This is a genomic window from Flavobacterium algoris, assembly GCF_048158525.1.
Classification (GTDB): domain Bacteria; phylum Bacteroidota; class Bacteroidia; order Flavobacteriales; family Flavobacteriaceae; genus Flavobacterium; species Flavobacterium algoris.
In genome coordinates this window covers 115,343-173,013 of sequence record NZ_JBLNKT010000005.1, presented here as the reverse complement: position 1 = coordinate 173,013, position 57,671 = coordinate 115,343, and the positions used below count along the sequence as shown (strand labels likewise).

Sequence of the window (57,671 nt, the reverse complement as noted above, 5' to 3'; positions counted from 1 at the left end):
TTTGACGCCAATACAAAATCTCTAAACGTATTATTGATAAAACGCTATTTAGAATCAAAGGAAAATAACAAACCTTTGGTCGACGATTATGTTCTTACCGGCTATCATACATTCGAAAATGAAACTATAGACGAAACCGCCGCCAGAGTTTTGAAAGAGTTAACGGGACTTGATAATGTTTATAAAAAACAATTTAAAGTTTTTGGAGACCCAAATCGATTGATGAATGAAAAAGATGTTATTTGGGCCAAAAATGAAAATTTTAACCAACGGACGATAACCATAGCCTATTATTTTTTATTAAAAACGCAAGAAGTTACTTTAGAAAATAATCAACATAATCCGCAATGGTTTCCGGTAAATGATTTGCCGGAATTAGGATTTGATCACAAAGATATTATCAATGAAGCCTACGCTGATTTAAAGGAAAAAGCATTGTACAAACCTATTATTTTTGAACTTTTACCTGATAAATTTACTTTTAAAGAATTGCAGAATACCTATGAATCCATTCTAGGGAATGAAATTGATAATCGGAATTTTAGAAGAAAATTGCTAACCAAGAAATACATAATTGAATTAGATGAAAAACAAGTGGGGGTTTCAAAAAGACCTTCACAGCTTTTTATGTTTAGTAAAGATGTGTATCAAAAAATATATAAGGAAACCTTTTTAATCCATATTTAGATTGCTGTTCTTATTATCTAAATAGATATAAATAGCAAAAAAAAAACTATAAATCCTTCAAATCGGATAAGATTAAATGCGTTGTAGGCTCTCCATAAACTAAAAGCCGATCGATAAATTGTTGCAAGTGCAGTTGATCAATTAAAACAACTTTCATGAAAATATTATGAGTTCCCGTAATTCTATAGATTTCATGAATTTCAGGAAATTCATCCAAATGATCACTAAAAACTATAAGTTTTCCACTAAACAACTTGAACATAATAAAAACTTCTAAGCCAAAACCAAGTTTTTTATTATTGAGTTGAAGATTATAACCTTTAATAACCTCAGTGTCTTCTAATTTTTGAATGCGCTCTCTTACTGACGATGGAGAAAGCCCTATTTTTTTACCAATTTCTACAAATGAAGTTCTTGAATTAATTTTAAGACTTTCTATTATTTTTAAATCAAGTGTATCTACCATAAATAAAATTTTAATATAGGCAAAATTACATTTATATTGTGGAATAACAACATTAAATCCGTTGATTGCGTTTTAGTTTGACCGCGTGTTATTCTAATTTTGCAATATGGATATGATGTTATTATTGCTTACAATAGGAATTTTTACTGGTTTTTTTGTTCAAACTATTACTGGTTTTGCAGGTGCTTTAATCGCTTTGCCTTTTTTACTATTAGTTATGCCATTGTCAGATGCCATTGCCTATTTATCTATATTTTATTTTATATCAACTCCTATTCATGTATATAAAGAATGGAAATATATAGATAAACCACTTCTTAAAAAAATAGCTTTGTCTTCATTTATTGGTCTTATCGTAGGAATTGTAGTTTTAACGTACGGAAAACCGATGATTTTAAAAAAAGCCTTAGGTATTTTTATTATTTTATTTGTTTTAAACAGTTTAAGAACTAAAAAAGAAATACAATTAATATCAAAAATGAAATTTATATTAGGATTTTTAGGTGGGTTTTTCTCGGGTGTTTTTTCAACAGGAGGCCCACTATATGTTGTTCTTGTAAATAACGAAACTTCTGATGTAAAGACATTACGAGCCACTATGTTTGGTATTTTGGGTTTAGTGACATTGATGAGAATACCTGTTTTGGCATTTGAAGGTATTCTAACTTTAAATCAATTATGCAATGCTCTTTATGTTCTGCCCTTTTTTATATTGGCACTGGTATTGGGTAAAAAAGTATATTTAAAACTAAATGATGCTCTTTTAAAGAAAATTATGTTAGGGTTGCTTTTTCTGTCCGGAATTATGTTATTAATTAAAAATTAATTTGCTTCATTTCATGCAATCTTTTTTTGGAACAGTTTAAATTTATTGGATCTAACATTTGATTCGGCTCTTAATTATTTACCTTTGCAAAAAATTCAATTTTCATGACTAATTCCGAAATGACAAAAAAAAAATACATCAAATTAATATTAATTTTAGGTTCATTAACTGCACTTGGCCCATTTTCAATTGATATGTATTTGCCAGGTTTTGCCGGAATTGCAAAGGATTTGAATACTTCTGTAGCTAATGTTTCCATGACATTATCGAGTTATTTCATTGGGATTTCTGCGGGTCAATTGCTTTACGGACCATTATTAGACCGTTTTGGTAGAAAAAAACCTTTATTTATAGGATTGTTAGTTTACATTTTAGCTTCATTAGGTTGTGTATTTGTAACAGATATTGATACTTTCATTGGCTTACGTTTTATTCAGGCAATTGGCAGTTGTGCAGCGACTGTAGCTTCGGTTTCAATGGTTCGGGATTTATTTCCTGTGAAAGACATTCCTAAAGTATTCTCTTTATTGATGTTGGTTGTGGGGCTTTCACCAATGTTAGCGCCTACAGTTGGTGGTTATATCACAGAAGATTATGGTTGGCATACGGTCTTTTTTATATTAATGTGTATGGGTGTTTTGATTCTTTTGGCAGCTCAAATAGGCTTGCCAAACACCTTTAAACCCGACACTTCAATTTCATTAAAACCAAAACCTATTATTACAAATTTCATCAGTATTGTAAAAGAACCCCAGTTTTATACCTATGCTTTTACGGGAGCTATCGCTTTCTCCGGATTGTTTACGTATGTCGCCGCTTCCCCTATTTTATTTATGGATATTTTCAAAGTCGATGCTAAAACCTACGGATGGATTTTTGCTTTTATGTCGTTAAGTTTTATAGGTGCCAGTCAACTTAATTCATTATTATTAAGGAAATTCACCAGTGAGAAAATGATTTATGGGGCATTGATTACGCAATCAATTGTTAGTGTTTTATTCCTTATTTTGGCAATGAATGATCTTTTAGGTTTATATGAAACCATTGCTATGCTATTCTTATTTTTAGGTTGTTTAGGAATATCAAATCCAAATACAGCAGGGCTTACGCTTGCTCCTTTCTCCAGAAATGCAGGAAGTGCTTCGGCTTTAATGGGTGCTATTCAGTTAGGATTGGGAGCTTTGGCATCTTTTGCAGTGGGTGTTTTTGTAAAAGACTCTATGTTGCCTATGGTGGTGATTATGACTGTTACCACAATTCTGGCATTGATCATCTTGATTTTTGGAAAACGAACCATAAAAAAAACTATTGCAACTTCTCACGATGAAGGAATTGCAATAGTTCATTAATTATAGGTTTAATTTATTCTTTTTTTTCTGATTTTACTTTCTTATCCGGTCTGATAATCATACGTAAAGATTGATCTTTTGCAAAATAAGCAATCATCCAATTGAAGAATGTTTTTATCCTGTTGCGATACGTTATCAATGAAATGAGGTGAATAAATAACCATATCGCCCAAGCAAAAAATCCTTTAAAATGCATTTTGGGTTTAGGTAAATCAACGACTGCCTTGTTTTTTCCAATGATAGCCATAGATCCTTTATCATTATATTTAAAGGGTTTTAATGGCTTGCTCTGGTTCATTAACTTAAAGTTATTTGCCAAATTGATCCCTTGTTGAATGGCAACTTGCGCCACTTGCGGATGTCCATTTGGGAAATCGACATCTGTAAGTTGAATGCAAGTATCGCCTATAGCGTAGATATTTTCTGTGCCGTTAACTTTATTAAAAGCATCAGTGGCCATTCTTTTTCCGCGACCATAACTTTCAGCAGGAATTCCTTCGAAAATTTTTGCCGAAACTCCTGCAGCCCAAATTAAATTTTTGGTTTGAATTGTTTCCCCGTTACCAAAATATACCGTATCATCAATATAATCCACCACTGTAGTATTTAGTTTTACTACAACGCCTAATTTGGTTAGCGCTTCCAGTGTGTCTTCCTGTGAAGCTTTGCTCATTGGGGATAATACCGCATTAGCACCGTCAACGAGATAAATATTACTTGCTGTAGTACTTAATTCCGGATATTCTTTTAGCAAAATAGTTTTACGCATTTCAGCAAACATGCCCGAAACTTCAACACCTGTAGGACCACCTCCGGCAACTACAATGGTTAACAATTTTCTGCGTTCGCGAATGTCTTTGCAAATGGCTGCTTTTTCTAAGTTTTTCAACAAAGTATTGCGCATCACAATGGCGTCATTCAGCGTTTTCATCGGAATGGCATTTTTCTTTACGTTTTCCATTCCAAAATAGCTGGTTTCAGCTCCTGTTGCAAAAACCAAGTAATCGTATTCTAATTCCCCATTGTTGAGAATAATTTTATTTTCTGAAGGGTTTACTTTTAATAAGTTTCCCAGACGAAATTGCAGATTTTTTTTACCTGAAAAAAATTTTCGGAACGGATAACTGATACTGGAAGGTTCTAAAAAAGCGGTAGCAACCTGATAAATAAGCGGTGGAAAGAAATTATAATTGTTTTTATCAACGAGCGTTACATTAATTCCTTTTTCATTTACTAGTTCTTTAGCAAGATTTAATCCAGCAAATCCTCCTCCGATAATAACAATTTCCATATAATAATTTTGATATAGTTTTTATAAAAATAATTATTACAAAATTACATAAATTATAGAGGAGACTCGAATAATTAGTATTAAAAAAGGATTAAAAAAAAGCTATTTCACTAGTGTTTTCTGGTTTTTTCTATTTTATCCTCAACGAAAACGATAGCGTTGAAAAAGCTTGATAGTGTCTATTTTGTTTTTGTTAAACAGAAGTATTTTGTATTTTAAATATAAAATTTTCAAAACAGAATTTTTATAAAAAAACCATTGTATTACTTTTAAAGTGATTTCAATGGTTTTATAAATTGTCTATAGAAAAAAATAAATACTAGTTCTTTTTTAGTTTTTTAACAGGCTTTTCTAAAGGTTCGTTTTTGTTTTGAAGGATATAATTAGCCAATAATTTTTCAATTAATTCATCTTTAGTCAAATGATGAAAAACCGTTTTTATCTTTTCTTTTAATTCCGGGGCAACATCGTGATTGGGCTTGGTTTTAAAGATTTGTTTCGCCCACAATAAGGTATTATTTTCTTCGATGCTGGCAACAGTTGGTTTTTTAAATTCAATAAATTTTATTCCTAATTCTTTTTCGAAATCAGCAATTTCCAAGACTTCTTCGGGTTGTAAAACCGTTAACGAAAGTCCCTTTGCTCCTGCTCTTGCTGTTCTTCCGCTACGGTGAACGTACGCTTCGTAAACATCCGGTAAATGATAATTGACGACATAAGAAATTTCCTTTACGTCAATTCCTCTTGCGGCTAAATCAGTAGCGACTAGTATATTGATATGTCCTTCACGGAATTGCTCCATGATTCTATCCCGAATTCCTTGAGATAAACTGCCGTGTAATGCTCCAGATGAAAACCTGTTGATGGCTAAGTTTTTGGCTAATTTATTGACAGCGGCTTTGGTTTTACAAAAAATAATTCCGCGTTCGCCCTCTTTAGTATTTAAGAAATGCATCAAAACATCGAGTTTCTCAATTGGATCCACTACAATATATTCATGGTCAATACCTTGATTTCCTACTGTTTCCATGTTGGCACTAACTTGTACCACATTTTTGTTCAAGTAGTTCTGAATCAATTGTTTTATAGTTCCGGGCATCGTTGCCGAGAATAAAAAAGTTTTATGCGCTGGAGGTAATTCTGCTACAATTTCGTCTAAACCTTCTTTTAATATGGTCACCATTTCATCGGCTTCATCAAGTACGAGGAATTTGGTTTCCTTTAAGTTTATCGCTTTGCGCTGAATCAAATCAATTAGACGTCCGGGTGTTGCCACCACAATATGTGTAGGCAATGAAAGTCGTTCTATTTGTGGTTTGATTGGAATTCCACCGCAAGTTGCTGCAATAGAAACTTCGGGAAGGAATTTAGCAAACGATTCTAAATTCTTAAATATTTGTTGTCCCAATTCTCTCGTAGGAACAAGAATTACTGCTTGTATAACAGCTAAATTGGTGTCTATTAATTGTAAAATGGGTAATCCAAATGCCGCTGTTTTTCCAGTACCTGTTTTGGCAAGTCCAACCAAATCCGTTGCATTTGAAAGAAGCAACGGAATTGTTTTTTGCTGAATCTCTGTCGGTACAGCAAATTTCAATTCATTTATGGCTTTTAGTATTGGTGCTGAAATTCCTAAATCAGAGAATTGCTTTGGCATTTTTTTGGATTTTATAATTTTATAAAAAATTGTTTGGTAAACGTAATTTTTAGCCCCGATGGAAACGGTATCCTGTTGTGGCGGGGTTCGCCACAACAGATATAGTGTACAGCGGGATTAGCTCCTTAAAAAGAAAATTTTATTCTTCATCCGGTTCGTTCATGATTTTCTCCCGATATTTTTTCCCGGTTAACAAAACCAGTTTTAATTTGTAATCATCAACAAGCCACTCGCGGTAATTTTTACTGCATTGACTCAAACATTTAGAATAGCGCTTGATGCGACAATCAATATCATCATCTAACTGTTTTCCTAATGCCTTCGCTTCTTGCAAAGTCTCTGAATTATCCACACACATGGCGGCGTGCTGCTCTAACGATTTTTCCAGTACTTCTTTGGAACGCAAATTTAGTTTGATGATGAGTTTATGTTCTTCATCGACATCAAAAGTCACGACTTCAGTTTTACTGAATTTAGCGCGTAATTCCGGCGGCATATTGTATTTGAAATACAATTCAATTTCCGTATCATCACGTAAATTTTCAAGATAAAATTCAGGCGATTTAAAGATGTGTTGCCAGTTTACCGGTTCACTCCACAAGCCAAATCGTGCGGCATTATTTCCTAAATCGATTACATTAAAAATATCTTTATTAGGAAGTTTCCTGGAACCACGACCAATCATTTGATAATAAAGCGTCAATGATTTTGTCGCTCTATTTAGAATAATGGTTTCCACGGTAGGTTCATCAAAACCGGTGGTAAGAATCCCAACCGATGTTAAAATAGCATCAGGCGTATGTTTAAACCAATGTAAAATGTCTTTTCTTTCCTCGTTATTACTGGTATTGTCCAAGTGACGAATCGCATAACCGGCTTCTCTAAAAGTTTCATATACATATAAAGAGGTATTGATCCCATTGTTGAAAATCAAGGTTTTCTTGCCTAAAGATTTCTCGGTATAGGCATGCAATAATTTTTCTTGCATCGCCATATTCGTGTATAAATCATCCGATGATTTAACAGTATAATCCCCATTGATACCTACTTTTAAGGAAGTCAAACCTACATCATAACTATAGGTAATTGCTTTGGCCAAAAAGCCATTTGCAATCAAAGAACTAATAGTGTCTCCTACGATCAATTCATCGTAGCTTTCATGCATTGGCAACTTAATATTCGAACTTAAAGGCGTTGCGGTAACTCCTAATATAAAGGCATTTTTGAATGAGCTTAATAATTTTCTAAAGGAATTGTAATGCGCCTCATCGATGATTACCAATCCTACATTATCTAAATGTAATTTTTCGTCATTTATACGGTTTTTCAAAGTTTCCACCATGGCAACAAAACAAGAATAATCGTTTTGATCCGGAAGTTCTTTTACTTTACTGTTGATGATTTTGTTTTTTACGTCAAAACCCTTCAACATTTTTGAAGTTTGCTTACACAACTCAATTCGGTGGGTTAAAACAACCACTTTTTTATCGTGTTGGGATAAATAACGACGCACGATTTCCGAAAACACTACTGTTTTCCCACCACCAGTAGGCAATTGGTATAACAAATGGTGTTGCGGCGGAGCATTATCTATGCGTTCAAAGATGGCGTCAATATCACCTTTTTGATACGCATAAAGTTCTTTTTTGTCTTCGATTTCTATTTCTAAAGTGTTTTGGGACATTGCTTATTGTTGGATTTTTGCAAAAATACGCCTAAAAAACAGTTTAATTGTCAATTTTTAATTAAAAAAAAACGATTGTTTAAATAAAATTGAATTATGCAGCAAACTTAGTATTCAAATCGCTCTACAATTGCATTGAATTCGGGTTCATTGTACCATTTCTGTGTTATGGTTTCGTTATGAATTCCTATTATCCTTGCTTTGAAGTTATTTAATATTCCATTTGCAATCAAGAAAATGACTGCTTGTTCGAAGGAATTAAACATACTTTTGAAAAACAAGTCTTGTTTTATAATGTGTTCCGAGGAGAATGTTTGGGCAATTTCAATATTGTAGAGCATCACATCCCCAATTATAAAGGGATCCACTCCCAAAAGCGTGAAATGCTTGATGTATTTTTGGGCAACAGAACGTCTCATTTTTGGTTTGCTTCGTCTTCCTGCCTTTTTTAAAGGGTAATATTCATTTGAAATTTTGAGTTTGCATTCCTGCAAAAGTGTTTCTTCTTTTGGATTGAAAACAAAATTATAATAGACTTTTACGGGACTAAATTTCTCGTACAATTCGATAATCTGTTCTTCGAGTTGTTCTTTATTAAGTTCAGCTAAATATTTTTTTAAATCGCGTTTGCTCATTATCAAAGTTTAAGAATACAAAAGTAAATTACTTTAGGAACGAATACATCGTGAATCAATGATAATACTTAATTTTGGCATAAATAAATGGTTAAATCAGTTTTTCAAAACCTATTTTTTTACTTTTATACTCTAATTTAATTTTTATGCTTAGATTTTTTAAGATTGTTGCCATTCTCGAAGGGGTTTCTTATTTGGTTTTATTTTCAAATATGCTTATTGTAAAACCTACCAATTTAGTGCTATACAAAACACTGTTATTTCCAATAGGAATGGCTCACGGAGTGTTATTTATTACCTACATTATATTAGCAGTACTATTGAAATTTAAAGAAAATTGGGACTTTAAAAAATTTGGTATTATCGGTCTGGCATCAATAATTCCTTTTGGGACTTTTTACATGGAAAAGAAATACTTGAAAAATGTATAAATTCATAGAAAAAATATTCACTTTTCTATATCCTATATTACGGAAAATAGGATTTGGGAGTAGTTTTTCAAGCTACCTAAGTTTGGTTATAAATATTGCTATATTATGCGCAATTGCTTATGGTATATACATCGTTTTTAGACTTATTTTGGTCACCTTAATGATCGTTGTTGCCAAGAAAACAAAAACTAAGTTTGATGATTTATTGGTAACCAACAAAACGGCAAAATACATCGCCCATTTAATTCCGTTGCTATTTATTTACAAATCAGTTCCTATAATTTTAGACCGATTTGAATATTGGGAAGTATTTTTCGGGAAATTAGTTGGAATCTATATTGTCATATTAGTTTTATGGATTATCCGTACTGTTTTTAATGCGTTGAGAGATTATCTAAAACTAAAACCAAGATACAGCGACAAGCCCATCGATAGCTTTATTCAGGTTATCATGATTGTGCTTTGGATCGTTGGAATCACGGTTATAATTTCGAAGCTATTTGATATTGATCAAAAAGAACTACTGACCATTTTAGGAGCGGTTTCAGCGGTAATTATTTTGATTTTTAGAGATACAATTTTAGGATTTGTTTCGAGTGTCCAAGTATCTATAAATGACATGGTTCGCATTGGCGATTGGATTACAATGGATAAATTTGGAGCAGATGGTGATGTTATTGAAATTAATCTGGCTACTGTAAAAGTTCGAAATTTCGACAATACTACAACCACAATTCCTACGTATAGTTTAAGTTCGGATTCGTTTCAAAACTGGCGCGGCATGCTGAATTCTGATGGGAGACGCATCAAAAGACACATTCTTATCAAAGCAAGCGGTATTCGGTTTTTAGAAGAAGCAGAATTAAACGAATTAAAAAAAATCCAACTCATTTCGGATTATATTGATACTAGAAAATTAGAAATTGACACTTTTAATTCGAATAATAAAATCGACAAATCATTAGCCATAAATGGTCGAAATTTGACTAATTTAGGGCTGTTTAGAAAATACATTACTCAATATCTGCATCACTATCCAGGATTAAATAAAGACATGTTAATGCTTTGTCGCCAATTGCAATCTACTTCTCATGGCGTTCCCCTTGAAATTTATGCTTTTTCACATGACAAACGATTTGAAAATTATGAATACATCATGTCTGACATATTTGATCATATCATTGCTTCTGTAAAATATTTCGATTTGGAAATTTTTGAATCTAGCTATGAAAATGATTCCGCGGTTTAATAGTAATCTACAACCGATCCTTTACAAATTCAATTTCAGTTTTCCCGTGTGCTTTTGGTTTTCCATCAGCGCCCAAACTTACCATTGTAGTATGGTCAATCGTAATAATTGTTTCTCTTGTCATCATGTTTCTGGCCTCACATTTTAATGTAAGCGAAGAATTTCCAAATTTGACAACATCAATACCAATTTCTATAATATCACCTTGTTTTGCTGAACTTCTAAAGTTGATTTCAGACATATGTTTAGTAACAATTTTTGTGTTTTCTAATTGGATGATAGTGTACAAAGCTAATTCTTCATCAATCCAAGCTAATAATTTACCTCCAAATAAGGTTCCGTTTGGGTTTAAATCTTCTGGTTTTACCCATTTTCTAGTGTGAAATCTCATAATTTTTCTTTAATATTTACAAAAATAAACTTTTCTTATGGCTATTTTCTTTATTTTTAAAGAAAAAACCATGAACGAACGCGATACTTTTTTAAAAGAATTCCGAGGACAAACAATAGGTTCCGTAACTACCCAATCTTCCACAGAGGAATCATTTCAAAATGAAGTGCTTAGGCCTATTTTGAAATTGCAAAATGATTTATTTATAGCGTCATTCCAGAATTATGTGGCAAAAAATAAAGCTGATTTTTATGGTTATACTACTGAAAAAAAAATATCGGTTATAGAAAATGCTATTCAAAAAGACATCAAATTTAGAAATGCTTTAAAAGGAATGATAATAGCATTGTTTACTGCCGACGAATATGCGGAGTATATAAAAAATTCCTCTAATATCAACAAAAGGATGATGAGTATGCTTATTGAAAGATTAAAAAGCCAAGTTCAATTGTTTGACATCAATTAAAACACATAATCCGATTTATTTTTAGTTCATTCAAAACACTATTTAGAAATGGCGATATGTTAAATCGACTGAATTTGTTGTCTATAATTTAAAAAATAGACGCTTATTGATGTAAATATTAGCATTTAATTATGATTTAATAATCGCAATGTTTTTTATAATAAATATTAGTTAAGTAAAATTATTTATGCTAATCGCTTGGATTTTTTCATTATAATTGTTAAAAATAAAGTTATGAAGGAAGAATATTTCAAATGGCATTCACCCAATCTGGGCAGAGATATTGAAATGCTGGTTTTTGGACATGCGGGATACCCTGTAATCTTATTTCCTACTTCTATGGGCAGTTACCATGAAAATAAAGATATGGGATTGATTGATTCTGCAAAATGGTATATTGAACAAGGTTTAATCCAAATATTTTGTCCAGACAGTATCGATAACGACAGTTTTTACAATAAGCAAATTCACCCTGTACATCGCATAGAAAATCATGTTAGATATGACAAAATGATTTGTCATGAAATCGTTGAAAAAGTAAAAAACAATACATCTTCCGGTAAAGTTGTTGTTGCGGGTTGTAGTTTTGGCGGGTATCATGCCGCTAATTTTGCTTTTCGACATCCGGGTTATGTGAGTCATATGTTTTCCATGAGTGGTGCTTTTAATATCAAGAGTTTTTTGGATGGTTTTCATAATGATGATGTTTTTTATAACAGTCCTGAAGATTATTTATATGGACTAGATGATCATGAATTGTGGAATATGGATATCGTTCTTGGAACTTCAAATTGGGATATTTGTTTTGATGCAAATCTAAAATTAAGTAAAGTTTTAAGTGACCGAAACATCCATCATTGGCTAGATATTCGCCAAGAACGAAAACACGATTGGCCTGTTTGGCAAGAAATGTTTCCGCATTATTTATCAAGAATTAATTTTTTTTAAAGCAATAAACGTATCAAGATGAAAAAAATAGGGATTTTATTTGGAATGGAAGATACCTTTCCGCAAGCATTTATCGAGCGTGTAAATTCAAAAAATGAAAATGGAATTATTGCCGAAGCAGTTGCCATTGATAAAGTAGTGCAAAATCAAGACGGAGAATACGCTGTAATTATTGACCGAATTTCACAAGATGTCCCTTTTTATCGTGCTTATTTAAAAAATGCTGCCTTGACGGGAACAAATGTCATTAATAACCCTTTTTGGTGGAGCGCTGATGATAAGTTTTTCAATAACGCTTTGGCAGATACTCTTGGAGTTCCGCTTCCTAATACAGTGATTCTTCCATCAGCGGAACATCCTACCGATACGACCGGGAAATCTTTTAGAAACCTAAAATACCCAATGGATTGGGAAGGAATCTTTGAATACATTGGATTTCCTGCGTATATGAAACCTTATGCCGGCGGTGGTTGGAAAAACGTATACCGATTGGAAAACAAAGAAGAGTTTTGGGAGAAACATCAGGAAACGGGGCAATTAGTGATGATGTTGCAAGAAGAAATTGTCTTTACGGAATATTTCAGAGTGTATTGTTTGGGCTGTAAAGCGGTTCGAATTATGCAATATGAACCACGAAATCCACATCATTTGCGTTACGTGATTGATGGGCCGCCGGTTGACAAAAAATTATTGGCAACTATAAAAGACTACACTTTACGCCTTTGTAAAGGATTGGGATATGATTTCAATACAGTTGAGTTTGCCGTTCGTGACGGAATTCCGTATGCCATTGATTTTGGAAATCCTGCGCCTGATGCTGAATTGACTTCGGTAGGTGCCGAAAATTTTGAATGGGTGGTTGAAGAAGCTGCAAAAATGGCTATCGCTGCCGCAAAAAAACAAAAGCCGGGGAAGATCAATCTGACTTGGGGAACTTTTATTAAAGACGCCGTAGCTGTAAAATAAAAATCATAGATAAACGGAATTTCCTAGCCCCGATTGTAGCGAAAATCCTTTCTATTCCTGATTTTTTTCAGGAATAGAAAGATGGAAACGAAAATCAGGAAATAAAAAAAATAATAATGAAAAAATTACCCGTTTTCACACTTGGTGTAGAAGAAGAATATCAAATTATTGATCCTGAAACAAGGGATCTGCGTTCCCATTTATCCAAAATTGTGGATGGTGCCAAAATAATTTTGAATGAGCAAGTGAAAGCCGAAATGCATCAATCAGTGGTGGAAGTAGGTACTAATATTTGCAATAGCGTCACTGATGCCAAAAATGAAATTAAATTTTTGCGCTCCAAAATTGTTGAATTAGCCGATAAACAAGATTTGATTGTGGGCGGTGCAGGAACACATCCTTTTTCGAAATGGCAAGATCAGCCTATTACCGATGATCCTCGTTATCATGATATTGTAAATGAATTGCAAGATGCGGCACGTTCTAATTTAATTTTTGGGATGCATTGTCATGTGGGGATTGAAAACCGTGAAATTGGCTTGCAATTGATGAATCAGGCGACCTATTTCTTGCCGCATATTTTTGCGCTTTCTACAAATTCCCCGTTTTGGGAAGGAAGACAAACGGGCTATAAATCCTTTAGAACTAAAGTTTTTGATAAATTTCCAAGAACTGGCTTGCCGGAATATTTTGATTCCGTGGGATCGTATGAGAATTATTTAGAGACATTGGTAAAGACCAATTGTATTGATAATCCGAAGAAAATTTGGTGGGATTTACGGTTGCATCCGTTTTATAATACAATAGAATTTAGGATTTGTGACATGTGTTTAACCGTTGATGAAACAATTTGTATTGTTGCCATTATTCAGGCACTTGTAGCTAAACTCTACAAGTTGAATATGAACAATACCAGTTTTAACATTTATCGATTGGCATTGATTAAAGAAAATAAATTTCGTGCGGCCCGTTATGGAATTGATAATAATATGATTGATTTTGGATTGCAAAAAGAAGTGCAAACCAAGATGCTTCTTCTGGAATTGCTTGATTTCATTGATGACGTAGTCGATGAATTGGGAAGTCGTGAGGATATTAATTATGTACATGAAATTTTGAAAAACGGAACTGGAGCAGATAAACAATTGGCTGTTTTTGAAGAAACGGGAGACCTTTGCAGCGTTGTTGATTTTATAACTGGTGAATTTACCAAGGGATTGTAAAATATAAATTACCTTTGTACCTTGTTTTTTAAAAATAGTTTATGCCCAATAAAATTATAAAAATAGCGATTTTGGATATGTACAACGGTGAACCTAACCAAGGTATGCGTTGTATAATTGATGTAGTGAATCGGTTTAGTCCAGTTATGAGTTTTGAAATATTCGATGTTCGGGTAAAATGTGAATTGCCGGATATTCACAAGTTCGATATTTATATTTCAACTGGAGGACCTGGAAATCCATTAATAGGTGATGGAAATTGGGATGTGAAATATTATGAATTTATTGATTCATTGAACAAATGGAACAATGAAAATTCAATTAAAAAACATGTACTATTTATTTGTCACTCTTTTCAAATGGCATGTTTGCATTTTGGTTTAGCTACAGTGACTAAAAGAAACGATACTTCTTTTGGTGTTATGACTATTCATAAAACAAAAGAAGGACTTGTTGATCCTCTTTTCGAAGGATTATCTGATCCGTTCTATGCAATTGATTCCAGAGACTATCAAGTTGTACAACCTAAGCTAAGTATTTTTACAAAAAAAGGGGCTAAAATTATTTCTTTAGAAAAAATTAGGGACCATGTACAATATGAACGTGCAATTATGGCAGTTCGTTTTACTGACTATTTTGTAGGTACTCAATTTCACCCAGAAGCAGATCCTATTAGTTTTGTTTCCCATTTGAGAAATAAAGAAGCAAAAGAGAAAATCAGAGCTATGAAAGGGAAAAGAAAGTTTAGAAATATGCTGGAAGATTTATTGGATGATGATAAAATATACAGAACCAATGAAACTTTGATTCCAAATTTCCTTCGAATAGCCATTAATGACTTGATGAAAACAAAGAAAATGCTTTCTAATTAATACAATCCATTCCAAATGATTTCAAAATATCGGGAGTTATTTAATGCTCAATTTACAGAAAAAAAATATCAAGAACTTAAAGATGATATTGCTTCCGATTTTAATTATATGCCTACTTTTCGAATAGGTGAAACTCCTTTTTTCATTTCAAATGAACTAAAATCGCAATTGATTGAAGGTAGCAATGAAGTTATAGCTTTAATTCAGGATAAATCATTTAAGTTACTTACAGATAAGTCATTAGAATTAAATCATAAAGTTCCAAATGAAGATGAGCACACTACTTTTTTAGCTATTGATTTTGGAATTTGCGAAGAAGATGGAGTGATTATCCCTAAACTGATTGAAGTACAAGGATTCCCTTCTTTGTATAATTATCAAATTAATTTATATAAAAAATTTAAGAATCAGTATCCTTTTCTTAGCGAATTAACTCCTTTTATCAATAATATTGAACCACAGGAATATATAGATATACTTCAAGAAGCGATTTGTAACAATCATCCCAAAGAAAATGTTATTCTTCTTGAAATAGAACCAGAAAAACAAAACACAAAAATCGATTTTTATTACTGTCACAGAGACATTGGAATCCCAATAGTTTGTGTTACTGAACTTATAAAAAAAGGGAAACAACTATTTTATAAAAACGAAAAAGGAGACGAAATTCTTGTAAAACGAATTTATAATCGGGTCATTTTTGATGAATTGGATTTACGCACTGATTTAAAATTGAATTTTCATTTCTCAGATGAGCTTGATGTAGAATGGGCAGGCCATCCCAACTGGTTTTTTAGAATCAGTAAATTTATTTTGCCTTTCTTAAAAGGAAAATATTTTATAGAAACTACATTATTGAGTGAACTCAAAGAAATCCCCGAGGATTTAGAAAATTATGTTTTAAAACCTTTATTTTCTTTTTCAGGAACGGGTGTTGTTTTTCATGTAAAAAAAGAAGACATAGAAGCGGTAGTTGAAAAAGAACTTTATATTCTCCAAAAAAAGGTAAACTACATTCCAATTGTTCAATCTCCTGATGGGAAAGTAAAAGCTGAAGTACGTATGCTTTGTATTTGGAAAAAAGAAGATACGGCTCCTACTGTACTTTGCAACTTAGTCCGATTGAGTCGTGGTGAAATGATAGGTGTGAAATTCAATAAAGATAAAGATTGGGTTGGTGGTACTTTGGGGTTATTTGAACGCTGATTTTTTTAAATAGTATTTCGACAACAAAAACGTCATTTTAACGCATTGACATTTAAATAAAACGTTTTAGTTAATCTATGTGTAATTTAAAACTTACAAAAAAATCAAGTTTTCCCTTTTTTAGAAAAAAAAATGTCTCTACTTAGTCTGAAAAAAATCAATTTTTTATAATTTTTGTTGATTAGAGATAGTATTTGATGATTTTTTTAAATCTATTTCCTTAATAATTTGCAAATTATTGAATTCTATCAATAATTTAACATTAAAAAAATGAATCTGTCTTATTTTTATTTATTATTGTATTGTTATAATAAATGCATAATATTCAACAAATAGTAATACTTTTAATAATTTAGTAAATGGATAGACGTAGAGCAATCAAAAACTTGGCATTGGTGCTGGGAGGTGTTATCTCAGCAACAACAGTTGGAATTTTAATTAAAGATTATGTAATTCCTGACAATGAGAATAGTAAAGTATCATTTTCACCTACAGATGAAGCTCTTTTAGCTGAATTTGCAGATATAATCATTCCTACTACAAAAGCAGCTCCCGGAGCTAAAGCGGCTGGTTTAGGTGCTTTTATTCCTATGATGATTAATGAATGTTATCCTGCTGATTTACAACAAACTTTTGCTTCTGGAATGAAAGCGATGGAAGAGAAATGTCAAAAAGAATACAGCAAAAATTTCATCTCTCTTTCTCCTGAAGAGCGTGTTAAAATAATGGAGCATTTAAGAACGGAATCACTTGTGGATGTTAAAAAACCTTCATTTTTCATTATTGCTAGAGACTTAACAATTTTAGGATATTTTTCATCAGAAATTGGTTGTACTCAAGCACGTGAATATATTGCAGTTCCTGGTAGATATGATGGGAGTGCAGATTACAAACCAGGTCAAAAAGCTTGGGCTACATAGAAATCAATTGGTAAAATAAAATCCTTTTTTATAAATGTTTTAGGATTTTATAATATTAATTTTTTCGAAATATTATCTTCAAATTAACCTAATAGAACTCCTCTAGAATGAATATAAATTCAAATTTAAAAGAAGAAAATACTTATGACGCAATTGTTATAGGTTCAGGAATAAGTGGTGGTTGGGCCGCAAAAGAACTAACTGAAAAAGGATTAAGAGTCTTGATGTTGGAACGCGGAATGAACATCGAACACATAAAAGATTACGATTCGGCCATGAAAAATCCATGGGAATTTAAGCATGCCGGAAAAATGACCGAAGAGCAAAAAAGAACGCACCCAGTTCAAACAAGAGATTACCCATATAGTGAAGCAAATGAAAAATGGTGGGTAAATGATTTAGAATGCCCGTATACCGAAGATAAACGTTTTGACTGGTATAGAGGTTTTCATGTTGGTGGAAAATCCTTAATGTGGGGACGTCAAAGTTACCGTTTAAGTGATCATAACTTTGAAGATAATGCTAAAGATGGTCATGGTAATGACTGGCCTATTCGTTATAAAGATATTTCCCCTTGGTATGATTATGCAGAAAAATTTGCAGGAATAAGCGGGCAAGCAGAAAATTGGCCTCTTTTACCTGATGGTATATTTTTACCACCAATGGATTTGAACTGTGTTGAGAAATCCGTTAAGGAAAGAATGGAAAAGCATTATAAAGGAACACGTATTCTTACCATTGGACGTACAGCAAACTTGACTGTTCCTCATAATGGTCGTGGGAATTGCCAATATAGAAATTTATGCAGCCGTGGTTGTCCGTTTGGTGCTTATTTCAGCACACAATCAGCTACCCTTCCTGCAGCTATGGCAACTAAAAGATTAACGGTAAGACCCTACTCTATTGTGAATCATATCATTTATGATAAAGATACCAAGAAAGCAAAAGGGGTTATGGTAATTGATGCAGAAACTAATGAAACAATGGAGTTTTATGCTAAAATTGTTTTTGTAAATGGCTCTACTTTAGGCTCAACATTTATTTTATTAAATTCAACTTCAGAAGCACATCCGGAAGGATTAGGTAATGCCAGTGGTCAATTAGGGCATAACTTGATGGATCATCATTTCCGTTGTGGTGCTTCAGGAAAAGCTGAAGGTTTTGAAGATAAATATACTTATGGCCGAAGAGCTAATGGTATTTATGTTCCTAGATATCAAAATATCGGAAATGATAAAAGAGACTATTTAAGAGGTTTTGGTTATCAAGGTGGGGCCAGTAGAAATCCTTGGCATGAAGAAGTTGCAGAATTAGCTTTTGGTGGAGATTTTAAAGACAAAATGAGTCTTCCAGCTGATACTTGGAATATGGGATTAGGTGGTTTTGGTGAAATGTTGCCTTATTATGAAAATAAAGTGTATATCAATCATGATAAAAAAGACAAATGGGGTCAACCGGTATTAGCTATTGATTGCGAATACAAAGAAAATGAGAAAAAAATGCGTATTGACATGATGAATGATGCAGCAGAAATGCTTGAAGCATCAGGAATTAAAAATGTAGAAACGTATGATAATGAATGTTATCCTGGAATGGCCATTCACGAAATGGGAACTGCCAGAATGGGTAACGACCCTAAAACTTCTGTTTTGAACAAATGGAATCAAATGCACGAAGTTAATAATGTATTTGTAACAGATGGTTCTTGTATGCCATCCATTGCTTGCCAAAACCCATCATTGACCTTTATGGCATTAACGGCTAGAGCTTGTGATTATGCAGTAAAAGAACTAAAAAAAGGGAATATTTAGTATACAAAAGATGAATAGAAAATTAAAAATGGGTATGGTCGGTGGTGGCCAAGATGCTTTTATAGGTGCCATTCACCGCTTAGCCGCCAATATGGATGGACTTATAGAATTAAGTTGTGGTGCATTGAGTATAAAACCAGAAACTGCAATTGCATCAGGAAAAGCCTTGTTTCTTCCAGAATCAAGAACATACCTAACTTATGAAGAAATGTTTAAAGCTGAAGCAGCATTACCTGCTAATGAACGAATGGATTTTGTAACTATTGTTACTCCCAATTTTGCCCATTTTGCACCTGCTATGATGGCTTTAGATTATGGTTTTAATGTCGTAATCGAAAAACCAATCACTTTTTCATTAGAAGAAGCCAAACTTTTAGAACAAAAAATAAAAGAAACAGGATTAATCCTTTGTTTGACACATACTTATTCCGGTTACCCAATGGTAAAGCAGGCAAAGGCTATGGTACGAGAGGGAAAACTTGGAAAGATTAGAAAAGTTTGGGTAGAATACCCTCAAGGATGGCTTAGTAAATTATCTGAAAGAGAAGGAAATACACAAGCTGCTTGGAGAACAGACCCAACAAAAGCAGGGAAAAGTTCTGTAATGGGAGACATTGGTACTCATGCAGCTCATTTAGCAGAATATATTACAGGATCTAAGATTACAGATGTCTGTGCGGAATTAAATACATTAGTTGAAGGACGTGTAATGGATGATGACGGAGCCGTAATGTTAAAATTTGATAATGGTGCTAAAGGTGTTTTAATGGCTTCTCAAGTTGCTGCAGGAGAAGAAAATGCTTTAAGAATAAGAGTTTATGGTGAAAAAGGTGGAATAGAATGGTTGCAACATGACCCTAATACTTTAATCGTAAGATGGTTAGATGAACCCGCACAAATTCTAAGAGCCGGTAGCAATTATGGACATTTATCCTCATTTGCTACTCATAATTGTCGTACTCCTGGAGGGCATCCAGAGGGATATTTAGAAGCATTTGCTAATATATATCGCAATTTTGCATTAACACTTGGTTGTAAACTAGATGGCAATGAGCCTACTCCAGAAATGTTAGATTTCCCTTCTGTTGAAGATGGATTAAGAGGTATGGCATTTATTGATAACGTTGTAGTTTCAGCACATTCAGATAAAAAATGGACTCCTTACGTTTTGTAGTAAAAGGGTATTCATAAAAAAAATAAAATAAATAAATGACAACAATACAAGGTCCTGCTGTATTTTTAGCCCAGTTTATTGGTGATGAAGCCCCTTTTAATTCCTTAGATGGAATTTGTAAATGGGCTGCGGATTTAGGTTTTAAAGGCATTCAAATGCCTACATTAGATACTCGATTCATCGATTTACAAAAAGTAGCTGAAAGTAAAACCTATGCTGACGAATTAAAAGGTACCATTGCTTCTTACGGATTAGAAATCACTGAATTATCAACGCATTTACAAGGTCAATTAGTGGCGGTTCATCCTGCTTATGATGATTTTTTTGATGCTTTTGCACCTAAAAATGTGCACGGTAATTCAAAAGCAAGACAAGAATGGGCTGTTCAACAGTTGAAATACGCTGCGAAAGCATCTCATAATTTAGGTTTAAATGCACATGCTACTTTCAGTGGTTCATTGCTTTGGCAGTATTTTCATCCATGGCCACAACGTCCACCAGGTTTAGTGGAAGATGGATTTGCTGAATTAGCAAAACGCTGGTTGCCTATCTTAAATGAATTTGATCAAAACGGTGTTGATCTTTGTTATGAAATTCATCCCGGAGAAGATTTATTTGACGGTGAAACGTATGAAATGTTCTTAAAAGCTGTAAATAATCACTCCAGAGCTTGTATTTTATATGATCCCTCCCATTTTGTTTTACAACAATTAGATTACATTCAATATATCGATTTTTATCACGAACGAATAAAAGCATTTCATGTTAAGGATGCTGAATTTAACCCAACAGGAAAACAAGGCACTTTCGGAGGTTACCAAAGTTGGGCAAATCGTGCAGGACGCTATCGTTCCCCTGGAGATGGACAAATTGACTTTAAAACCATTTTTAGCAAATTAGCGCAATACGATTATAAAGGTTGGGCAGTTATGGAATGGGAATGCTGTATTAAAAATCAAGAAGATGGAGCCCGTGAAGGTGCAGAATTTATAAAAAAGCATATTATAAAAGTAACTGATAAAGCTTTTGATGATTTTGCTGCAGTAGAAACAAATAAAGCATTTAACATGAAAAATTTAGGATTGTAAAACAATCCAAAATGGAGTCAAATTTGGTAATAATTCGAGGACCTATAGACTTTCTGTATTTCATAATAAAAACAAACATCTTATAATGGATATTAAAAAAGAAGACGATAAAGAGAACAAAATCATAACAAACCGTCGTGATTTTATAAAAACTAGTGCTATAGCTGCTGCAGCATTTATGATTGTTCCCAGACATGTTTTGGGAAGAGGGTTTGTAGCTCCAAGCGATCGTTTATTAATTGCCAGTATAGGTGTGGGTGGAAAAGGACAATCTGATATTGCTATGTTTGATAAAAGTGGAAAAGCAAATATTTCTTTTCTATGTGATGTTGATGATCGAAGAGCTGCTAAGAGTGTTGCAGCATTTCCTAAAGCCAAATATTATAAAGATTGGCGAGAAATGTTTGATAAAGAACATAAAAATTTTGATGCTGTTTCAGTAGCAACACCAGATCATAATCATGCAATACAAACCCTTGCAGCGATGCAATTAGGTAAGCATGTTTATGTTCAAAAACCATTAACGCATGACATTTATGAAGCTCGGATTTTAACTCAAGCTGCAAAAAAATACAAAGTGGTAACCCAAATGGGGAATCAAGGGGCGTCAAATGATGGAACCCGAATAATGAAGGAATGGTATGAAGCCGATTTAATTGGAGATGTTCATACTGTATATGCTTGGACTGATCGTCCAGTTTGGCCACAAGGAATCCCCTGGCCTACTACAAAAGCAGAAATTCCAAAAGAATTAGATTGGGATTTATGGTTAGGAACTGCACCACAAAGAGATTATGTAGATAAATTAGTTCCTTTCAACTGGCGTGGATGGTGGGATTATGGTACTGGCGCATTAGGAGATATGGGTTGTCACTTGATTGAAGCTCCTTTTAGCGTGTTAAACTTAAAATATGCTAAGGATGTGCAATGTAGCGTTGGATCTGTCTATGTTGATGAATTTAAAAGAGGTTACTTTCCACAAAGTTGTCCCCCTTCAAGCCATGTGACGTTAACCTTTCCTAAAACTAATAAAACGAATGGTGATGTAACTTTGCATTGGATGGATGGAGGAATTCAACCTGAAAGACCTTTGGAATTAGAACCAAATGAAATTTTTGGAGATGGTGGAAACGGTACTTTATTTGTTGGTACAAAAGGAAAAATGATGTGTGACACATATGGAATGAACCCTCGTTTGCTCCCTTTGACAAAAAATCAAAATATAAACGTTGCCCAAAAATACGCTAGAGTAAGCGGTGGAGCAGATGGACATTATAAACAATGGGTTGAAGCTTCGATTGCGGGTCCTGGGAAACAAGAATTAAGTTCTCCTTTTGAAATCGCTGGTCCTTTAACCGAGGCATTATTAATGGCTAATTTGGCTATCAGAGGATATGATATTCAAAAAGAAACAATTGGTAAAACGAAATATCCAGGTCGTTCAGTAAAATTACTGTGGGATAATGATGCTATGAAAATTACAAATTTTGATGATGTTAATCAATTTGTAAAACGAGAATATCGTCAGGGTTGGAATAATTTAACTTTATAAAAGTACTTAAAGCAATCATCATGATAAAAAAAATCCTAAGTTTATTAACATTAATAGTTATGGTACAAATAACAAATGCCCAAAATGAGTTTAAACCACTTTTTGATGGAAAAACCACCAAAGGCTGGCATACTTATGGTAAAAACACAGTAGGTACCGCTTGGAAAGTTGATGATGGTACATTGCATTTTGACCCATCTGCAACTACAAATAATCAGGGAGGAGATATTGTAACAGATAAGGAATATACTAATTTTTATTTAAAATTGGAATGGAAAGTAGCACCAAAATCAAATAGCGGAATCATATTCTACATTCATGAAGATCCTGAAAAATACAAAAATACTTACGAAACAGGTTTAGAAATGCAAGTTTTAGACAATGACGGACATCCTGATGGAAAAATAAGTAAGCATAGAGCTGGCAATTTATACGATCTGATAAAAAGTGACATTGAGCCCGTTAAACCAGTTGGAGAATGGAATACAGCTGAAATAATTAGTAATAATGGTCAGCTTACTTTAAAATTGAATGGAGTTATTGTTGTTGAAACAACACTTTGGAATGACAATTGGAAATCACTTATTGCTGGAAGTAAATTTGCTTCTTGGAAAAATTTTGGAACCTTTAAAACTGGAAAAATAGCCCTGCAAGATCATGGTGAAAATGTTTGGTATAGAAATATTGTAATTAAAGAGCTATAATTCTAAGAGATAATTTTCACAAATTAACATTAAAATAAAATTATAAACGATTTATATTAACTAACCTAAAACCAATGAATACCACAATCCGAATTAAATTATCTGCAATGATGTTCCTAGAATTTTTTATCTGGGGTGCATGGTTTGTAACACTAGGCACTTTTCTGGCAAGTAATTTACATGCTTCAGGTTCAGAAACTGCTGCTGTTTTTTCAACACAATCCTGGGGCGCAATTATTGCTCCTTTTATTATTGGTTTGATTGCCGATCGTTATTTTAATGCAGAGAAAATTTTAGGTATTCTTCATCTCATTGGAGCATTTTTGATGTATCAAATGTATGTTTCAGATGATGTTACTGCTTTTTATTCATATGTTTTAGGATATATGATTTTATATATGCCAACATTGGCACTAGTAAATTCAGTTGCTTTTAATCAAATGAAAGATCCTGAAAAAGAATTTGCAAATATTAGAGTTTGGGGAACCATAGGTTGGATTTTAGCTGGCTTATCCATTAGTTTCCTGTTTCATTGGGATTCAGCTGAAGGCGTTGGTCAGGGATTATTAAAAAACACTTTTCTTTTAGCAGGAATAGCCGCTTTTATTTTAGGAATATTTAGTTTTTCATTACCAAAAACACCACCGAAAGTAAGTGACGAAAAAATTAAAATTGGAGATATTATTGGTCTTGATGCTTTAAAACTTTTAAAAGATAAAAACTTTGCAATATTTTTCATATCATCAATTCTTATTTGTATTCCATTAGCTTTTTACTATCAAAACGCACATCCATTTTTAACTGAAGCTGGAGTTCAAAATCCAACAGGAAAAATGGCTATAGGTCAAATATCGGAAGCATTATTCTTATTATTAATTCCAGTATTTTTCAGCCGTTTTGGTTTTAAGAAAACTATTTTAGTAGGAATGTTAGCTTGGGCTATTCGTTATGTTTTGTTTGCTTATGGTAATGGAGGTGATTTGAGCTTTATGCTAATCATTGGTATTGCTTTACATGGTATTTGTTATGATTTCTTTTTTGTATCAGGTCAAATATACACCAACTCAAAAGCGGGTGAAAAATATAAAAGTGCAGCACAAGGTTTAATAACATTAGCTACATATGGTGTAGGTATGTTGATAGGTTTTGCAGTTGCGGGCTGGATAACGGATAATTACAAAATGCTTGATGGAACTATTGATTGGAAAATGGTATGGATTATTCCAGCAGGTATAGCATTAGGTGTATTTTTACTTTTTGCCCTTTTATTCAATGATAAAAGTAAAACGGAAAATGAAATTACAGCAGCATAAAAACAAAATATATGAGTACTAATTTAAATAGAAGATCGGTTATAAAAGGAATTCTTGCCGGGACTGCCGCAATGAGTATTCCAACTGGTTTTTCTGCTTTGGCTATGCCCAAAAATGAAACTGATATGGCGTCTAATTTTTTAAAGGGAAACATAAATCATTCTGTTGCGAGATGGTGTTTTAATGATTTTGACATAGAAAATCTTTGCATTGAAGTCAAAAAAATAGGAATCACAGGTATTGATTTGGTTGGGCCTAAAGATTGGCCTACATTGAAAAAATATGATTTAGTATCTACTATGTGTAATGGAGCTGAAATTAATTTAGTTGATGGCTTCAACGATGTCAAATTTCATGAAACACTAATAAAAAATTATACGGAAATGATTCCGCTAGTGGCGAAAGCAGGGTATAAAAATCTAATTTGTTTTAGCGGAAGCAGAAGAGGAATAACAGATGAAGAAGGTTGGAATAATTGTGTAATTGGTTTGCAAAAACTAATCCCTTTGGCAGAAAAGCATAATGTAACGCTGGTAATGGAGCTGTTAAACAGTAAAATCGACCATAAAGACTATCAATGTGATAAAACATATTGGGGAGTTGAATTGGCAAAACGTTTGAATTCTGAAAATTTCAAGTTGCTATATGATATATACCACATGCAAATTGATGAAGGTGATGTTATTAGAAACATAAATGAAAACCATCATTATATTGCCCATTTTCATACTGCAGGGGTTCCGGGTAGAAATGAAATAGACGAAACACAGGAACTAAATTACCCGGCAATAATGAGAGCTATTGCCAAAACAGGTTACAAAGGATTTGTAGGTCAAGAGTTTATTCCTAAAAATCCAAACAAATTAGTCTCCTTAAAACAGGCTATTACAATATGTGATATTTAATAAATAAAAAAATACTGATGATAAAAAGAAGAGATTTTTTAATAAATAGCGGTTTGGCATTGGGAGCATTAGCTATTGCTCCTTCATTTGCATTTGCTTCAAAAAAGAGACCGATTGGAATTCAATTATGGACTCTAAGAGACACTTTGCCTAAAGATGTAAAAGGTGTATTAGCCCAAGTTGGAAAAGTTGGATTTAATGAAGTAGAAACTTTTGGTTATTCCCCAAGTAATGGTTTTTTTGGTACTTCTGTAAAGGATTTTAAATCGATGCTGTGTGATAATGGTTTAAAGGCTACTAGTAATCATTTTGATTTCAATGGATATATAGAAAATGGCTCAACAGAATCTCTTAAGTCTTATGTAGAGACTGCTAATATTTTAGAAAGTGACTACATTACGATACCTTATATAGTACAAAATTTAAGAGGAAAAAGTAGTGATGATTATAAAAAATTAGCATCAAAAATAAATCAGGTTGCTGAAATTTGTAAGGCTTCAGGTTTAAAATTAGCGTATCACAATCATGATTTCGAATTTCAAAAATTTGAAGCTACTACGGGTTATGAGATTTTATTAAATAATACAGATAAAAACTTAGTTGACTTTGAAATGGATTTATACTGGGTAGTTCGTTCCGGAAATAATCCTTTACAATTATTCAAGGAACATCCAGGACGTTTTAAAATGTGGCATGTGAAAGATATGGATAAAATTAATCCAGATTTTAATGCCGAAATTGGAACTGGTTCGATAGATTTTAAAGCTATTTTTGCTGAAGCTGAGCTTTCAGGGATGAAACGTTTCTTTTTGGAACATGAATCTAATTACAAACCCAATCCAATAGAATCTGCAGCAGTAAGTTACAATTACATCAAAAATAACTTAATATAATATTCTAAAGAAATATAGTTATATAAAAAAAGGGATACTAAGTATCCCTTTTTTATTACCATTTTGTTACTCCTAATAATTTTTCGCCCAATTCACTCAGTTTAGCCGTTTCATATTTAGTTTGTTCCCAATTACGAGGATCTCCAGGAAATGCATATCCTTCTGGCGCTATCCTATTTTTCCACGAATTAATTCGCCATTGACGTAATTCTTCATTATCCTCTTCAGCGGGCATCATAGAAATGTATTGTGCCATTCTTACTTTATCTTTTGTAATATTTGGACGTATCCCATGAGGTTGCGTACTATTGAAAATTAATAAATCACCCGCTTCCATTTTTACTTTTACAAATTTATCTTCCAGTCCAGTAACATCTGGTTTGAAACGATTTCTATCTTCGGGTTGCGTTAATTTCCAAGTATCATAATTTCGATATAAATCAGGAATACATTGAAAACCTCCCATGTTTTCATCGGTTTGATCTGCTAAAGCAAGAACTCCTTGAACGTTTTGTGGTTTTGTTTCCGGGTCATAATCCCAATGTATGAATCCTTTGAAATCATAACCGGGTTTAATTGGCAAATTGAGATTGGCTCTATCTATTGTAACCCATAATTTTTCCGTTCCCCAAATGTCTACAAATGCATCATACACTTTTTGCATTTGTCGGTTATCCCATTGGTATTGATGATTGTATACTTCAACCATACCGCTATTAGTAAGTTCTTTCATTTGCATTTCGGCTCTGGGTGGAGCGTACCAAGTTTCAGGATCATTTTGATTTTTTTCTTCAAATTCCCATAAAAAATCTGCCATCTTTTTAGCATTTTCTTTTGGTACAGCGTTTTTTATTACAATGTATCCATTCTCGATCCAAAATTTCCAATCTTCTTCTGTTAGTAAACGTAATGGTTTCCCATTTGAACGATCATTTAATTTAGATGTACTGGATTTTGCTGTTGATGGATTCCCAGGAATATCTTTGTGAGCATTATTTGGTGCCATTGTAGGAGTCATAGTTGGTGTCATTGATTTATCATTCTTTTCCATTGTTCTGATATCTAGTGTTATTATTAATTCAAAATTAGAAAAAGTGAAGGCTAAATACTTTCACTAAATTTACTGCTATTTGTACAATATTGATTTATTTAGTATCTTTAATTAGAGATATGTATATTTTAAGCAATTATAGAGTTTATCAAGGTATGAAAATAGTTTTTGAAGATATAAAAAGATTAGCTGGAAGTTCATTTAGAATCTTAGTTAATCCAAAACTTAATGATTTTTACTACTGGCATTTTCATCCCGAATTTGAATTGACTTTTATTGTTGCGCCAAAAGGAACCCGACGTGTGGGAAATCATGTGAGTGATTTTGAAGGAAGTGATTTGGTTTTTATAGGTTCCAATATTCCTCATTTGAATTTTGATTACGGAATTAAAACAGAATATGAAAAAGTAGTTTTACAGATAAAAGAAGATTTTTTCAAAAATGATTTTAGTACAACTCCTGAATTAGCTTCCATTTATCAATTATTTGAAAATTCAAAAAAGGTAGTTAGTTTTCATGGAGACATAAAGAATAAAATTGGAAAAAGACTTCAAAAAATTCACCTTTTATCTCATTTTGAACAATTTATAGAAGTATTGTCTTTGTTTCAAATTTTAGCAACATCGAGTGAAATGACTCTTTTACATGATAGGCCATTTGAAAACCTATATAATAATAAAGAGCAATTACGACTAAAAGTGGTCTATAAATTTATAGAAAATAACTATCAAAGGGCTGTTTCCATTGAAGAAATTGCAAAGCTGACTCATTTATCAAAAGCTGCTTTTTGTCGTTATTTTAAGAAAATGACACGCTTGACGTTTACTGAATTTCTGAATCAATATCGAATTGAACAAGCAAAAAGACTTTTGCAAAGTGATAAAAATGTAACTGAAACTTGTTACGAATGCGGTTTTGAAAGCCTGTCTTATTTTAATAGAATTTTCAAAAAAGTAGTAGGTGAAAATCCAATTCAGTTTAAGAAAAGATAATAAGGATATGTTTCCAATTATATTTGAAAAACACATCCTTTTATTTATTTTTATTCCGTTATATTAAATCCTGCAACATAAAAATTTTTGTCAATTTCTAATTTTGGATTGTCAGTTTCAGCTGGAATATTTTTCCATTTCGTTTCAGGTTTCAGCAATTCTTCTTTTCCATTGAGAGTTACTTTTACTGGCATATTGAAATCCGGAACACAATTTGTCCAACGATACCCAAGATGATTATCCTTGAAAAAATATTCTAATGTCGGAATTCTGATATCTCTCAAATATTGGTTGAAGAATGGATTTAAGTCTATACCTACTTGTTGACTTAAGTACTCTTCGATTTGTTTGGTGGTAACCGTTTGATGGTAAAAACTACTATTCAATCCTCTTAAAATAGTTCTCCATTTGGCATCATCATTTATAATTTGGCGTAAAGTGTGTAGCATATTCGCCCCTTTATAATACATGTCACTGGAGCCTTCATTGTTGACATCATAGGTTCCAATTATTGGTTTGTCATTTGCAATATTTTTTCTAATCCCCCTTACGTAAGTATATCCCGCTTCCTTGCCATAATAATATTCAAGGAAAAGACTTTCAGAATAATCCGTAAAACTTTCATGTATCCACATGTCAGCAATATCTTTATAAGTAATATTATTAGCAAACCACTCATGTCCTGATTCATGAATAATGATGTAATCAAACTTTAACCCCCAACCCGTTCCACTTAAATCTCTTCCTAAATATCCATTTTGGAAACCATTTCCATACGTTACACTACTTTGATGTTCCATTCCTAAATACGGAGCTTCAACTAGCTTGTAACTGTCTTCATAAAATGGATACGGTCCAAACCAATGCTCGAAAGCTTTCAGCATTCGGGGCACATCTTGAAATTGTTTTTTTGCTTTGGTAAGATTATCTCTCAAAACATAATAAGTGCAATCCAAATCTCCTTTTTCTCCTTTAAATTTTTCCGAAAAAGTAACGTAATCACCTATATTGATATTTACGCCATAATTATTAATGGGATTTGATACCAACCAATTGTATGTTTTCGTTCCGTCTTTCATTTGTTTGACGCTTTGCAAACGACCATTGGAAACATCTGTCAAACCTTTTGGAACATTCACGCTAATAAGCATATTCTCAACTTCATCATACATATGGTCTTTGTTCGGCCACCAAACGCTGGCACCTAATCCTTGACAAGAAGAAGCTATAAAAGGATTCCCATTACTGTCTTTCTTCCAGGTTATGCCACCATCCCAAGGTGGATTTACGGCAACTTTAGGTTTTCCGCCGTAAAAGACCGTAAGTTCTTTTGTTGAACCAATTTTTTGAGGAGCTATCAATTCAATAAAAAAAGCATTTCCTTCTCTTTTGTATTTTAAAGCAATACCATCCTGAATGACTTTGTAAATCATCATAGGATTCTGCAAATCAATTTGCATAATATTGTAATCTTTTAATACTAAATATTTTATGGTATTCGAACCAGTAATAGTGCTGTCGGCAGGATTTACTTTAACATCCAAGTGATAATATTTCACATCCCACCAAGCTCTTTCTTTTGTGATACTACCTCGTAATGAATCTTGGTGGGTAAAAACTTGTCCTTTTTGTCCAAGAAGCCCTTGTGCATTAGCACTATTAGAAACAAAAAATAAAAAACAAATGAGACTTAAATATCTTTTCATGAACTTAAAATAAATATAAATGTTTAACAAATAAATGAATTAATGCAATTTTGAAAGCGATTTTTGTTCTACTATCGCTGTAAAATCAGTAGCTAATCGATTTCCATACTCTTCTAATAATTCTAAAACTCTTTCTTGTTTATCTGATTTTACAATAAGTCCCGCATGATATTCTAACGGAACTCGGAAGCACACTTCAGGATCTGAAAACGATGATAAATCCGGATGCTGGAATTTAGATAAAGTCAAAACAATTCCGGCATATCCCTTTTTTACTTTTGGCAGAGCATATTTGGTCTGTTTTACCAACGCATTTTCAATTGCTGCCCACTCTTTCCATAAATTAATGTTGGAAGCTTCGGCAACCATTTCCGCCAGATGCGCACCTCCTACTCGGGATGATGTTTCCAGAAAATAGATTTGTCCATCTTCCTTGCATTTTATAAATTCAGTATGAGCGGCACCATGTTTCAATCCAAAGCCTTTCAATACGTGTTCATTTATTTTTTTGATGGCTATATCATCTTCAGAATCATAAGGAATATTGGCAGAACGAAAAACACCTCCGTCTTGTGAAATTTCCATTGGCGTAGCCAAATATTTTGAAGTCAAACTAAAGATTACTTTACTATCCGAAATCAAACTATCGCAATGATACACATCGCCAGGTTTGAATTGCTCTAATAAATACTTGAATCTATTATTCCCCATTTCGTTTATGTGAATCCATAAACTCTCTTTGTCATATACTTTTATAATCCCGGACGCAGAAGCTTCGGAACGCGGTTTCAAAACCCATGGAGCTGGAATCGTATCAGCAAAAGTATTGATGTCATGATCATTAAACAAGGAACAAAAAGCAGGAATTGAAATACCGCAACTCTTCGCTCTCATGCGCATGGCAAGTTTATCTCTAAAATAGCGACCGGTAGTTTGTCCCATTCCGTCAATACGAAGATTTTCCCTGAGATAAGTTGCTTTTTCTACATCATAATCATCCAAAGCTACAATGGAATCAATTTTTGTAGACTTCATGAAATTTCCAACACCTAATAATAAATGCTCTAAATTCCAATCGACATCTTGCCCTTCCATATAAAAAATTTCATCAATAAATTGATGTGGCCATGGTTTGTCTCTCAGTTTTTCACTCGTCACTAAATAGACTTTGTTGCCTAACCTTTTTAAATTAATTAAAAAATCAGCACCCTTAAAATAATTTGAAATACAAAGAAAGGTTTTAGAGTTTTCCATACGTTATAAATTTTCTATGAACTTAGTTAATAAATGAACTCCATACCCTGTTGCATGTTTACTTTTAGCAAATTCATCATCGCCAAATGCTACGCCCGCAACGTCAAGATGTGCCCAAGCTTTGTGTTCTTGGGTAAAATATTCTAAAAATTTAGCTGCGCTTATTGCTCCGGCAACTGGTTTTCCACTATAATTTTTGACATCGGCAATATCGCTTTCAATGTCTGATTTATAAACATCCCAAAGTGGTAAAGGCCACAAACGCTCTCCAATTGCATCTCCGTTTTCTTGCAGTTTCTTTGACATTTCCTCATTATTGGTAAACAAGGCACCACATTCATACCCAAAAGTACCAACGCTACTCCCTGTAAGTGTGGCAATATCAACAATATATTCCGGATTGAAATTTTTAATTAAATACGATAAACCATCGGCTAAAACGAGTCGGCCTTCAGCATCAGTATCAATTATTTCTATGGAATGTCCACTGTAACTGTGAATCACATCACTAGGTAAAAAGGATTTGCTGTCAACTGAATTTTCGGCACAAGGAACAATAGCAGTAACTTTTACGGGCAATTGCAAATCGGCAATCAGTTGCATAGCCCCTAATACTGCACCACCGCCAGCCATATCGCATTTCATGTGGACCATTCCTGCCGTTTTTATATTTAACCCACCGGTGTCAAAGGTTATTCCTTTTCCCACCAATCCAACATGTTTTATGTTTTCCACTTCCGCAGCGGGAGTGTAATTCATAATGATAAATTGTGGTTCATTTTCACTTCCTTTTCCTACCGCCAAAAATGCGCCAAGACCTGCAATTTTAGAAGCTTCATAACCGAGAACTTCAACATCAAAGCCATATTTTTCTCCAGTCTCCATAGCCCATTTCGACAAGTATTTTGGATTAATGGTATTCGGTGGTAAATCAACTAAATTATAGGTTGCTAATTGTGCTTTGGCAATTTTAATTCCTTTTTTGGCTGTAGCCAAATAATCCTTTTCAGAAACCAAAATCAATGTAAATTCAGGATCTAAAAAAGGATGTTCCTTTTTGTCTGTTTTAAAATGTCCTAAATCGTAAGTTCCTAAAAGTAACCCCGAAATCATGGCTTCAACCTGATCCTGAGTAAATTGTTCGGGTATAACTAAAGCAACATTCGAACTGAAACTATCTTTTTGTTTCGATGAAATCCGACGAAAAATAGTTTTCAATGATTTATAGTCTATTGCTTTTCCTAAACCAATAAAAATATATGCATTGTTATCCTTTTCGGCTAAATAATGGGTGTCTTTTTTTCCAAAAAAAACTTTAGAAGTAATTTCCAATCCATTAAACGCAATGGGAACAATACTTTTTGAGTACGTTTCAAAAGCTGGAATTAAAATCGTTCCTGAAAAATTATCTAAGTTTACTACTGTATTTGTTTTCATTTGTTCTTTTAATTTTTTTTTGCTTATTGATTTAGGATACTTTAAATCAAGTACCTAAGTTTTTTTTGTATTAAAAAACAACCATTCAATTGCTTTAGGAAATTCATCACTCCAATAGGTTTCGCTATGTTTCCCTTGTCTATTGATACTTAAATTAATCTTTGATTTATCTTTTACAAATTCGCTTGAAATCAAATCCTTTTGAAACTTTTTTACGTGTTCAATCATTGTTGCACTTTCATCTCCACCAGCATACAAATAGATTTTTGTTCCTGCTGAATTAGCTTTTTCAGCATTGATTTTTAGTTCCGGAACAACCCAAAGTGATGGCGAGAATATCATTAACTTCCCATAAACTTCGGGGTTTCGCAATCCACTAAAAATACTGATTAATCCTCCCATAGAACTTCCTCCTATTCCCGTAAATTCCCGTTCTTTTTTGGTTCGAAAATTACTGTCCACATACGGTTTTAAAGTATCTGTTACAAATCGAATGTATTTTTTACCTTGACCTTTTCCCAATACCGTTTTCCCAACATTATATTCTTTTATCCGATCTTCTTCGGCATGTTCTATAGCAATAATTATAATTTTTCCAATTTTATATTCTGACATAACGGCCAGTTTTTTATCAATTTCCCAATTACCAAATTCGGCTGATTCATTGAATAAATTTTGGGCATCCTGCAAATACATAACCGGATAACTTTCACTGGAATGATCATAATCATGAGGCAACAAAGCCCAAATTTTCCTAGTTTTGTTCAGCTGAGGAATTATAAATTCATCTGAAATCAATTGCACTTGTGGCAAAAAAGATTGCTTAAACGGCAACCAGTTTTTTCTCCATCGGGCGACATGCTCTTTTTGAATACCAGTATAATTATTTGTTGAACGGTTTTCGGTACGATTTCCGCGACTGTCAATTTCTACTGCACTCCAATCCCCTTTCGTAAATTTATACAAAAGCGGTGCTGGATATTCAAAATCATGTGAAAATTTGTAATGATATAAACCAGTACCCATTTTCTCCATTATGAATTCTTTGTCCTGAGTACGCCAATTATTAAAATTACCAGAAATATAAACGGGCCTAGAATCATCTTCATCAGTTGTAAGGATAATATGTAGCCCGGTATTTATTGGATTTAATTCTTTGGTAAATGTGGTATTATTTGAATTCATCACTTGTATTGTACTGCTTATATTTTAAAAATAAATAGTAAATATAGTGGATTGCGATTTGAAATAAAAGAAAAAAGAAAACCCAATAGCAAATGAATTTCCTATTGGGTTTGTATTGGTAAAAAATAGTTAAGCTATTTTACTTTTGACGGCTCTTCAAAACTTCAACAACATCATTTAGTTTAAATCCTTTGGCTTGTAACAATATAAGGTAATGAAAGAGCAAGTCAGCACTTTCACTCAAAAACAAATCATCGTTATCATCTTTGGCTTCAATAACGACTTCAATTGCTTCTTCCCCTACTTTTTGGGCAATTTTGTTCATGCCTAATTTAAACAATGAAGCAACATAACTTTTTTCAGAATCCGCATTTTCTTTTCGAAGTTGGATTGTATCTTCTAAATTCGAAATAAAGCCATAATCTGCTTTGTTTTCGTCAGCCCAACACGTAGCTGTACCTTTATGGCATGTTGGTCCTTCTGCTTTTACCTGAATCAATAAAGTATCATTATCACAGTCGTTTTTGATATCAATCAGATTCAGAAAATTGCCACTTTCTTCGCCTTTTGTCCAAAGCCTTTGTTTAGTACGACTATAAAATGTTACTTTTTTAGTGTCAACCGTTTTTTGATACGCTTCGGCATTCATGAAACCCAACATCAAAACCGTTTTGGTTTCACTATCTTGAATTATGGCAGGAATTAATCCGTCTGTGTTTTTTGAGAAATCTATGTTCATGTTTTTAATTTAAAGATTGAAAAATTAAAGATTGAAAGATTATCTAATCTGATTTTCTTTTCTCTTTATTCTATTATCTGTTTCTATATTCTAACTTCAATATTGTTATTTTTAAGAGCTGCCTTCAACGTTTTGATTTCAATTTCTTTAAAATGAAATACACTTGCGGCCAATGCTGCGTCTGCTTTCCCTTCCAGAAAAGTGTCTACAAAATGTTGTATGTTTCCCGCGCCACCAGAAGCAATTATAGGAATATTAACTAATTCCGAAAGTGTAGCCAAAGCTTCATTGGCAAACCCATTTTTAGTTCCGTCATTGTCCATCGAGGTAAACAGAATTTCACCTGCGCCTCTTTGCTCCACTTCTTTGGCCCAATCAAATAAATTCAATTCGGTAGGTACTTTTCCGCCTACCAAATGAACAATCCATTGTCCATCAATTTGCTTGGCATCAATCGCAACAACGACACATTGGCTTCCAAATTTTTGTGCCAAATCATTAATCAGCTGCGGATTTTTCACAGCCGATGAATTAATGGAAACTTTGTCTGCTCCGTTTTGCAACAATACTTCAACATCACTAACTGATGAAATTCCACCACCAACAGTAAACGGAATATTAATAGTTGAAGCGACTTTTCGGACCAAATCCACTAAGGTTTTTCTCCGTTCTTCCGTTGCCGAAATATCCAAAAAAACCAATTCATCAGCACCTTCATCCGAATATATTTTGGCTAATTCCACCGGATCTCCTGCATCACGCAAGTCCACAAAATTAACACCTTTTACGGTTCTTCCGTTTTTAATGTCGAGACAGGGAATAATTCTTTTTGTAAGCATTTTATTAGTTGTTAAAATCTTTTTTATTCAAATACTGGACGCAAAAACGTTCGTTCATAACTTAATATACATCTTGAATCTTCTGCAATTTTAAATGCTTCTATACACTCTTGATCTTCTAAAATTAGTCTTCTGTAATTTTCATATTCTGATAAGCTTTGAAACGAAAACATTGCAAATGCTATGTTATTTGCACCTTCAGATGGCAGAAAATAACCATGATGCTGACCTCCAAAACGGTTAACTAATTTAATCCATCTTTTACCATACTCCTCAAAAACGTTCAATTGAAAAGGGTCAATAATATATTTTAAGTAACAAGTTATCATATTTTATACTTTGAGTTTAACTAGTTGCTAATTATATAGTGTTCCAGTTGTTTCAATGAAATTCGTCCTTCATAAATTGCTTTTCCAATTATCGTTCCTTCACAACCCATTTCGGCTAGTTTTGGTAATTCATCAAAAGTAGAAATTCCTCCCGAAGCAATCAATTTTATCCCGTTGGCTTCCGCCAAAATTTTAGCATATAAATCAAAAGAAGGTCCTTCAAGCATGCCGTCTTTGGCAATATCGGTACAAATTACATACTGAATTCCTTTGCCTTGGTAATCTTGTATAAAAGGAATCAGATCTTCGTTTGAATCTTCTAACCAACCCGAAACAGCCACTTTTTCATTGTTGGCATCTGCTCCCAAAATAATTTTATCAGAACCATACTCCGCAATCCATTTTTCGAACAGTGCTCTGTTTTTTACGGCAATACTTCCTCCGGTAATTTGATTTGCTCCACTTTCAAAAGCAATTTTTAAATCGGAATCCGATTTTAATCCACCCCCAAAATCAATTTTTAATTTAGTTTTCGAGGCAATTTGTTCCAATATTTTATAATTGACAATTTGGCTTGACTTTGCACCGTCTAAATCCACCAAATGTAAGTATTCGATTCCGTGTGCTTCAAATGATTTGGCCACCTCAAGCGGGTTTTCATTGTAAATAATTTTGGTATTGTAATCACCTTTTGACAAGCGAACACATTTTCCATCTATAATATCTATTGCGGGTATTATTCTCATTTTAATTAGTCTTAAAGTTTGAAAGTCGAATGTCTTAAAGACTCAACTTAAAGGTTTAAAAAATTCGCCAAAATTTGTTCTCCAATATCGCCACTTTTCTCCGGGTGAAATTGTGTTCCATAGAAATTATTCTTCTGCAAAGCAGAGGCATATTCTACTTCATACTCAGTTGTAGCAATGGCTTCGGGACAGGTGGGAGCATAAAAACTATGTACTAAATACATGTATTCGTTTTCATTAATCCCTTCAAATAAAGGTGATTTCAAATTATAAATTTGGTTCCATCCCATTTGTGGCACTTTTACTTTTGGCGTAAATTTAATCACATCAACATCAAAAATTCCCAAACCTTTTGTATTCCCTTCCTCCGATTTGTTGCACATCAATTGCATGCCCAGACAAATTCCCAAAACGGGTTGTTTCAAGGTTGGAATCAAAGTCTCTAAACCACTTTCTAAAAGCATTTTCATTGCTGAACTCGCTTCTCCAACGCCCGGAAAGATCACTTTATCAGCTGCTTTAATTTCATCCGGATTATTACTCAAAACGGCTTTGAATCCCAATCTTTCGATGGCAAACATAATGCTTTGAATATTTCCTGCTCCGTAATTTATGATTACTATTTTCATGTTTTTTAGTACTCCAAACTCAATTTCAAAATCGTGTTAGTTTGTCAATTTTATTATTTCTATAGGTATTCCGAAAAAAATCGTTCTTTACTATTTTCCCAGTCTTCTTTTATAATGCTGTAATAAACATCATCCTTACTTTTTCCCAAAGAATCAATATAATTATTTCTAAAAATTCCTTCTTGGATAGCACCCAGTTTTTCTATGGCTTTTTGGGATTTGATATTTTCTAAATCGGCACTAAATTGAATTCTTCTTAAACCAATTTGCTCAAATCCATATTTAAGCAGCTCAAATTTACACGCTTTATTCAAACCCGTTCCTTGAAATTTTTTGCCATACCATGTCCAACCGATTTCAAGTTTTTGACTGTTGAAATTTATATTGCCAAAACTAGTGCTTCCAGCAATTTCATTGGTCAATTTGTCAATAATCAAAAAAGAATACGCTGTTTTAGAATGTTTTTCAAGCATATCTTTGATGTAATCATTAAAATCCTTTTCAGTTTTAACATACATTCCCATATATTGCCAAACTTCATTATCAAAAATTATACTTTTTAATTCTTCTGCTTTTTGATTCGAAAACGGAATTAAAAGTACCCTGTTATTTTCTAGTTGAATTTGTTTATTCAAAAAATCTTTCATTCTCTAAATCAATTTAAATTTTTAAAGCATTCCTTTTGTTGATGGCAAAATCATTTTCTCCGTATCCCGTTTTACGGCTACTTTTATTGCTTTTGCAAAAGCTTTAAAAATAGCTTCAATCTTGTGATGTTCATTCGTACCTTCTGCTTTGATGTTAATGTTTGCTTTAGCACCATCCGAGAACGATTTAAAGAAATGATAAAACATCTCTGTTGGCATTTTTCCTACCATTTCGCGTTTAAATTCGGTTTCCCAAATCAACCAGTTTCTACCTCCAAAATCAATCGCAACTTGTGCCAAACAATCATCCATTGGCAAACAAAAACCGTAACGCTCTATTCCTAATTTATTTCCTAATGCTTTTGCAAAAACTTCACCAAGTGCAATCGCAGTGTCTTCAATCGTGTGGTGTTCATCGACTTCTAAATCTCCTTTTACAAGAATTTCTAAATCCATTTGTCCGTGACGGGCAATTTGGTCCAGCATGTGATCAAAAAAAGCAATTCCTGTTTCGATCTTGCTTTTCCCGGTTCCGTCAAGGTTTAATTTGATGGAAATATCTGTCTCGTTGGTTTTTCTTTCTATCGAGGCGGAACGTTCTTCTAATTTCAAAAACTCATAAATTGTTTTCCAATCCGTAGTTTGTAAAGCAATAACGGAGTCCAGTTCCTCTCTTTTCGAAGCAATCTCATCCCCACCCAAAGCTTCGTCCGTGTTGATAAAAATAGCTTTTGAACCCAAGTTTTTTGCTAATTCTACATCAGTTATCCTGTCTCCAATTACGAATGAATTTTTCAAATCATACTCCGGATTATTAATATATTTTGTCAACAAACCTAATGCTGGTTTGCGAGTTGGTGCATTTTCATGCGGAAATGTTTTGTCAATTAATACTTCTTTAAAAACAACGCCTTCGTTTTCAAAAGCTTTCATAATTAAATTATGAACGGGCCAAAAATTAATTTCCGGATGAGAATCCGTTCCCAAACCGTCTTGATTCGTAACCATGACAAGTTCAAAATCTAGTTCCAAAGCAATTTTTCCAAGGTATTGAAACGCTTTAGGATAAAATTCTAATTTTTCGAAACTGTCCAATTGATAATCATTTGGCTCCAAAACCATTGTTCCATCACGATCTATAAAAAGTATTTTTTTCATTAAAAAAAGTTTAAAGTTTAAGGTTTAAAGTTGTTTTAACACCTCAATTAATTTCATATTTTCTTGTTCTGTCCCAACGGTCAAACGCAAACAATTATCGCATAACGGTTGAGTTGTTCTGTTTCTAATGACGATTCCTTTTGCAATCAATTCATCATACCTTTTATTGGCATTATCCACTTTTATCAGAATAAAATTGGCTTCTGTTGGATAGATAATTTTCACAAAATCTATGTCAAGTACTACTTTAAGTAAGACCTCTCTTTGTGTTATTATCGATTCAATTTCAGATTTTATTTTTTCTGAATCATCTAATCGGTCTAAAGCTCTTTTTTGAGTCAATTCATTCACATTGTACGGTGGTTTTATTTTATTCAAAACCGCAATTACTTCCGCTGATGCATAACAAATCCCTAATCTAATTCCGGCCAAACCATACGCTTTTGATAATGTTTGCGTAATCACTAAATTTGGATATTCGTCTAATTCAGTAATCCAGCTTTCCTTTTTTGAAAAGTCAATATACGCTTCGTCAATCACAACTAAACCTTTGAAGTTTTTCAACAAATAGGCCACGCTTTCATCCGAAAAGGAATTTCCGGTTGGGTTATTTGGAGAACATAAAAAGATGATTTTAGTATGTTCATTAACAGCTTGCATGATTTTCTCAATTTGCGGTTGAAAATCTTCCGAAAGCAATACTTCTTTATTTTCAACTGCATTGATATTGGCCAATACGCCATACATTCCGTACGTAGGTGGCAAAGTGATTACGTTATCTGTTTTTGGTTCACAAAAAACTCTGAATAACAAATCCAACACTTCATCACTTCCGTTACCCAATAAAATTTGATTGGTTTTGACATTTTTTTGTTTTGCCAAAATTCCTTTTACACTCATTTGTTGTGGATCAGGATACCGATTTACACCGTTTTCAAATGGATTTTCATTGGCATCCAAAAAAATCATATCCGCTGTATCAAAATCTTCAAATTCATCACGAGCGGAAGAATAGGGTTTTAGTTCCTTTACGTTTTCTCTAACTATATTATTTATATTGAAATTATTTTCCATTTTCAATTGCTTTTAATCGTAATGTAACAGCATTTTTGTGCGCTTGCAATCCTTCAGCTTCTGCCATGATTTCAATGGCTTTACCTATGTTTTGTATTCCTTTTTTAGTTATTTTTTGAAAAGTCATTGCTTTAGTAAAACTATCTAGATTTACACCACTATAATTCTTAGCATAACCGTTTGTAGGCAAGGTATGATTTGTTCCTGAAGCGTAATCTCCAGCACTTTCAGGTGTATAATTCCCTATAAATACAGAACCTGCATTTTGAACGCCATTGCTATAAAAATCATCAAATTCTGAACAAATGATAAAATGTTCCGGGCCGTATTCATTAATTAATTCCAAGGCAATTTTATCATTTTCTACAAAAATTAATTTAGAATTCGCAATCGCTTTTTCCGCAATTGCTTTTCTTGGCAAAACTTCCATTTGTATTTGAACTTCATTTTCTACAGCATCAATTAATTTTTTGGAAGTAGAAACTAAAATAACTTGGCTATCTGCTCCGTGTTCTGCTTGTGATAATAAATCCGAAGCTACAAAAGCTGGAACAGCTGTATCATCAGCAACAATTAATAATTCGGATGGTCCGGCCGGCATATCGATTGCTACGCCAAATTGTGTTGCCAATTGTTTAGCTACCGTCACAAATTGATTTCCAGGGCCAAATATTTTATATACTTTAGGAATCGTTTCTGTTCCAAAAGTCATTCCGGCAATAGCTTGTATTCCTCCTACTTTCAAAATTTTAGTTACGCCACATAAATTCGCAGCATATAAAATAGCTGGATTTATATTTCCATTCTTATCAGGAGGAGAACATAAAACAATTTCGTTACAGCCCGCAATTTCTGCAGGAACGGCAAGCATTAAAACAGTAGAAAATAGAGGCGCAGTTCCTCCAGGTATGTACAACCCAATTTTTTGAATAGGTCTCTTTTCCTGCCAACAATTCACGCCTTCAATAGTTTCAACAGAAACTCTATCTGTTTTTTGAGCAGAATGGAATTTTTTTATATTTGCTTTAGCTAATTGAATAGCCTCTTTTAGTTCGGATGAAATAGACGCGATAGCAGCATCCATTTCAACTTTAGAAACCTCTAACCTATCTATTGAAGCACCATCAAAAAGCGAAGTATATTTTGCAACAGCAAGATCACCTTTCTTTTGTACTTCCTTGAAAATTTCTTTTACTGTTGCTTCAATATCATCAACAGTTTTTGTAGGCCTCTCTAAAATGGAAGACCAAGTTTCTGGTTTTGGATTGTATATTTTATTCATTGTATTGTTTTTAACCGCAAAGTTCACAAAAGTTTTCGCAAAGTTCGCAATGAATTCTTAAATAGAATACGTTATAATTTAAAAGTTTTAAAGGACCATTTTCTCAATTGGACAAACTAAAATCCCTTCGGCTCCAGCTTCTTTTAATTGATCAATAACATCCCAAAAACGATCTTCTTCAATAACGGTGTGTACGCTTGACCAGCCTTCTTGTGCCAGAGGCATTACGGTTGGACTTTTCAATACAGGCAAAATTTTATTAATAAGCTCGATTTTATCATTTGGTACATTCATCAAAATGTATTTTGACTTACGAGCTCTTAAAACCGATTGGATTCTGAATTGCAATTTGTTTAAAATAGCTTTATTTTCAGTTGTTATTTTTGGAGAAATAGCCAAAACTGCTTCGCTTTTAAAAATAACTTCTACTTCTTTCAGATTATTTTTAAACAAAGTACTTCCGCTAGAAACAATATCCACAATCGCATCGGCAAGACCAATATTTGGAGCTATTTCTACCGAACCTGAAATTTGGTGCAAATCAACAGTTACATTTTTAGAATTAAAAAAGTCTAAAACAGTATTTGGATATGAAGTAGCAATTCGTAATCCATCCAAATCTTTTACCGAATTGTATTGGAAATTTTTAGGTACTGCTACCGAAACTTTACATTTAGAAAAACCTAATTTTTCCGCAACTTCAATATTTTTTCCTTTTTCAACCAAAAGATTATCTCCAACAATTGCAGCATCTACAACTCCATCAATTAAGTATTGAGGAATATCAGAGTTTCTTAAATACAACACTTCTAATGGAAAATTGGAAGCTGATGCTTTAAGTTGGTCATTTCCATTGTTTATAGAAATTCCACAATCTTTTAGAATTTGGATGCTGTCTTCGTTTAAACGTCCTGATTTTTGAATTGCAATTTTAAGTGTACTCATTTTTGTTTAGTTTTTGTTTAGAATAGTATGATTGAGTACAAATTTCAGGCAATAAAAAACCCGCTTGATGTACTCAAACGGGTTTTTAGATTATGATGATTTACACACATAACATTAACACATCGCTTGAGAGCAATAATGAAAATGATGGTGATGTAATTTATTTGTTAACATGTTTTTGTAATTGTCTTGATCTTAAATTCTTTTGCAAATATAAGAGATAAATGCTTTACAATCCAATTTTTAATTTAACTTAAAGCTATCTTATTGTTAAATTAATACTATCTATCGTATTCTTTTGGCTCTGATTTATTAGAAATAGGAGCTGCTTTTTCTGAATCAACACTATTTTTAACAACTGAATCGATACTCTCTTCTCTAATTTCAGTGTGACGAATTTCACCACCGGAAGTTCCAACTAAAGTTGTCAAATAGACACTTACAATTGCCACAATAACCGCTACAAAAGAGATAAATTTAGCTTTAGAATGATTTTTTATATTTAAAACTATCCCTAAAATGGAAATCGCTCCAAGCAAATACAATACAATTGCCAGTTTTTCAGCTATTTCTTCATGTTCGTGAATTATTCTTTTCCCAATATTAGGCATATCTTCAACCAACTTTTCTGCTCCATCACCTGTAGCCATACTTGCAAGTGCAAAAAGTGCAGCAACAATGAATAAAGCATAAGCGGTATTTTTTACCGAATTGTTCTTTAAAATAATTCCGACTATTAAAATCCCAAGGCCTAAAATGGTCCCGATAATTGGAAAATGGTTAACGACCATGTGCAAGTGAGCATCATTCATAATATAATTTGTTTAAGGTTTAAAAGTTAGTACAATAATATCGATTTTATTCGAAACATAATTATTTCATTTTTATCCCGCCAATGAAACACCTATTAAAGAACCAATTCCATAAGTTACCGCAGCTGCAGCCAACCCGAAAGATACTTGTCTAAGTCCCGAAAACATAATACTTTTCCCAGTTAATAAGGTTATTGCAGCACCTATTCCAAAAAGTCCGACAACACTGCTTCCAACACTCAGTAGAATTGCATTTTTCCCGTCTAAAAACATAAAAGGATACAATGGTATAATCGCCCCGATTGAAAATAAGACAAAAGAAGCTATAGCTGCTTCCCAAGCAGAGCCTCCTAATTCTTCTTTATCAATACCTAATTCTTCAGTAATAATTGCATCTATGGCTGTTTGCGGATTTTCGAATGCCTTTTCAGCTAATTTTTTAGCTTCTTCAATATTCATTCCTTTGGCTTGATACAACAATATAAGTTCCTTTTTTTCTTCTTCGGGTGACGCTTCCAGTTCTTCTGTTTCTAAGTCAATTTGACGTTGGTTTAATTCTCTGGAACTTTGTACCGAAAGCCATTCGCCTAAAGCCATTGAAATTGCTCCTGCCAAAAGTCCTGCAATCCCGGTCAATAAGATAGTATTATTAGAAACGGCCGCTCCGGCAACTCCCATGACCAAACTCATATTAGAAACCAATCCATCATTAGAACCTAAAACAGCAGCCCGTAATGCATTACCTCCAACCGATTTATGTCTGCTTTCAAATTTAGATAAAAAACTACCTGAAACATTTAGTGCTGCATTATTGTTTACGGCTTCAATAATATTGAGGTGATTGTGCTCAAAACCTGTTGGCTTCTCTCCGCTTTCAATTTTATTTTTTATTGCATTAACCGCAAATTGTTTTTCTGTACTTGAAAGACTACTAATAATAGAAGTGTAACCAAAATATTTACCCAGTTTCAATTGAAATTTAGCTCTTCCTGAAGGCAAAGGCATTTTGTAATTCGGATCAAAAGTTAGTACTTTATCTAGCATCTGTTTAGCATGACCTTTTTCTATCTCCGATAATCCTCGTAAAACTCTTGTAAGATTGTCATCTGATTGAATTGCTGCAATACTATCATACAAAAAAGCAGTATCTACTTCCGTTTGTAATTGATCTTTTAGTTTGTTTGAATCCATATTTATTGATTTTAATTGACTAAATCAAAAACTCCTTTTGTCAATATTTTTGAAGATGAATTAATTGTGTTATTAGGTAAAATTTCAACAAATTCTCCAGATTTTTCTCCTGTAGTAACAGCTATCTTTTTAAAAGAGTAGTTATTGTTGCTGTCAGTCTTCAATAAAAGTACGAAATTTTTGTTGTTTTCAGTGATAATTGCTTCGATTGGTAGTGCTAAAGCTTTTTTAGAATCTACTATAATTTCTGCTTCAACAAACATTCCCGTTAGTAATTTTTGTTTAATAGCATCATCTAAATGTCCATGAATATTTATAGTTCTATCATTCCCTTCTATTGATTTTCCAACCAAATGTACTTCGGCATTAAATTCTTCTTTTGAAGCTTCAGGTACTTGAAATTTAATTTTCTGTCCTATTTTAACCTTCAAAATATCTTTTTCAAAAACGGCTAATTCTAAATGCAAATGGTCTGTATCAACAATCTCCAAAATGACATCTGATGGACTCATTAGCATTCCCACATTGGCATTCATAATCACAATATCACCTGAAATAGGAGAAAAAATAGTTATGATTGAGGTCAACTTCCCTTTTTCAACTTGAGATGGATTAATGTTTAGCAGTACTAATTTGGCCTTTAAACTCTGATGCATCGCTTTGGCACGTCGGTACTCACTTTCTGCTTTTAAGTAGTTTTTTTGTGAGGTTATTTTCTCGTCATACAATGTTTTTTGACGTTCGTATTCTGATTTTAAATATTTGATTTGCTCCGCCACTTCCAAATAATCTTTTTGAATATCAAGAAATTCTGTATTTTGTAAAGTCAATAACGCTTTCCCTTTTGTTACTTTATCTCCAACTAAAAGTTTTGTCGATTTTACATAACCACCTATAAAAGTAGTGACCTTTGCTCTGTTTTGTGGCGGCACATCAATTTTCCCGGAAGCTTTAACGGTCACATCAAAATCTTGTTCAGCCGGACTGGAAATTTCCATTTCTGAAGATTGAAACTGTTCTTTTGTTGCCGTTATCAAACCGTCATCTTTGGGAATTGGTTCTTCTTTTTTAGTTTCTTTGCAAGAGAAAAAAATAAAGGATAAAGCGATTATATAAATTGATTTTTTCATTTGTAAATATTAAAAATTAAGGTATTCTAAATCTAATTGTGTTTTGTTGAATTGTAAAATAGTATCCAGATGGTCTACTTGAATTGTTGTGGCATTTTCTAAACTTTGAATGTATTGAAAGAAATCAATTTCACCATTTTTGTAGCTGCTATTGGCTACTTTTATAATTTCATCAGATAATTTTTTGCCGTATTGATTGTAATAATTAACGGCTTCCTGGTATTTAGCTAATTCATTATTTTTTTGAGTACTGTATTTATCAATTTTCAGCTCTTCATTTTGTTTTTGTTGCTCCCAGCTTTGCAATTCTAACTGGGCAACTTTTGCTTTAGAAACATTCCCGGAAAACAATAGTGGCACGGCCAAACCAACTTGAAAACCATACAATGATTGAGACAAACCGTTATTTTTTCCTTGGAAATAATCTACGTTAATATCAGGTAACCAATGCTGTTTTTGTAAATTAATTTGATTCTTATAATTTTTAGTAATACTTTCTAAATAAGCTGTATAATATGATTTACTTGTTTCATTAGTTAAATTATTAATTGGTGCTATTGTTTTATTTTTTATTTTAATTTTATCATCTGTTTGTACCAAAGATTGCAACATTTCAAACTGTGCTTTTTTATCATTTTCAATTTGCAGAAGCATCGTTCTAATTTTTCTAAATTTAGATTCAGCTGTAATTTTTTCCAGATAATTTGTTTCCCCCAATTCAAAACGTCTGTCGCTCGCTTTAGAAAAATTTTGGTACAAACTATCTAAATAGTGGTACAAGACTTCTTGATTTTGCAAATAAACAATGTGATAATACACATTTGATACGCCAAAAGCGAGTTTGTTTTTTTGAATATCAAAATTGGCTTTTTCTTTGTCATATTCAGCGGAATAAACCTTTTTTTGTGCACCATAAACCGTTGGAAAAGCAAAACGCTGTTGTACTCCAAAGACTTTTAAAGGTTCATTGTTTAAGGCTAAATTATTTTGATCATAACTGTAATAAATATTGGTTTTATCAAATGTATAAGCCGTTTTTATATTCTCTTTCATTTTACTCACCTGCAATTCCGTTGATTTCAACCCTTTGTTATATTCTATTGCTTTAGTAATTAAATCTTGTAATTCTTTGTCATTATTATTTGCATTTTGGGCAAAAGCCATTGATGAGGCTAATAAAAATAGGATTATATAAGTTGATTTATTATGTTTGAATTTAGGTTTCTTAAATTCTTTTCCGTCAAAAACTTTATATAAAATTGGCAAAACTACCATGGTCAAAATGGTTGCTGTAAATAATCCCCCAATAACTACTGTTGCCAGTGGTCTTTGAACCTCTGCTCCTGCTGATGACGAAATTGCCATTGGTAAAAAACCTAATGCTGCTGCGGAAGCAGTTAATAGTACGGGACGCAGTCTATCAGTTGTTCCTTTTAAAATTAATTCATCCATATCTTTCATTTCTCCGTTGTGCTTTAATTCTTTAAAATGCTCTATAAGTACAATTCCATTGAGGACTGCAATTCCAAAAAGCGCGATAAAACCAACGCCTGCCGAGATACTAAAAGGTAAATCTCTAATCCATAAGAACAGTATGCCACCCACAGCCGAAAGCGGTATCGCAGTATAAACCATTAATGCTTCTTTGATGGTTCCAAAAGCAAAATACAAAAGAATAAAAATCAGTAATAAGGCAATAGGAACTGCAATCATTAATCGGGCTTTTGCACTTTGAAGATTTTCGAATTGGCCACCATATTTTACATAATAACCCGCAGGAAGTTTGATTTTAGTATCAACAATTTTTTGAATATCAGCTACTACACTCTGTAAATCCCGATTTCGAACATTGATGCCCACAACAATTCTACGATTTGTATTCTCTCTGGAAATTTTAGCAGGACCTTGCGTATATTCAATTGATGCTAATTCGCTCAACGGAATTTGTTCTCCCTTTCCTGTTGAAACATATAGGTTTCGCAAGTCTTCAATATCAGTACGTTTTGTTTTGTCCAAACGAATAACCATATCAAAACGCTTTTCTCCTTCGAAGACATTTCCAACTATCTTCCCCGCAAAACCAAGTGCAATTGTTTCGTTTAAATCGGCAATATTTAAACCATAGCGTGCAATTTTAGAGCGATCATAGACCACAGCCATTTGAGGTAATCCTTCCGTTTTTTCGACAATAATATCAGATGCTCCTTCGACATTTTTAATAGCAACTTTAATTTCATATGCTTTTTGAGCCAAAACATCTAAATCTTCGCCAAATATTTTTACGGCAACATCTGAGCGTGTTCCTGAAATTAATTCGTTAAAACGCATTTCTATGGGTTGTGTAAACTCAATATCCATATTTGGAATTTGTTTTTCAATAGCGCTTTTAATTTTGTCGGCCAATTCATCTTTACTGGAAGCCGAAACCCATTCAGATTTTGGTTTTAACTTCACAATAACATCACTTTCTTCCATTGACATTGGATCTGTTGGGACTTCGGCAGCACCAATTCTACTGACTACTTGCTGTACTTCGGGGAAGTTTTTCAGAATTATTTTTTCAATTTTTGTCGTTGTTGCAATGGTTTTTGTCAAGGAAGTTCCTGTTTTGAGAACGGGTTGAATCACAAAATCACCTTCGTCAAGCGTTGGGATAAATTCCCCGCCCATCGTTGCAAATAAAGCGATTGCCATGAATAATAACCCAATTGCACCGTAAATCACTTTTTTAGTATTGGCCAAAGCCCAAGTAATTATAGGAACATAAAAAGAATTTAATTTTTGGATTAATCGGTTAGAAAAGGAATTTGGATTTTCTACTGTTGGTTTTAAAAACAAAGAAGAAACTACCGGAACATAGGTAAAACAGAATATCATAGCTCCTACCAAAGCAAAACTGAATGTCATTGCCATCGGTTTGAACATTTTTCCTTCGATACCTGATAAAGAAAGAATTGGAATAAAAACAATCAAAATAATCAATTGACCAAAAATAGCCGAATTCATCATTTTGGAAGCGCTTTTATACGTGATTTGGTCAATTTCCAACTGGCGCTCTTCTTTGGGTAAATTTCCAAGATTTACCGATTGGCTAGCGATTTGAAACGCAATAAATTCAACAATAATAACAGCTCCGTCTATTATAATTCCAAAATCAATTGCACCCAAGCTCATCAGATTAGCATCGATCCCAAAAATATTCATTAATGAAATTGCAAATAATAGGCACAATGGAATTACAGAAGCCACAACTAAGCCCGAGCGCCAGTTTCCTAGCAATAAAACCACTACAAAAATCACAATAAGACATCCTAAAATAAGGTTTTCGGCAACCGTAAATGTAGTTTTACCCACTAACTCGCTTCTTTCCAAAAAGCCGTTAATATAAACACCTTGCGGCAAATGCTTTTGAATATCGGCAACTCTGTCTTTTACATCTGAAATAACTTGTTTCGAGTTTCCTCCTTTTAACATCATGACTTGTCCCAAAACTTTTTCACCTTCTCCGTTTCCTGTGATTGCTCCAAAACGATTTGCGCTTCCATAACGAACTTGCGCTAGATTTTTGACATAAACAGGCAAACCATTTACGTTCTTAACAACGATATTTTCAATATCCTGAATTGATTTTACTTTTCCTTCGGCACGAATAAAATAGCTTTGATTTACTTTTTCGATGTAAGCACCACCCGCTATACTGTTGTTTTTTTCTAATGCTGTAAAAATATCTCCAGTGGTAATGTTCATTGCTTTTAAACTGGAAGGAATTATGGCAATTTCATATTGTTTCAAATAACCGCCCCAGGTATTAATCTCGACAACACCTTTAATTCCTGAAAGTTGTCGTTTCACCACCCAATCCTGAAGTGTTCTCAAATCAGTAACGGAGTATTGATTTTTGAATTCAGGTTTTACTTCTAGTGTATATTGATAGATTTCGCCTAACCCTGTGGTAATTGGGCCCATTTCGGGAGTTCCAAAACCTTCTGGAATCTTTTCAGTTGCTGCTTTAATTTTCTCTGCGATTAATTGTCTGGGAAGATAGGTTCCTAAATCGTCTTCAAAAACTATCGTAACTACAGATAATCCGAATTTTGAAATGGAACGAATTTCTTTAACTCCAGGTAAATTAGCCATTTCAATTTCAACGGGATAGGTAATGAATTGTTCAATATCTTGTGTTGAAAGATTATGTGAAGTTGTAATCACCTGAACCTGATTGTTAGTCACATCAGGAACGGCACCTATAGAAATTTGGAAAACAGAAAATAATCCGAATAAAAAAACTCCTATTGTAAAGAGTAAAATTATGAGTTTATTTTTTAAGCTGAAAGCAATAATTTTTTCGAGCATTTTAGTCTTATTTTTTTATTATGCAAAAGTAAAATGAAAAAAGAATTTGTAGCTTAAGAACTACTTAAGATATGCTTATTGGAAACTTAAGAATATAGTAGTTCCAATGTTTTCCTGACTTGAAATTTTGATTTCAATGTTTAGTAAGGCACATAGTCTTTTTACAATTGACAAGCCTAATCCAGTTCCTTTAATTTCAATATGTTCATTTGATCTTGAACGATAAAATTGATCAAAAACCTTGAGTAAATCCTCAGAAGGAATTCCTATACCAAAATCGGTAATTTGGCATTCAACTTTACCATAATTATCTGAAATATTGATTTTTAAATTAGAATTTCCCTTAGAATACTTTAAAGCATTTGAAATCAAATTATTAATAATTATTGATACTAAATAATCATCACTTTTTATATAATACTCTTTTTCAAAATCGGATGAAACATGAATATTTTTAGATTGTATTTTACTCGAATATCGCGAAATTGTATCTAAGATTACTCCATTTAAATAGACTTTTTCAATTTTTAAACTTTGTCTTTGGTTTTCAAATCGAGCTAATAATAACAGTTGATCTACTATACTATTCAAACGATCGACTTCGTTAACGCAAAAATTAATTTTATCTTCATATTCCTCATGATTTCGAGGTTTTCTAATCAAAACTTCTAGAGTTCCTTTAATTATTGTCAATGGAGTTCTTAATTCATGGGAAGCATCTGATGTAAATTGTTTTTCTCTTTCGATTGTATTTTCAATTCTATCTAACAAATTATTGATGGTTTCCGAAAGGATATAAAGTTCATCTTTATTTTGGGGTAATGGAATCCTGGATTTCAAATTGTCTTTTGTAATAACATTTGAAGTTTCAATAATAGAATTGATTGGCTTAATACTTCTTCCAGCTATAAATCGGGCTATAATGAAAAGTAAAATTAGAATTACTGGATAGGAAATTAAAAGTGTATTTGATAGGTTTTTGAGTACCATTTGAGCATCTTCAAGTGACATTGCAATAACCAAATACCCTTTTATATTTGAATTCTGATAAATTGGAACCTGAATTTGCCGAATTGACTTGTTCACTAATTTCGTGTCAAAAAACTGATTATCAGTCGCGTTTTTATTAAATTTTAAAGATTTAATTTTTAGATTTGGTGATTTTTCTCCAATTAATCCATGCTTATCATAAAACTGGACAAAAACAGGATTTATAGCAATTGTGTTATGCTCTCTTTCAAGCCATTCGTGATCATGGGTAAGACCTATATGATCCTGGATTATTTCAATTTCAGTCAAATGTTTTCTTACTTCACTTTTAATATCATTATTAATATGACTGTAAACGCTATATTTTACAATAGAAAATATCCCAAAAAACACTACAAAAATTAATAAAGCTGTAGTTATGATATAGTTAAAAGCGATTCTGTTTTTGAAAGAAAGTGTTCCCATTTGTATTAATCATTAGCAATATATCCAACTCCACGTATGGTTTTTATAAAATCCTGTTCAATTTTTAAATTTAGCTTTTTGCGAATGGAATTCATAAAAACATCAATTACTCCCGTATCATATTCAAAATGAATATCCCATACATCTTCAATAATTTGGGTTCTGGTACAAACTTTTCCTTTGTTTTTTACTAAATAATGCAGCAATTGAAATTCGCGTTGCGTCAAGTTAACTACATTGGCATTGACTGAAACAAGATGTTTAGCAACATCAATTTCAATTGTACCAAGACTAAGTATTTCTACTTCTTTTTGATTTCTGAAATGAATTTTAATTCGTTCCAAAAGTTCATCAAAACTAAATGGTTTTTTGATATAATCATTCGCTCCGGCTTTTAAACCTTCAATAGTTTCCTGAATGGTATCTTTGGCAGTCAAAAAAAGAATAGGCGTTTCTGTATTTTTCAATCGAATCGCTTTACATAATTCTAATCCAGTCATTTTGGGAAGCATCCAATCTAATAAAATCAAGTCAAAATTCTCTTTTTGAATTAATTCAAAACCTTTCAAACCATCTGAAGCACTTGTAATACGATATCCTTCTTCCTCCAACCCTTGTTGAAGAAATTGAATAATCCCGATTTCATCTTCTACTATTAAAATGTGCATTTTTTTTATTTAATTCTATTTTAAAATAATCTAAACAGCAAACTATCTAAAGATGCGATTATAATTACAAATTTAGTTCAAAATAAATGTCAATTTTATAATTTGATCAACTTCTTAAGCCAAAATTAAGAATGGAATACACCTAGTACTTTATGTTTTTATTGTTTCAAATTAGTATTTTTGTGAAAAAATAACCAACAATGACGCTTTCAAAAAAGTTTTCTCCATTTTACAATCTTATGCTATTTTATATTAGCGTAAGCATCGTTTTAAGAATAGTATTAATCTTCCACCCGATTACCCAAAGTTCATTTGGTTTTCTGGATATTGTTAAAATATTTGGATTTGGATTAATCTCTGATTTTTTCATTTTTGTGTTGGTCAGCGGGTTTTTATGGCTGTATCTTATTTTTATATCCAATTCAAAATACTTAAAACCGTACGGTTATCTCTTTTTCGGGCTATTAGTTGCCTTGTTGCTGTATGTTTCGTTTGGCAATACCATTCTGAATGAATATGGCGGAGCGCTCCCTGCAATTGGAATAGCTTTTATCGCTATAAAAACTATTCTATTTGGTTTGCTACTTTTTCTGCCAAAATACCGAAGCCAAATTAGATTCTGGTTGTTCACGTTTGTCATTTTCTTATACGTCGTTTTGATTTTGCAAAATGGAATCAGTGAATACTTCTTTTGGAATGAATTTGGCGTAAAATACAATTTCATAGCCGTAAATTATTTGGTTTACACCAATGAAGTAATCGGGAATATCATGCAATCGTATCCAGTTGTTCCAATATTTACCGCGTTATTTATTGTTGCGGGTTTAATAACGTATTTGATCGTAAGACGTTCCAAAAATTACATTGAAAGCATTCCAACTTTTGTACAAAAAATACAGCTTTCCGGAATTTATCTTGCTTTGTTTGGACTCTCTTTATTGGTAATCCCTTTTTTATCGGCTCAGGAAAACTCACCGAATATTTTTGCAAACGAATTAGAAGCCAATGGCATTTATAAGTTCTTTTTAGCTTTTAAAAACAGTGAATTAGACTATTTTAAATTCTACAAAACACTTCCCCAAAAAGAAGCGTATGCAGTATTACAAGAACAAATTCCTGGAATTTCAGGAGAAACTTCTTTAAGAAAAATTCAAAGCGCTGCTACAGAAAGCCATAAAAATGTGGTGTTAATAACTATCGAAAGTTATAGTGCTGATTTTATGAAAATGTATGGAAACGATCAAAATCTTACACCTTTCTTGGATAGTTTAGCTACAAAAAGTTTGTTGTTTACGAATCTTTACGCTGTTGGAAATAGAACTGTTCGTGGTCTTGAAGCGGTTACTTTGTGTTTCCCTCCCACTGCTGGCGAAAGTGTAGTAAAAAGAGAAGATAATAAAAACAAATTTTCGACCGGTAACATCTTTAAACAAAAAGGATACAATGTAAAATTCCTTTATGGTGGTGATGCTTTCTTTGATAATATGGAAGATTTCTATACTGGAAACGGTTATGGAATTGTAGATAAAAAAACATTTACTCCTGAAGAAATTACTTTTGCAAATGTATGGGGTGTTTGTGACGAGGATATGTACAACAAAGCTATCAAGATAATGAATGGAGAAGCAAAGGAAAACAAGCCGTTCTTTAATCATATTATGACGGTTAGTAATCACAGACCATTCACTTATCCAAACAATAAAATTGATATTCCCGGAGATGCTAAATCTCGTGATGGTGGCGTTAAATATACCGATTTTGCGATGAAAAAATTCTTCGAAATGGCGAGTAAACAACCTTGGTTTGCGAATACCGTTTTTGTAATTCTTGCAGATCATTGTGCTTCCAGTGCTGGAAAAACAGAACTTCCGGTTGATAAATACAGAATACCGGCGATGATTTATAGTCCGGGATATGTTCAGCCAAAGCATTACACGAATTTGATGTCTCAAATCGATATTATGCCTACGTTATTTGGATTATTGAATTTCAATTACGAAAGTAAATTCTATGGTGAGGACGTCTTAAAAACAGACTATAAACCGAGAGCGTTAATTGCAACCTACCAGGATTTAGGATTGATTAAAGATAATGTTCTAACTGTTATTTCACCCAAACAGCAAGTGAAGCAATTTCAATTGACATTAAAAAAAGAGCAAAAAACAGCACCTGATTTCCAAATTTATTACGACCAGAATCCATTGATTAAAGAAAGAACTGATTTAGTAAATCAAACCATTTCCTATTACCAAACGGCTTCGGATATGTTGAAGAAAAAGAAATATCAGAAAATTAATTAGCATAAAAAAACGGGTAAGACAACAATCTTACCCGTTTTTTATTTCATTTTAGATTTAAAAAATCATTCCTTATCATTTACTAAACCAAAAAGGGATCCTTTTTTAAATAATTTGGAATCTTGCTTCAAGCTTTTTTTATTGCGTTTGGTAAGTGCTTCAGTATCTAAAGTACTTAAATCTGGTTTCCCTGCATTTACCCAAGCCGTATACCAAAAACTAGCTGTAGCGGTAATTGCTTTTTTCATTTGACTTTCAACCATTCCATTCAACTCTTGGTGAAATTTAGTTGCATATTCATCCGAATATAAAACGCCATTGTATTTGTTTTTTACAATATTTCCGGCCTCGTCAACGACATACATTTTGTTTTCTGGAGTTGAAGTTCTTAATTTTTTATCAGCCGCTAATAAAGGAGCTACTAAACTATGGGTGTCAAAAATAATATCCCAAGTTGCTTGATCCACATTTTCAATATATTTTCCTTCATCAGCATTTAGTTTATAGTTCTTAACAAACAATTCCGGCAAACGGCTTTCCCATAACGAATGAATTCCTTTTTGATTGGTATTTTGGCCATCATGATTGTCAGAAGTATGCAAAGGCATGTGTGCATCTCCTATGTAATGTCCCAGTTCTGCAGCAATAAATAGAATTTCGTTTTTTCTTTTCTCTTTAAAGGCCTTCGTTAATTTACCCATCATTTCTTGAATGTACCAAGGTAAAGTTCCATTTTTTGACAAGAATTTCTCATCGTATTTTTTCTTTGCAGCTTCCATTGTTTTAGGAAAACTGTCAACGCTTCCAAAATTCTCCATGTCAAAATAATGACGAGGTCCTTCGGCTTTATCATTTAAAATAGATTTTCTTAAATCTGGAACTGTCGATTCCTGAGTAATGAAATCGATATGATTGTAGAAAAAAGTTTGTAATGGTTTTGGAAGCGCCATTACCGCAGCTCTATTGATTCGTTCATGGCCAACAACACCCCATGATAACAGCAAAAAAGCAATTCCAATTGTAGATAACCCAATAAGTGTAGGTCTAATTTTAAAATTTTTCATTATATTTATTTATTAGAACTGCAAATGTATTTTTTTAAAATATAATTCAATGAAATCTGGTTTAAGATTATGTTAATTTAAAGAAATTAAATTAAAATGTTTCGTCACAAACGAAAAAACAGGACTTTTATTCGCTATTTGCGTTTAGCAACCTTTATTGACCTCTTTTTTTAAAAGTACTTTCTAATTAAAATACATGATGGTTAACAGTGTTCCAATTGCTATAAATACCCAAAGGAAAAGGCCTTGAAACAACGGTTTTACCCCAACAGATTTCAAAATATTCCTATTCAATCCTGCTCCAATTAAAAACAAGGTTAGCGTGAGTCCAATTTTGGCAATTGAAACCAGATATGGAGCTACAATAGCTGTTTGTGAAACATACGTATTCATTGCCATTGCCAAAATAAATAGTCCGATAAAATAGGGGATTTTAATACTGCTGGATTTATTTTTGAAAATAACAGCCGTAAATAAAGCTACCGGAATAATCCATAAGGCTCGCGCTAATTTTACAGTTGTGGCTATTTGCAATGCTTCGGGGCCAAATTTACTGGCTGCACCAACCACGGAACTCGTATCATGAATGGCAATCGCACACCATAACCCAAACTCTTTTTGGGATAAATCCAACCAGTGTCCCACGGCAGGAAATAAAAATAAAGCAACCGAATTCAAAATAAAGATCACTCCTAAAGCAATGGAAGTTTGTTTTTCATCTGATTTAATGACCGGTGCAATGGCTGCAATAGCACTTCCACCACAAATTGCAGTTCCACATGAAATAAGATGAGAAGTTTTCTTTTCAATTTTCAACCATTTTCCAAGAAATGTTCCTAAAATTAGAGTACTAAATATAGAGGCAACGGTAAATAGAAAACCTTCCTTACCTGCCGATAAAGCACTGTTAACATTCATTCCAAAACCTAAACCTACCACAGAAACCTGCAATAGAATGTTTGTTGCTTTATGGTTGAGATATAAAAAAGGATGACCGGAAAGATTAGCGACAATAAGTCCTAACAATAAAGCGATTGGTGGTGAAACAACAGCCGTCATGCAAAAAAACAGCAGTGCAACAAAAATAATTTGCTGCTGTATTGCACTTATTTTAAAAAATAGGGGCACTTGCTTTTGAATTGCTTTTTGATTTGGTTCCATTGTAAAGTAATTGAATTATTACTACACAAAGGTGGATAGATTAATCTGTATTAACCAATCGCAAAAAACAATCTGCTATAACTTTAAATTATAATGATTGGAGATGTTTTTTATAAATAATTCTGATAATGCATCAACCTTTCCTTGTAAAGTAATGATATAAAAAAAGCGTTCAATCACAAAATTATCAATATCAAGAATAACCAATTCGTCATTTTTAAGCTCTTTCTCTATAGCATGGATGGAAATAAAAGCAACACAATCAGAATTCATCAAATAGGATTTTATACTTTCCGGACTTCCTAACTGCATTTCAATTTTCAATTGCGAGAGATTAATTCCAAAAGGTTTGAACGCATGTTCAATAACTTCAAGTGTTCCAGAACCCTGTTCTCGAGTTACAAATCGCAGGTCTTTTAAATCCTCTAAAGTGACTTGTTCTTTGTCTTTCAAAGGATTGGTAGTGTTGCAAACCAGAACTAATTCGTCTTTTAAAAACTCGGTGTATTTGATCGATTGATTTTTTGATTGTCCTTCTACAATTCCTATTTCAATCTCTTTATTCAGTAATGCTTTTTCAATTTGTTCCGTATTTCCGTTAAGTAGATTTATTTTAATGTCCTGCAATTTTTGATGAAAGCGAGCCAAAAGAGGCGGAATTATATATTGAGAAATTGTCGTACTGGCTCCTAATCGAAGCAATCCTTTTTGTTGATTGATTAGTGTACTCATGTCAAAATCAATTTCTCGATAGACTTCAAATATTTTTTTAGTATGCTTTAGCAATACTTCACCGGCATTGGTAAGGGAAATTTTCGAA

The 57,671-nt window shown here is 33.0% G+C and carries 52 protein-coding genes (2 of these 52 running past the window's edge); 22 read left to right on the top strand and 30 right to left on the bottom strand.

What is annotated here, in order from left to right:
- Positions 1–687, top strand: the 3' portion of a protein-coding gene (locus ACM55I_RS04510) for an NUDIX hydrolase (RefSeq protein WP_416845578.1). The gene continues 51 nt to the left of window position 1, outside the view; 687 of the gene's 738 nt are visible here — the last part of the coding sequence; the start codon falls outside the window, past its left edge; its stop codon occupies positions 685–687.
- A 46-nt stretch (positions 688–733) separates the two neighbouring features.
- Here the strand turns inward: ACM55I_RS04510 and ACM55I_RS04505 are convergent, their stop codons facing one another.
- Complete coding sequence (locus ACM55I_RS04505; RefSeq protein WP_416845577.1) at positions 734–1,153, bottom strand: Lrp/AsnC family transcriptional regulator; 420 nt, start codon at positions 1,151–1,153, stop codon at positions 734–736.
- 106 nt (positions 1,154–1,259) lie between these two features.
- Between ACM55I_RS04505 and ACM55I_RS04500 the strand changes: the two genes are divergently transcribed.
- Both ACM55I_RS04500 and ACM55I_RS04495 read left to right on the top strand, forming a co-directional pair.
- Positions 1,260–1,979, top strand: a complete 720-nt coding sequence (locus ACM55I_RS04500; protein ID WP_416845576.1) for a sulfite exporter TauE/SafE family protein — start codon at positions 1,260–1,262, stop codon at positions 1,977–1,979.
- Between the two features lie 119 nt (positions 1,980–2,098).
- Positions 2,099–3,328, top strand: coding sequence for a multidrug effflux MFS transporter (locus tag ACM55I_RS04495; RefSeq protein ID WP_416845590.1), 1,230 nt, complete (start codon positions 2,099–2,101; stop codon positions 3,326–3,328).
- A gap of 13 nt (positions 3,329–3,341) precedes the next feature.
- Here the strand turns inward: ACM55I_RS04495 and ACM55I_RS04490 are convergent, their stop codons facing one another.
- The 4 genes from ACM55I_RS04490 to ACM55I_RS04475 all read right to left on the bottom strand — a co-directional run bounded on the left by ACM55I_RS04490 (position 3,342) and on the right by ACM55I_RS04475 (position 8,595).
- Positions 3,342–4,619 carry an NAD(P)/FAD-dependent oxidoreductase gene (locus ACM55I_RS04490; protein ID WP_416845575.1) on the bottom strand — a complete coding sequence of 426 codons (1,278 nt, stop codon included), beginning with the start codon at positions 4,617–4,619 and terminating at the stop codon, positions 3,342–3,344.
- 319 nt (positions 4,620–4,938) lie between these two features.
- Positions 4,939–6,276, bottom strand: coding sequence for a DEAD/DEAH box helicase (locus ACM55I_RS04485; RefSeq protein WP_416845574.1), 1,338 nt, complete (start codon positions 6,274–6,276; stop codon positions 4,939–4,941).
- 139 nt (positions 6,277–6,415) lie between these two features.
- A complete protein-coding gene (locus ACM55I_RS04480; RefSeq protein WP_416845573.1) occupies positions 6,416–7,960 on the bottom strand; it encodes a DEAD/DEAH box helicase in 1,545 nt (514 codons plus the stop codon).
- A 107-nt stretch (positions 7,961–8,067) separates the two neighbouring features.
- On the bottom strand, positions 8,068–8,595 hold the full coding sequence (locus ACM55I_RS04475) for a DUF6155 family protein (RefSeq protein ID WP_416845571.1): 528 nt from the start codon (positions 8,593–8,595) through the stop codon (positions 8,068–8,070).
- A 146-nt stretch (positions 8,596–8,741) separates the two neighbouring features.
- Here ACM55I_RS04475 and ACM55I_RS04470 point away from each other — a divergent pair, with 146 nt between their 5' ends.
- Both ACM55I_RS04470 and ACM55I_RS04465 read left to right on the top strand, forming a co-directional pair.
- Positions 8,742–9,026, top strand: a complete 285-nt coding sequence (locus ACM55I_RS04470) for a DUF3817 domain-containing protein (RefSeq protein WP_416845570.1) — start codon at positions 8,742–8,744, stop codon at positions 9,024–9,026.
- Positions 9,019–10,275 (top strand): mechanosensitive ion channel family protein, encoded by a 1,257-nt coding sequence (locus ACM55I_RS04465; RefSeq protein ID WP_416845569.1) that lies wholly within the window; start codon positions 9,019–9,021, stop codon positions 10,273–10,275. The genes ACM55I_RS04470 and ACM55I_RS04465 overlap by 8 nt, the downstream gene beginning before the upstream one ends.
- A gap of 7 nt (positions 10,276–10,282) precedes the next feature.
- Here ACM55I_RS04465 and ACM55I_RS04460 read toward each other — a convergent pair whose 3' ends face one another.
- Positions 10,283–10,666, bottom strand: a complete 384-nt coding sequence (locus ACM55I_RS04460; protein WP_416845568.1) for an acyl-CoA thioesterase — start codon at positions 10,664–10,666, stop codon at positions 10,283–10,285.
- Positions 10,667–10,736: 70 nt separating this feature from the next.
- Here ACM55I_RS04460 and ACM55I_RS04455 point away from each other — a divergent pair, with 70 nt between their 5' ends.
- The 15 genes from ACM55I_RS04455 (at position 10,737) to ACM55I_RS04385 (ending at position 26,707) form a co-directional block, all read left to right on the top strand.
- Positions 10,737–11,132, top strand: a complete 396-nt coding sequence (locus ACM55I_RS04455) for a glyoxalase (protein ID WP_416845588.1) — start codon at positions 10,737–10,739, stop codon at positions 11,130–11,132.
- 234 nt (positions 11,133–11,366) lie between these two features.
- Complete coding sequence (locus tag ACM55I_RS04450; protein ID WP_416845567.1) at positions 11,367–12,080, top strand: esterase family protein; 714 nt, start codon at positions 11,367–11,369, stop codon at positions 12,078–12,080.
- An 18-nt stretch (positions 12,081–12,098) separates the two neighbouring features.
- On the top strand, positions 12,099–13,046 hold the full coding sequence (locus tag ACM55I_RS04445; RefSeq protein WP_416845566.1) for an ATP-grasp domain-containing protein: 948 nt from the start codon (positions 12,099–12,101) through the stop codon (positions 13,044–13,046).
- Positions 13,047–13,162: 116 nt separating this feature from the next.
- Positions 13,163–14,269, top strand: a complete 1,107-nt coding sequence (locus ACM55I_RS04440; protein ID WP_416845564.1) for a carboxylate-amine ligase — start codon at positions 13,163–13,165, stop codon at positions 14,267–14,269.
- Between the two features lie 41 nt (positions 14,270–14,310).
- Positions 14,311–15,141 (top strand): type 1 glutamine amidotransferase, encoded by an 831-nt coding sequence (locus ACM55I_RS04435; RefSeq protein ID WP_416845563.1) that lies wholly within the window; start codon positions 14,311–14,313, stop codon positions 15,139–15,141.
- 15 nt (positions 15,142–15,156) lie between these two features.
- Positions 15,157–16,347, top strand: a complete 1,191-nt coding sequence (locus tag ACM55I_RS04430; RefSeq protein ID WP_416845562.1) for a hypothetical protein — start codon at positions 15,157–15,159, stop codon at positions 16,345–16,347.
- A gap of 359 nt (positions 16,348–16,706) precedes the next feature.
- The gene (locus ACM55I_RS04425) at positions 16,707–17,267 is read left to right on the top strand and encodes a gluconate 2-dehydrogenase subunit 3 family protein (RefSeq protein WP_416845561.1); all 561 of its coding nucleotides are present in this window, start codon (positions 16,707–16,709) and stop codon (positions 17,265–17,267) included.
- 107 nt (positions 17,268–17,374) lie between these two features.
- Positions 17,375–19,078 carry a GMC oxidoreductase gene (locus tag ACM55I_RS04420; RefSeq protein WP_416845559.1) on the top strand — a complete coding sequence of 568 codons (1,704 nt, stop codon included), beginning with the start codon at positions 17,375–17,377 and terminating at the stop codon, positions 19,076–19,078.
- Positions 19,079–19,088: 10 nt separating this feature from the next.
- Positions 19,089–20,252, top strand: coding sequence for a Gfo/Idh/MocA family protein (locus tag ACM55I_RS04415; RefSeq protein ID WP_416845558.1), 1,164 nt, complete (start codon positions 19,089–19,091; stop codon positions 20,250–20,252).
- Positions 20,253–20,287: 35 nt separating this feature from the next.
- Positions 20,288–21,340 (top strand): sugar phosphate isomerase/epimerase family protein, encoded by a 1,053-nt coding sequence (locus ACM55I_RS04410; protein WP_416845557.1) that lies wholly within the window; start codon positions 20,288–20,290, stop codon positions 21,338–21,340.
- A gap of 85 nt (positions 21,341–21,425) precedes the next feature.
- The gene (locus tag ACM55I_RS04405) at positions 21,426–22,892 is read left to right on the top strand and encodes a Gfo/Idh/MocA family protein (RefSeq protein WP_416845556.1); all 1,467 of its coding nucleotides are present in this window, start codon (positions 21,426–21,428) and stop codon (positions 22,890–22,892) included.
- Between the two features lie 59 nt (positions 22,893–22,951).
- Positions 22,952–23,596 (top strand): 3-keto-disaccharide hydrolase, encoded by a 645-nt coding sequence (locus tag ACM55I_RS04400; protein WP_416845555.1) that lies wholly within the window; start codon positions 22,952–22,954, stop codon positions 23,594–23,596.
- Between the two features lie 74 nt (positions 23,597–23,670).
- Positions 23,671–24,909 (top strand): nucleoside permease, encoded by a 1,239-nt coding sequence (locus tag ACM55I_RS04395; protein ID WP_416845554.1) that lies wholly within the window; start codon positions 23,671–23,673, stop codon positions 24,907–24,909.
- 11 nt (positions 24,910–24,920) lie between these two features.
- On the top strand, positions 24,921–25,814 hold the full coding sequence (locus ACM55I_RS04390; RefSeq protein WP_416845553.1) for a hydroxypyruvate isomerase family protein: 894 nt from the start codon (positions 24,921–24,923) through the stop codon (positions 25,812–25,814).
- A 17-nt stretch (positions 25,815–25,831) separates the two neighbouring features.
- The gene (locus tag ACM55I_RS04385) at positions 25,832–26,707 is read left to right on the top strand and encodes a sugar phosphate isomerase/epimerase family protein (protein WP_416845552.1); all 876 of its coding nucleotides are present in this window, start codon (positions 25,832–25,834) and stop codon (positions 26,705–26,707) included.
- A gap of 55 nt (positions 26,708–26,762) precedes the next feature.
- On the opposite strand, the gene ACM55I_RS04380 is transcribed toward ACM55I_RS04385, so the two are convergent.
- Positions 26,763–27,758 (bottom strand): phytanoyl-CoA dioxygenase family protein, encoded by a 996-nt coding sequence (locus ACM55I_RS04380; RefSeq protein ID WP_416845551.1) that lies wholly within the window; start codon positions 27,756–27,758, stop codon positions 26,763–26,765.
- Between the two features lie 155 nt (positions 27,759–27,913).
- Between ACM55I_RS04380 and ACM55I_RS04375 the strand changes: the two genes are divergently transcribed.
- The gene (locus ACM55I_RS04375) at positions 27,914–28,750 is read left to right on the top strand and encodes an AraC family transcriptional regulator (RefSeq protein WP_416845550.1); all 837 of its coding nucleotides are present in this window, start codon (positions 27,914–27,916) and stop codon (positions 28,748–28,750) included.
- A gap of 50 nt (positions 28,751–28,800) precedes the next feature.
- Here ACM55I_RS04375 and ACM55I_RS04370 read toward each other — a convergent pair whose 3' ends face one another.
- From ACM55I_RS04370 to ACM55I_RS04275, 20 genes are all read right to left on the bottom strand, one after another.
- The gene (locus ACM55I_RS04370; protein ID WP_416845548.1) at positions 28,801–30,456 is read right to left on the bottom strand and encodes a M1 family metallopeptidase; all 1,656 of its coding nucleotides are present in this window, start codon (positions 30,454–30,456) and stop codon (positions 28,801–28,803) included.
- 39 nt (positions 30,457–30,495) lie between these two features.
- A complete protein-coding gene (locus ACM55I_RS04365; protein ID WP_416845547.1) occupies positions 30,496–31,710 on the bottom strand; it encodes an ATP-grasp domain-containing protein in 1,215 nt (404 codons plus the stop codon).
- 3 nt (positions 31,711–31,713) lie between these two features.
- Positions 31,714–33,147, bottom strand: coding sequence for a leucyl aminopeptidase family protein (locus tag ACM55I_RS04360; RefSeq protein WP_416845546.1), 1,434 nt, complete (start codon positions 33,145–33,147; stop codon positions 31,714–31,716).
- Positions 33,148–33,201: 54 nt separating this feature from the next.
- Positions 33,202–34,332, bottom strand: coding sequence for an alpha/beta hydrolase (locus ACM55I_RS04355; protein ID WP_416845545.1), 1,131 nt, complete (start codon positions 34,330–34,332; stop codon positions 33,202–33,204).
- 139 nt (positions 34,333–34,471) lie between these two features.
- Positions 34,472–35,071 (bottom strand): bifunctional phosphoribosyl-AMP cyclohydrolase/phosphoribosyl-ATP diphosphatase HisIE, encoded by a 600-nt coding sequence (hisIE, locus tag ACM55I_RS04350; RefSeq protein WP_416845544.1) that lies wholly within the window; start codon positions 35,069–35,071, stop codon positions 34,472–34,474.
- 83 nt (positions 35,072–35,154) lie between these two features.
- On the bottom strand, positions 35,155–35,910 hold the full coding sequence (gene hisF, locus ACM55I_RS04345; RefSeq protein ID WP_416845543.1) for an imidazole glycerol phosphate synthase subunit HisF: 756 nt from the start codon (positions 35,908–35,910) through the stop codon (positions 35,155–35,157).
- A 23-nt stretch (positions 35,911–35,933) separates the two neighbouring features.
- A complete protein-coding gene (locus tag ACM55I_RS04340) occupies positions 35,934–36,239 on the bottom strand; it encodes an NIPSNAP family protein (protein WP_416845542.1) in 306 nt (101 codons plus the stop codon).
- A gap of 20 nt (positions 36,240–36,259) precedes the next feature.
- Complete coding sequence (hisA, locus tag ACM55I_RS04335; RefSeq protein WP_416845541.1) at positions 36,260–36,985, bottom strand: 1-(5-phosphoribosyl)-5-[(5-phosphoribosylamino)methylideneamino]imidazole-4-carboxamide isomerase; 726 nt, start codon at positions 36,983–36,985, stop codon at positions 36,260–36,262.
- 47 nt (positions 36,986–37,032) lie between these two features.
- Entirely contained in the window at positions 37,033–37,614 is a 582-nt protein-coding gene (hisH, locus tag ACM55I_RS04330; protein WP_416845540.1) for an imidazole glycerol phosphate synthase subunit HisH, read from the bottom strand.
- Between the two features lie 59 nt (positions 37,615–37,673).
- Positions 37,674–38,261 (bottom strand): GNAT family N-acetyltransferase, encoded by a 588-nt coding sequence (locus tag ACM55I_RS04325; protein ID WP_416845539.1) that lies wholly within the window; start codon positions 38,259–38,261, stop codon positions 37,674–37,676.
- Between the two features lie 21 nt (positions 38,262–38,282).
- The gene (hisB, locus tag ACM55I_RS04320) at positions 38,283–39,419 is read right to left on the bottom strand and encodes a bifunctional histidinol-phosphatase/imidazoleglycerol-phosphate dehydratase HisB (RefSeq protein ID WP_416845538.1); all 1,137 of its coding nucleotides are present in this window, start codon (positions 39,417–39,419) and stop codon (positions 38,283–38,285) included.
- Positions 39,420–39,443: 24 nt separating this feature from the next.
- Positions 39,444–40,493, bottom strand: coding sequence for a histidinol-phosphate transaminase (hisC, locus tag ACM55I_RS04315; protein ID WP_416845537.1), 1,050 nt, complete (start codon positions 40,491–40,493; stop codon positions 39,444–39,446).
- The gene (hisD, locus tag ACM55I_RS04310) at positions 40,483–41,775 is read right to left on the bottom strand and encodes a histidinol dehydrogenase (RefSeq protein WP_416845536.1); all 1,293 of its coding nucleotides are present in this window, start codon (positions 41,773–41,775) and stop codon (positions 40,483–40,485) included. The genes hisC and hisD overlap by 11 nt, the downstream gene beginning before the upstream one ends.
- Before the next feature lie 87 nt (positions 41,776–41,862).
- A complete protein-coding gene (gene hisG / locus ACM55I_RS04305) occupies positions 41,863–42,720 on the bottom strand; it encodes an ATP phosphoribosyltransferase (RefSeq protein ID WP_039108143.1) in 858 nt (285 codons plus the stop codon).
- Positions 42,721–43,001: 281 nt separating this feature from the next.
- Complete coding sequence (locus ACM55I_RS04300; RefSeq protein WP_416845535.1) at positions 43,002–43,532, bottom strand: DUF2231 domain-containing protein; 531 nt, start codon at positions 43,530–43,532, stop codon at positions 43,002–43,004.
- A 72-nt stretch (positions 43,533–43,604) separates the two neighbouring features.
- Positions 43,605–44,723, bottom strand: coding sequence for a VIT1/CCC1 transporter family protein (locus ACM55I_RS04295; protein ID WP_416845533.1), 1,119 nt, complete (start codon positions 44,721–44,723; stop codon positions 43,605–43,607).
- Positions 44,724–44,734: 11 nt separating this feature from the next.
- The gene (locus ACM55I_RS04290) at positions 44,735–45,853 is read right to left on the bottom strand and encodes an efflux RND transporter periplasmic adaptor subunit (protein WP_416845532.1); all 1,119 of its coding nucleotides are present in this window, start codon (positions 45,851–45,853) and stop codon (positions 44,735–44,737) included.
- Between the two features lie 9 nt (positions 45,854–45,862).
- Positions 45,863–50,206, bottom strand: a complete 4,344-nt coding sequence (locus tag ACM55I_RS04285; protein WP_416845531.1) for a CusA/CzcA family heavy metal efflux RND transporter — start codon at positions 50,204–50,206, stop codon at positions 45,863–45,865.
- Between the two features lie 75 nt (positions 50,207–50,281).
- Positions 50,282–51,661, bottom strand: coding sequence for a sensor histidine kinase (locus ACM55I_RS04280; RefSeq protein WP_416845530.1), 1,380 nt, complete (start codon positions 51,659–51,661; stop codon positions 50,282–50,284).
- A 5-nt stretch (positions 51,662–51,666) separates the two neighbouring features.
- A complete protein-coding gene (locus ACM55I_RS04275) occupies positions 51,667–52,329 on the bottom strand; it encodes a response regulator transcription factor (RefSeq protein WP_416845529.1) in 663 nt (220 codons plus the stop codon).
- Between the two features lie 200 nt (positions 52,330–52,529).
- Between ACM55I_RS04275 and ACM55I_RS04270 the strand changes: the two genes are divergently transcribed.
- A complete protein-coding gene (locus ACM55I_RS04270) occupies positions 52,530–54,629 on the top strand; it encodes an LTA synthase family protein (RefSeq protein ID WP_416845528.1) in 2,100 nt (699 codons plus the stop codon).
- A gap of 62 nt (positions 54,630–54,691) precedes the next feature.
- Here the strand turns inward: ACM55I_RS04270 and ACM55I_RS04265 are convergent, their stop codons facing one another.
- The 3 genes from ACM55I_RS04265 to ACM55I_RS04255 all read right to left on the bottom strand — a co-directional run.
- The gene (locus ACM55I_RS04265) at positions 54,692–55,690 is read right to left on the bottom strand and encodes a zinc dependent phospholipase C family protein (protein WP_416845527.1); all 999 of its coding nucleotides are present in this window, start codon (positions 55,688–55,690) and stop codon (positions 54,692–54,694) included.
- Positions 55,691–55,873: 183 nt separating this feature from the next.
- A complete protein-coding gene (locus tag ACM55I_RS04260; RefSeq protein ID WP_416845526.1) occupies positions 55,874–56,851 on the bottom strand; it encodes a YeiH family protein in 978 nt (325 codons plus the stop codon).
- Between the two features lie 75 nt (positions 56,852–56,926).
- On the bottom strand, positions 56,927–57,671 hold the 3' portion of the coding sequence (locus ACM55I_RS04255; protein ID WP_416845525.1) for a LysR family transcriptional regulator. The gene runs 152 nt beyond the window's last position; 745 of the gene's 897 nt are visible here — the last part of the coding sequence; its start codon lies off the right edge, out of view; it ends in the stop codon at positions 56,927–56,929.

Coding starts and splice junctions, on each gene's coding strand:
- hisH (WP_416845540.1), bottom strand. CDS start 37,614: ATGAAAATAGTAATCATAAATTACGGAGCAGGAAATATTCAAAGCATT.
- ACM55I_RS04490 (WP_416845575.1), bottom strand. CDS start 4,619: ATGGAAATTGTTATTATCGGAGGAGGATTTGCTGGATTAAATCTTGCT.
- ACM55I_RS04325 (WP_416845539.1), bottom strand. CDS start 38,261: ATGAAAGATTTTTTGAATAAACAAATTCAACTAGAAAATAACAGGGTA.
- ACM55I_RS04385 (WP_416845552.1), top strand. CDS start 25,832: ATGATAAAAAGAAGAGATTTTTTAATAAATAGCGGTTTGGCATTGGGA.
- ACM55I_RS04460 (WP_416845568.1), bottom strand. CDS start 10,666: ATGAGATTTCACACTAGAAAATGGGTAAAACCAGAAGATTTAAACCCA.
- ACM55I_RS04475 (WP_416845571.1), bottom strand. CDS start 8,595: ATGAGCAAACGCGATTTAAAAAAATATTTAGCTGAACTTAATAAAGAA.
- ACM55I_RS04455 (WP_416845588.1), top strand. CDS start 10,737: ATGAACGAACGCGATACTTTTTTAAAAGAATTCCGAGGACAAACAATA.
- ACM55I_RS04290 (WP_416845532.1), bottom strand. CDS start 45,853: ATGAAAAAATCAATTTATATAATCGCTTTATCCTTTATTTTTTTCTCT.
- ACM55I_RS04440 (WP_416845564.1), top strand. CDS start 13,163: ATGAAAAAATTACCCGTTTTCACACTTGGTGTAGAAGAAGAATATCAA.
- hisIE (WP_416845544.1), bottom strand. CDS start 35,071: ATGAACATAGATTTCTCAAAAAACACAGACGGATTAATTCCTGCCATA.
- hisG (WP_039108143.1), bottom strand. CDS start 42,720: ATGAGTACACTTAAAATTGCAATTCAAAAATCAGGACGTTTAAACGAA.
- ACM55I_RS04425 (WP_416845561.1), top strand. CDS start 16,707: ATGGATAGACGTAGAGCAATCAAAAACTTGGCATTGGTGCTGGGAGGT.
- ACM55I_RS04365 (WP_416845547.1), bottom strand. CDS start 31,710: ATGGAAAACTCTAAAACCTTTCTTTGTATTTCAAATTATTTTAAGGGT.
- ACM55I_RS04265 (WP_416845527.1), bottom strand. CDS start 55,690: ATGAAAAATTTTAAAATTAGACCTACACTTATTGGGTTATCTACAATT.
- ACM55I_RS04435 (WP_416845563.1), top strand. CDS start 14,311: ATGCCCAATAAAATTATAAAAATAGCGATTTTGGATATGTACAACGGT.
- ACM55I_RS04370 (WP_416845548.1), bottom strand. CDS start 30,456: ATGAAAAGATATTTAAGTCTCATTTGTTTTTTATTTTTTGTTTCTAAT.
- ACM55I_RS04485 (WP_416845574.1), bottom strand. CDS start 6,276: ATGCCAAAGCAATTCTCTGATTTAGGAATTTCAGCACCAATACTAAAA.
- ACM55I_RS04410 (WP_416845557.1), top strand. CDS start 20,288: ATGACAACAATACAAGGTCCTGCTGTATTTTTAGCCCAGTTTATTGGT.
- ACM55I_RS04260 (WP_416845526.1), bottom strand. CDS start 56,851: ATGGAACCAAATCAAAAAGCAATTCAAAAGCAAGTGCCCCTATTTTTT.
- ACM55I_RS04500 (WP_416845576.1), top strand. CDS start 1,260: ATGGATATGATGTTATTATTGCTTACAATAGGAATTTTTACTGGTTTT.
- ACM55I_RS04470 (WP_416845570.1), top strand. CDS start 8,742: ATGCTTAGATTTTTTAAGATTGTTGCCATTCTCGAAGGGGTTTCTTAT.
- ACM55I_RS04395 (WP_416845554.1), top strand. CDS start 23,671: ATGAATACCACAATCCGAATTAAATTATCTGCAATGATGTTCCTAGAA.
- ACM55I_RS04375 (WP_416845550.1), top strand. CDS start 27,914: ATGAAAATAGTTTTTGAAGATATAAAAAGATTAGCTGGAAGTTCATTT.
- ACM55I_RS04340 (WP_416845542.1), bottom strand. CDS start 36,239: ATGATAACTTGTTACTTAAAATATATTATTGACCCTTTTCAATTGAAC.
- ACM55I_RS04355 (WP_416845545.1), bottom strand. CDS start 34,332: ATGAATTCAAATAATACCACATTTACCAAAGAATTAAATCCAATAAAT.
- hisA (WP_416845541.1), bottom strand. CDS start 36,985: ATGAGAATAATACCCGCAATAGATATTATAGATGGAAAATGTGTTCGC.
- ACM55I_RS04430 (WP_416845562.1), top strand. CDS start 15,157: ATGATTTCAAAATATCGGGAGTTATTTAATGCTCAATTTACAGAAAAA.
- hisD (WP_416845536.1), bottom strand. CDS start 41,775: ATGAATAAAATATACAATCCAAAACCAGAAACTTGGTCTTCCATTTTA.
- ACM55I_RS04270 (WP_416845528.1), top strand. CDS start 52,530: ATGACGCTTTCAAAAAAGTTTTCTCCATTTTACAATCTTATGCTATTT.
- ACM55I_RS04285 (WP_416845531.1), bottom strand. CDS start 50,206: ATGCTCGAAAAAATTATTGCTTTCAGCTTAAAAAATAAACTCATAATT.
- ACM55I_RS04420 (WP_416845559.1), top strand. CDS start 17,375: ATGAATATAAATTCAAATTTAAAAGAAGAAAATACTTATGACGCAATT.
- ACM55I_RS04445 (WP_416845566.1), top strand. CDS start 12,099: ATGAAAAAAATAGGGATTTTATTTGGAATGGAAGATACCTTTCCGCAA.
- ACM55I_RS04450 (WP_416845567.1), top strand. CDS start 11,367: ATGAAGGAAGAATATTTCAAATGGCATTCACCCAATCTGGGCAGAGAT.
- ACM55I_RS04495 (WP_416845590.1), top strand. CDS start 2,099: ATGACAAAAAAAAAATACATCAAATTAATATTAATTTTAGGTTCATTA.
- ACM55I_RS04300 (WP_416845535.1), bottom strand. CDS start 43,532: ATGAATGATGCTCACTTGCACATGGTCGTTAACCATTTTCCAATTATC.
- ACM55I_RS04390 (WP_416845553.1), top strand. CDS start 24,921: ATGAGTACTAATTTAAATAGAAGATCGGTTATAAAAGGAATTCTTGCC.
- ACM55I_RS04360 (WP_416845546.1), bottom strand. CDS start 33,147: ATGAAAACAAATACAGTAGTAAACTTAGATAATTTTTCAGGAACGATT.
- ACM55I_RS04505 (WP_416845577.1), bottom strand. CDS start 1,153: ATGGTAGATACACTTGATTTAAAAATAATAGAAAGTCTTAAAATTAAT.
- hisB (WP_416845538.1), bottom strand. CDS start 39,419: ATGAAAAAAATACTTTTTATAGATCGTGATGGAACAATGGTTTTGGAG.
- ACM55I_RS04480 (WP_416845573.1), bottom strand. CDS start 7,960: ATGTCCCAAAACACTTTAGAAATAGAAATCGAAGACAAAAAAGAACTT.
- ACM55I_RS04465 (WP_416845569.1), top strand. CDS start 9,019: ATGTATAAATTCATAGAAAAAATATTCACTTTTCTATATCCTATATTA.
- ACM55I_RS04415 (WP_416845558.1), top strand. CDS start 19,089: ATGAATAGAAAATTAAAAATGGGTATGGTCGGTGGTGGCCAAGATGCT.
- ACM55I_RS04380 (WP_416845551.1), bottom strand. CDS start 27,758: ATGGAAAAGAATGATAAATCAATGACACCAACTATGACTCCTACAATG.
- ACM55I_RS04295 (WP_416845533.1), bottom strand. CDS start 44,723: ATGGATTCAAACAAACTAAAAGATCAATTACAAACGGAAGTAGATACT.
- ACM55I_RS04405 (WP_416845556.1), top strand. CDS start 21,426: ATGGATATTAAAAAAGAAGACGATAAAGAGAACAAAATCATAACAAAC.
- ACM55I_RS04280 (WP_416845530.1), bottom strand. CDS start 51,661: ATGGGAACACTTTCTTTCAAAAACAGAATCGCTTTTAACTATATCATA.
- ACM55I_RS04400 (WP_416845555.1), top strand. CDS start 22,952: ATGGTACAAATAACAAATGCCCAAAATGAGTTTAAACCACTTTTTGAT.
- hisF (WP_416845543.1), bottom strand. CDS start 35,910: ATGCTTACAAAAAGAATTATTCCCTGTCTCGACATTAAAAACGGAAGA.
- ACM55I_RS04275 (WP_416845529.1), bottom strand. CDS start 52,329: ATGCACATTTTAATAGTAGAAGATGAAATCGGGATTATTCAATTTCTT.
- hisC (WP_416845537.1), bottom strand. CDS start 40,493: ATGGAAAATAATTTCAATATAAATAATATAGTTAGAGAAAACGTAAAG.